At 71.1% G+C, this 55,843-nt stretch carries 52 protein-coding genes and 1 riboswitch (2 of these 53 only partly in view); of the genes, 29 read left to right on the top strand and 23 right to left on the bottom strand.

Annotated features, from left to right (window positions below; translation table 11 throughout):
* The 5 genes from ACX9TP_RS28015 to ACX9TP_RS27995 all read right to left on the bottom strand — a co-directional run.
* On the bottom strand, positions 1-519 hold the 5' end (the start) of the coding sequence (locus tag ACX9TP_RS28015) for a hypothetical protein (protein ID WP_482973689.1). It extends 627 nt beyond the left edge of the window; 519 of the gene's 1,146 nt are visible here — the first part of the coding sequence; the start codon lies at positions 517-519; its stop codon lies beyond the left edge, outside the window.
* A gap of 76 nt (positions 520-595) precedes the next feature.
* Positions 596-2,011 (bottom strand): sigma-54-dependent transcriptional regulator, encoded by a 1,416-nt coding sequence (locus tag ACX9TP_RS28010; RefSeq protein WP_482973688.1) that lies wholly within the window; start codon positions 2,009-2,011, stop codon positions 596-598.
* A 12-nt stretch (positions 2,012-2,023) separates the two neighbouring features.
* Entirely contained in the window at positions 2,024-2,533 is a 510-nt protein-coding gene (locus ACX9TP_RS28005; RefSeq protein ID WP_482973687.1) for an OsmC family protein, read from the bottom strand.
* Positions 2,534-2,652: 119 nt separating this feature from the next.
* Positions 2,653-4,059: an SLC13 family permease gene (locus tag ACX9TP_RS28000; protein ID WP_482973686.1), complete on the bottom strand. Its 1,407-nt coding sequence runs from the start codon at positions 4,057-4,059 to the stop codon at positions 2,653-2,655.
* Positions 4,060-4,231: 172 nt separating this feature from the next.
* On the bottom strand, positions 4,232-4,663 hold the full coding sequence (locus tag ACX9TP_RS27995) for a CBS domain-containing protein (protein ID WP_482973685.1): 432 nt from the start codon (positions 4,661-4,663) through the stop codon (positions 4,232-4,234).
* A gap of 224 nt (positions 4,664-4,887) precedes the next feature.
* Positions 4,888-4,997, top strand: a riboswitch (TPP riboswitch).
* 40 nt (positions 4,998-5,037) lie between these two features.
* Between ACX9TP_RS27995 and thiC the strand changes: the two genes are divergently transcribed.
* Complete coding sequence (gene thiC / locus ACX9TP_RS27990; RefSeq protein WP_482973684.1) at positions 5,038-6,912, top strand: phosphomethylpyrimidine synthase ThiC; 1,875 nt, start codon at positions 5,038-5,040, stop codon at positions 6,910-6,912.
* A 141-nt stretch (positions 6,913-7,053) separates the two neighbouring features.
* Positions 7,054-7,443, top strand: a complete 390-nt coding sequence (locus ACX9TP_RS27985) for a DUF4870 domain-containing protein (protein ID WP_163993020.1) — start codon at positions 7,054-7,056, stop codon at positions 7,441-7,443.
* A gap of 91 nt (positions 7,444-7,534) precedes the next feature.
* Here the strand turns inward: ACX9TP_RS27985 and moaA are convergent, their stop codons facing one another.
* From moaA to thiO, 3 genes are all read right to left on the bottom strand, one after another.
* Positions 7,535-8,554, bottom strand: coding sequence for a GTP 3',8-cyclase MoaA (gene moaA, locus ACX9TP_RS27980; protein WP_482973683.1), 1,020 nt, complete (start codon positions 8,552-8,554; stop codon positions 7,535-7,537).
* A 67-nt stretch (positions 8,555-8,621) separates the two neighbouring features.
* Positions 8,622-9,860, bottom strand: a complete 1,239-nt coding sequence (locus tag ACX9TP_RS27975; RefSeq protein WP_482973682.1) for an HD domain-containing phosphohydrolase — start codon at positions 9,858-9,860, stop codon at positions 8,622-8,624.
* Positions 9,861-10,094: 234 nt separating this feature from the next.
* Positions 10,095-11,234, bottom strand: coding sequence for a glycine oxidase ThiO (gene thiO, locus ACX9TP_RS27970; protein ID WP_482973681.1), 1,140 nt, complete (start codon positions 11,232-11,234; stop codon positions 10,095-10,097).
* Positions 11,235-11,535: 301 nt separating this feature from the next.
* On the opposite strand from thiO, the gene hisG reads away from it, so the two are divergent.
* The 11 genes from hisG (at position 11,536) to ACX9TP_RS27915 (ending at position 20,001) form a co-directional block, all read left to right on the top strand.
* Positions 11,536-12,396, top strand: coding sequence for an ATP phosphoribosyltransferase (hisG, locus tag ACX9TP_RS27965; protein ID WP_482973680.1), 861 nt, complete (start codon positions 11,536-11,538; stop codon positions 12,394-12,396).
* On the top strand, positions 12,396-13,706 hold the full coding sequence (gene hisD / locus ACX9TP_RS27960; RefSeq protein ID WP_482973679.1) for a histidinol dehydrogenase: 1,311 nt from the start codon (positions 12,396-12,398) through the stop codon (positions 13,704-13,706). The genes hisG and hisD overlap by 1 nt, the downstream gene beginning before the upstream one ends.
* Positions 13,703-14,743 carry a pyridoxal phosphate-dependent aminotransferase gene (locus ACX9TP_RS27955; protein WP_482973678.1) on the top strand — a complete coding sequence of 347 codons (1,041 nt, stop codon included), beginning with the start codon at positions 13,703-13,705 and terminating at the stop codon, positions 14,741-14,743. Before hisD ends, ACX9TP_RS27955 begins: the two co-directional genes overlap by 4 nt.
* Positions 14,740-15,333 (top strand): imidazole glycerol phosphate synthase subunit HisH, encoded by a 594-nt coding sequence (gene hisH / locus ACX9TP_RS27950; RefSeq protein ID WP_482973677.1) that lies wholly within the window; start codon positions 14,740-14,742, stop codon positions 15,331-15,333. The genes ACX9TP_RS27955 and hisH overlap by 4 nt, the downstream gene beginning before the upstream one ends.
* Positions 15,334-15,406: 73 nt before the next feature.
* Positions 15,407-16,123 carry a 1-(5-phosphoribosyl)-5-[(5-phosphoribosylamino)methylideneamino]imidazole-4-carboxamide isomerase gene (locus tag ACX9TP_RS27945; protein ID WP_482973676.1) on the top strand — a complete coding sequence of 239 codons (717 nt, stop codon included), beginning with the start codon at positions 15,407-15,409 and terminating at the stop codon, positions 16,121-16,123.
* On the top strand, positions 16,120-16,656 hold the full coding sequence (locus ACX9TP_RS27940; protein ID WP_482973675.1) for an imidazoleglycerol-phosphate dehydratase: 537 nt from the start codon (positions 16,120-16,122) through the stop codon (positions 16,654-16,656). The genes ACX9TP_RS27945 and ACX9TP_RS27940 overlap by 4 nt, the downstream gene beginning before the upstream one ends.
* Positions 16,656-17,417 carry an imidazole glycerol phosphate synthase subunit HisF gene (hisF, locus tag ACX9TP_RS27935; RefSeq protein ID WP_482973674.1) on the top strand — a complete coding sequence of 254 codons (762 nt, stop codon included), beginning with the start codon at positions 16,656-16,658 and terminating at the stop codon, positions 17,415-17,417. Before ACX9TP_RS27940 ends, hisF begins: the two co-directional genes overlap by 1 nt.
* Complete coding sequence (gene hisN / locus ACX9TP_RS27930; RefSeq protein WP_482973673.1) at positions 17,414-18,196, top strand: histidinol-phosphatase; 783 nt, start codon at positions 17,414-17,416, stop codon at positions 18,194-18,196. Before hisF ends, hisN begins: the two co-directional genes overlap by 4 nt.
* Positions 18,193-18,810: a bifunctional phosphoribosyl-AMP cyclohydrolase/phosphoribosyl-ATP diphosphatase HisIE gene (gene hisIE / locus ACX9TP_RS27925; protein ID WP_482973672.1), complete on the top strand. Its 618-nt coding sequence runs from the start codon at positions 18,193-18,195 to the stop codon at positions 18,808-18,810. Before hisN ends, hisIE begins: the two co-directional genes overlap by 4 nt.
* A gap of 84 nt (positions 18,811-18,894) precedes the next feature.
* Positions 18,895-19,266, top strand: a complete 372-nt coding sequence (locus tag ACX9TP_RS27920; RefSeq protein WP_482973671.1) for a hypothetical protein — start codon at positions 18,895-18,897, stop codon at positions 19,264-19,266.
* A 285-nt stretch (positions 19,267-19,551) separates the two neighbouring features.
* On the top strand, positions 19,552-20,001 hold the full coding sequence (locus tag ACX9TP_RS27915; RefSeq protein WP_267861896.1) for a DofB protein: 450 nt from the start codon (positions 19,552-19,554) through the stop codon (positions 19,999-20,001).
* A gap of 23 nt (positions 20,002-20,024) precedes the next feature.
* Here the strand turns inward: ACX9TP_RS27915 and ACX9TP_RS27910 are convergent, their stop codons facing one another.
* Positions 20,025-21,152 carry a hypothetical protein gene (locus tag ACX9TP_RS27910; RefSeq protein ID WP_482973670.1) on the bottom strand — a complete coding sequence of 376 codons (1,128 nt, stop codon included), beginning with the start codon at positions 21,150-21,152 and terminating at the stop codon, positions 20,025-20,027.
* A 113-nt stretch (positions 21,153-21,265) separates the two neighbouring features.
* Here ACX9TP_RS27910 and lpdA point away from each other — a divergent pair, with 113 nt between their 5' ends.
* Complete coding sequence (gene lpdA, locus ACX9TP_RS27905) at positions 21,266-22,663, top strand: dihydrolipoyl dehydrogenase (protein WP_482973669.1); 1,398 nt, start codon at positions 21,266-21,268, stop codon at positions 22,661-22,663.
* 29 nt (positions 22,664-22,692) lie between these two features.
* Here lpdA and ACX9TP_RS27900 read toward each other — a convergent pair whose 3' ends face one another.
* Complete coding sequence (locus tag ACX9TP_RS27900) at positions 22,693-23,484, bottom strand: DUF72 domain-containing protein (protein ID WP_482973668.1); 792 nt, start codon at positions 23,482-23,484, stop codon at positions 22,693-22,695.
* Positions 23,485-23,660: 176 nt separating this feature from the next.
* Here ACX9TP_RS27900 and lipA point away from each other — a divergent pair, with 176 nt between their 5' ends.
* The 6 genes from lipA to lipB are packed head-to-tail and all read left to right on the top strand — an operon-like array spanning position 23,661 to position 30,980.
* Positions 23,661-24,590, top strand: a complete 930-nt coding sequence (lipA, locus tag ACX9TP_RS27895; protein WP_482973667.1) for a lipoyl synthase — start codon at positions 23,661-23,663, stop codon at positions 24,588-24,590.
* A 7-nt stretch (positions 24,591-24,597) separates the two neighbouring features.
* Positions 24,598-25,578 carry an alpha-ketoacid dehydrogenase subunit beta gene (locus ACX9TP_RS27890; protein ID WP_482973666.1) on the top strand — a complete coding sequence of 327 codons (981 nt, stop codon included), beginning with the start codon at positions 24,598-24,600 and terminating at the stop codon, positions 25,576-25,578.
* A gap of 33 nt (positions 25,579-25,611) precedes the next feature.
* On the top strand, positions 25,612-26,886 hold the full coding sequence (locus tag ACX9TP_RS27885) for a dihydrolipoamide acetyltransferase family protein (RefSeq protein ID WP_482973665.1): 1,275 nt from the start codon (positions 25,612-25,614) through the stop codon (positions 26,884-26,886).
* A 10-nt stretch (positions 26,887-26,896) separates the two neighbouring features.
* Positions 26,897-27,964: a thiamine pyrophosphate-dependent dehydrogenase E1 component subunit alpha gene (locus ACX9TP_RS27880; protein ID WP_482973664.1), complete on the top strand. Its 1,068-nt coding sequence runs from the start codon at positions 26,897-26,899 to the stop codon at positions 27,962-27,964.
* A gap of 11 nt (positions 27,965-27,975) precedes the next feature.
* Positions 27,976-29,901, top strand: coding sequence for a ClpX C4-type zinc finger protein (locus ACX9TP_RS27875; protein ID WP_482973663.1), 1,926 nt, complete (start codon positions 27,976-27,978; stop codon positions 29,899-29,901).
* Positions 29,898-30,980 (top strand): lipoyl(octanoyl) transferase LipB, encoded by a 1,083-nt coding sequence (lipB, locus tag ACX9TP_RS27870; protein ID WP_482973662.1) that lies wholly within the window; start codon positions 29,898-29,900, stop codon positions 30,978-30,980. Before ACX9TP_RS27875 ends, lipB begins: the two co-directional genes overlap by 4 nt.
* On the opposite strand, the gene ACX9TP_RS27865 is transcribed toward lipB, so the two are convergent.
* The 3 genes from ACX9TP_RS27865 to ACX9TP_RS27855 form a co-directional block, all read right to left on the bottom strand.
* Positions 30,970-31,803, bottom strand: coding sequence for an MBL fold metallo-hydrolase (locus tag ACX9TP_RS27865; protein ID WP_482973661.1), 834 nt, complete (start codon positions 31,801-31,803; stop codon positions 30,970-30,972). The genes lipB and ACX9TP_RS27865 overlap by 11 nt on opposite strands.
* A 49-nt stretch (positions 31,804-31,852) precedes the next feature.
* The gene (ribA, locus tag ACX9TP_RS27860) at positions 31,853-32,527 is read right to left on the bottom strand and encodes a GTP cyclohydrolase II (protein WP_482973660.1); all 675 of its coding nucleotides are present in this window, start codon (positions 32,525-32,527) and stop codon (positions 31,853-31,855) included.
* Between the two features lie 119 nt (positions 32,528-32,646).
* Positions 32,647-33,879, bottom strand: a complete 1,233-nt coding sequence (locus ACX9TP_RS27855; protein ID WP_482973659.1) for a molybdopterin molybdotransferase MoeA — start codon at positions 33,877-33,879, stop codon at positions 32,647-32,649.
* Between the two features lie 197 nt (positions 33,880-34,076).
* Between ACX9TP_RS27855 and ACX9TP_RS27850 the strand changes: the two genes are divergently transcribed.
* The gene (locus ACX9TP_RS27850; RefSeq protein ID WP_482973658.1) at positions 34,077-35,471 is read left to right on the top strand and encodes a protease inhibitor I42 family protein; all 1,395 of its coding nucleotides are present in this window, start codon (positions 34,077-34,079) and stop codon (positions 35,469-35,471) included.
* Positions 35,472-35,578: 107 nt separating this feature from the next.
* On the top strand, positions 35,579-39,166 hold the full coding sequence (gene rnr / locus ACX9TP_RS27845) for a ribonuclease R (RefSeq protein WP_482973657.1): 3,588 nt from the start codon (positions 35,579-35,581) through the stop codon (positions 39,164-39,166).
* A gap of 128 nt (positions 39,167-39,294) precedes the next feature.
* Here rnr and ACX9TP_RS27840 read toward each other — a convergent pair whose 3' ends face one another.
* Entirely contained in the window at positions 39,295-40,371 is a 1,077-nt protein-coding gene (locus tag ACX9TP_RS27840) for an aquaporin (RefSeq protein ID WP_482973656.1), read from the bottom strand.
* Between the two features lie 209 nt (positions 40,372-40,580).
* On the opposite strand from ACX9TP_RS27840, the gene ACX9TP_RS27835 reads away from it, so the two are divergent.
* Complete coding sequence (locus tag ACX9TP_RS27835) at positions 40,581-40,802, top strand: DUF3185 family protein (protein ID WP_482973655.1); 222 nt, start codon at positions 40,581-40,583, stop codon at positions 40,800-40,802.
* Between the two features lie 58 nt (positions 40,803-40,860).
* Here the strand turns inward: ACX9TP_RS27835 and fghA are convergent, their stop codons facing one another.
* The 3 genes from fghA to ACX9TP_RS27820 form a co-directional block, all read right to left on the bottom strand.
* On the bottom strand, positions 40,861-41,712 hold the full coding sequence (gene fghA, locus ACX9TP_RS27830) for an S-formylglutathione hydrolase (RefSeq protein ID WP_482973654.1): 852 nt from the start codon (positions 41,710-41,712) through the stop codon (positions 40,861-40,863).
* The gene (locus ACX9TP_RS27825) at positions 41,709-42,821 is read right to left on the bottom strand and encodes an S-(hydroxymethyl)glutathione dehydrogenase/class III alcohol dehydrogenase (RefSeq protein ID WP_410465284.1); all 1,113 of its coding nucleotides are present in this window, start codon (positions 42,819-42,821) and stop codon (positions 41,709-41,711) included. Before ACX9TP_RS27825 ends, fghA begins: the two co-directional genes overlap by 4 nt.
* A 191-nt stretch (positions 42,822-43,012) precedes the next feature.
* Positions 43,013-43,828: a tetratricopeptide repeat protein gene (locus ACX9TP_RS27820; RefSeq protein ID WP_482973653.1), complete on the bottom strand. Its 816-nt coding sequence runs from the start codon at positions 43,826-43,828 to the stop codon at positions 43,013-43,015.
* A 291-nt stretch (positions 43,829-44,119) separates the two neighbouring features.
* Between ACX9TP_RS27820 and ACX9TP_RS27815 the strand changes: the two genes are divergently transcribed.
* A complete protein-coding gene (locus tag ACX9TP_RS27815; RefSeq protein WP_482973652.1) occupies positions 44,120-45,673 on the top strand; it encodes an alkaline phosphatase D family protein in 1,554 nt (517 codons plus the stop codon).
* On the top strand, positions 45,670-46,110 hold the full coding sequence (locus ACX9TP_RS27810; RefSeq protein ID WP_482973651.1) for a hypothetical protein: 441 nt from the start codon (positions 45,670-45,672) through the stop codon (positions 46,108-46,110). Before ACX9TP_RS27815 ends, ACX9TP_RS27810 begins: the two co-directional genes overlap by 4 nt.
* Before the next feature lie 10 nt (positions 46,111-46,120).
* Here ACX9TP_RS27810 and ACX9TP_RS27805 read toward each other — a convergent pair whose 3' ends face one another.
* Positions 46,121-47,350: a metallophosphoesterase gene (locus ACX9TP_RS27805; protein ID WP_482973650.1), complete on the bottom strand. Its 1,230-nt coding sequence runs from the start codon at positions 47,348-47,350 to the stop codon at positions 46,121-46,123.
* Between the two features lie 159 nt (positions 47,351-47,509).
* Between ACX9TP_RS27805 and ACX9TP_RS27800 the strand changes: the two genes are divergently transcribed.
* Positions 47,510-48,280: an SDR family oxidoreductase gene (locus tag ACX9TP_RS27800; protein WP_482973649.1), complete on the top strand. Its 771-nt coding sequence runs from the start codon at positions 47,510-47,512 to the stop codon at positions 48,278-48,280.
* Between the two features lie 56 nt (positions 48,281-48,336).
* On the opposite strand, the gene ACX9TP_RS27795 is transcribed toward ACX9TP_RS27800, so the two are convergent.
* Together ACX9TP_RS27795 and ACX9TP_RS27790 are read right to left on the bottom strand one after the other, a co-directional pair.
* Positions 48,337-48,951: a cell wall protein gene (locus tag ACX9TP_RS27795; RefSeq protein ID WP_482973648.1), complete on the bottom strand. Its 615-nt coding sequence runs from the start codon at positions 48,949-48,951 to the stop codon at positions 48,337-48,339.
* 255 nt (positions 48,952-49,206) lie between these two features.
* On the bottom strand, positions 49,207-49,962 hold the full coding sequence (locus tag ACX9TP_RS27790; protein ID WP_482973647.1) for a class I SAM-dependent methyltransferase: 756 nt from the start codon (positions 49,960-49,962) through the stop codon (positions 49,207-49,209).
* Between the two features lie 165 nt (positions 49,963-50,127).
* On the opposite strand from ACX9TP_RS27790, the gene ACX9TP_RS27785 reads away from it, so the two are divergent.
* Together ACX9TP_RS27785 and ACX9TP_RS27780 are read left to right on the top strand one after the other, a co-directional pair.
* The gene (locus ACX9TP_RS27785; protein WP_482973646.1) at positions 50,128-51,846 is read left to right on the top strand and encodes a B12-binding domain-containing radical SAM protein; all 1,719 of its coding nucleotides are present in this window, start codon (positions 50,128-50,130) and stop codon (positions 51,844-51,846) included.
* Positions 51,847-52,031: 185 nt separating this feature from the next.
* Entirely contained in the window at positions 52,032-53,246 is a 1,215-nt protein-coding gene (locus ACX9TP_RS27780; protein WP_482973645.1) for an esterase/lipase family protein, read from the top strand.
* Between the two features lie 22 nt (positions 53,247-53,268).
* Here the strand turns inward: ACX9TP_RS27780 and ACX9TP_RS27775 are convergent, their stop codons facing one another.
* Positions 53,269-54,873: a hypothetical protein gene (locus tag ACX9TP_RS27775; protein WP_482973644.1), complete on the bottom strand. Its 1,605-nt coding sequence runs from the start codon at positions 54,871-54,873 to the stop codon at positions 53,269-53,271.
* Between the two features lie 9 nt (positions 54,874-54,882).
* Positions 54,883-55,227 carry a hypothetical protein gene (locus tag ACX9TP_RS27770; protein ID WP_482973643.1) on the bottom strand — a complete coding sequence of 115 codons (345 nt, stop codon included), beginning with the start codon at positions 55,225-55,227 and terminating at the stop codon, positions 54,883-54,885.
* Between the two features lie 172 nt (positions 55,228-55,399).
* On the opposite strand from ACX9TP_RS27770, the gene ACX9TP_RS27765 reads away from it, so the two are divergent.
* Positions 55,400-55,807 carry a hypothetical protein gene (locus ACX9TP_RS27765; protein WP_482973642.1) on the top strand — a complete coding sequence of 136 codons (408 nt, stop codon included), beginning with the start codon at positions 55,400-55,402 and terminating at the stop codon, positions 55,805-55,807.
* Between the two features lie 28 nt (positions 55,808-55,835).
* On the opposite strand, the gene ACX9TP_RS27760 is transcribed toward ACX9TP_RS27765, so the two are convergent.
* Positions 55,836-55,843: the end of a sulfatase-like hydrolase/transferase gene (locus tag ACX9TP_RS27760; RefSeq protein WP_482973641.1), read on the bottom strand. The gene runs 1,987 nt beyond the window's last position; only the last 8 of its 1,995 coding nucleotides appear in the window; the start codon falls outside the window, past its right edge; the stop codon is at positions 55,836-55,838.

Here is a 55,843-nt window from a genome sequence, read left to right as displayed (position 1 = left end):
GCGGATGCCATGAACCAGCCGGAACTTCGCCCAGGTCTGCAGGGGGATGAAGTTCGGCACGGCGGCCGTCATGTGGAAGTACGGCTCCTCGAGTGGGAAGGGGGTGTTCTTCAGCGTGTCCCACCGGTCGAAGGACTGGAGTTGGCGCATCCACCCGAAGTCCAGGGTGGCGAAGTCCACCTCCGAAGCGAAGAGCACGTCCCAGTCCTTCTTCCCCTCCAGCGAGGCGGGCACCTGGAGCGGCGAGTCCGCCGGCATCTTCGGGCCCGGCGGCTCCCAGCCCAGCCACGCATTGAGCAGGGGCCCCGCGTCGCCCTCGGTGCGCGGCTCGTGGAACCACGGGTCCTTGGCCAGCTTCGCCTGCTCCTCGCAGAACAGGTCCACGTTCGCGGTGAGGTCCGCGCGGAACGTGTCGAGCGCGGGCTCGTATTGCCCGCGCACCCACCGGTCCGCGGCCACCAGCCCGATGACCGTGAGCAACAGGAGGATGCTCGCGGCCCACACCAGGACACGCGCCACGCTTCCACGGGACGACCGGCGAGTCCGACGCATGGGGGGACTCTACCAATCCCCGCATCCGCCCCGCCTGGGGCCGCTACGACTCCGCGGCCAGGTCCTCGTCCTCGTCCGCCACGGGCTTCAGCGGCGCGCCGTCCTTCAGGCCGTACTCCTTGAGGCGGTATTGAATCTTCCGCACGCTGATGCCCAGCACCTCTGCAGCGCGCGACGTGGAGCCCTGCACCATCTCCAGCGTGCGGAGGATGGCCTCGCGCTCAATCGCCGCCAGCGTGGCGCCGGGGATGAGCGCGCCCGCCGAGGCGCCCGCGGGACGCGGCCCGCGCAGCACGGGGGGCAGGTCGTCCGTCGTCAACTCCTGGCCCTGCGCCAGCACCACCGCGCGCTCAATCGCGTTCTCGAGCTCGCGGATGTTGCCCGGCCAGTCATGGGACAGGAGCGCCTGGAGCGTGCCCGGCGCCAGGCCGCCCACCTCCTTGCCGTACGACTCGCCGTACTTCTCCAGGAAGTGGTTCACCAGCGCGGGGATGTCGCTCTTGCGCTCGCGCAGGGGCGGCAGCGTCACGCTCACCACGTTGAGGCGGTAGTAGAGGTCCTCGCGGAAGCGGCCCGCCTTCACCTCGGCGGCGAGGTCCCTGTGCGTGGCCGCGACGATGCGCACGTCCACCTTCAGCGTCTGCGTGCCGCCCACGCGCTCGAACTCGCGCGACTGCAAGACGCGCAAGAGCTTCACCTGCACGGCGGGGGAGATTTCACCCAGCTCGTCCAGGAAGAGGGTGCCGCCGTCGGCCAGCTCGAAGCGGCCCTCCTTGCGCGCCAGCGCGCCGGTGAACGAGCCCCTCTCGTGGCCGAACAGCTCGCTCTCCAGCAGGTTCTCCGACAGCGCCGCGCAGTGCACGCGGATGAAGGGCTTGTCCCGGCGCGGAGACTCCTGGTGCAGCGCCTGGGCAATCAGCTCCTTGCCGGTGCCGGACTCGCCCAGGATGAGCACCGTGGCGCGCGTGCCCGCCGCGCGGCGGACCACGTCGTAGATGCCCTGGAGCGGCGGCGACTCGCCGATGATGTCGTGGAAGCGCTTCACCCGCGAGCGGACCTGGTCCCGCAGCGCCTCCGCCTCCTGCCGCAGGCTGCGCTTCTCCAGCGCCTTGCCCAGGATGACCAGCACCTGGTCCGCGTCCAGCGGCTTGAGCAGGAAGTTGTCCGCGCCGGACTTCATCGCCTCGACGGCGGTCTCCACGCTGGCGAAGGCCGTCATCATCACGAACGTCGCGTCGCTGCCCTGCTCGCGCGCCGTCTTCAGCAGCGTCAGGCCGTCCATCTGCGGCATGCGCACGTCGGTGAGCACCACCGCGGGGGAGAACTCGGCGACGCGGGCCAGGGCCTCGGCGCCGTTGGCGGCCTCGGCGACCTCGTAGCCCTCCTCCTGGAGGATGGTGGCAATGGCCCGGCGGGCATTGGCCTCGTCGTCGACGACCAGGATTCGCTGTGGGGACATGGGGCTTTCGGGTCAGGAAGCAGGAGCGCTCGCGGAGGACACCGCATGTACGTCACGGGGCGGGCCGGGGTGGACGTTCCACGTCTCCACCACGGGCTCGATGCGGGGGGTGAGCTGGATGACGGAGCTGGGGAAGCAGTGCGCGGGCAGCTCGGAGAAGATGAGGCGCGCCGCCTCCGCGGCGGCCTCGGTGGGGACGGCGACGTGCGGGCGGACGATGAGGTCCGTCAGGTGGGGCTGCTCGCCGGGGGTGCCCACCACGCGGGCCATGGCGGAGCTCTGGTAGAAGAGCACCGGCACGTCCGCCGCGCGCGCCCGGTCCAGGAAGGCCAGCAGCGTGCGCCCCTCCACCGCGCCCACCAGCAGCGACTCCGGGCCCCACTGGCCCGCGTCTTTCAGGGCGGGCTCCGTCAGTGGCCGGCCGATGGGCAGGGGAGGCGCCTGGTCGCTCGTCAGGACGGCGCCGCGCTCCCCCTGCCAGAACAGGCGCGTCTCGTACTCGGTAATGGTCACGGACGTCATGGGCCAACCTCCCGCTATGCCCGGTGCGGGCAGTACCCCTTCAACTCGCGTGCCGCGCGAGTGCTTCTGGAGAGACGTGCCCCTGGTACGTAAGGACAGGGGCGGCCGGGGAAGGTAGCTCATGGCAGCCCGAAGAAACGTAGCACCGCGGGGCCGGTGAGGCTCACCAGCAGGCACCCGGCCAGCATGAGGGGAATCCCCAACCGCATCAACTCCGACGAGTCGAGCCCCTCGCCCGCGGCCATGGCGTTGGGCGGGGTGCTGATGACGAAGGGGATGCCGAAGGAGCACCCCAGCGCGACGAGGACGGGCGTGGCGGCCGAGGGGTGGAGCTGCATCGCCAGGGGGATGAGGAGCGCCGCGGTGCCGGTGTTGCTCATCAGCGCGGACAGCACTGCCGCGGCCACCACCAGCACGCCCAGCCGGGACGCCACCGGCCAGCCGCCGAAGTCCGTGTCGGCCAGCGCCCGCGCCACCAGGCCCGAGTGCTCCATCAGCCGGCCCAGGGTGATGCCCCCGGCGATGAGCAGCAGGGTGGACCAGTCCAGCTTCCCCAGGTCCTCACGCGCGAGCAGGCCGCTGCCGAAGAGGAGCGCCGTCGCCCCCAGGGCCACCACCGGCGCGCTCACGCCGTGCAGCGGCTCGGACAGCCACGCCACCACGCAGGCCGCGCTCACGGCGAGCACGCGGCGGCCGGAGCGGGTGAGCGGCCGGGGCTCCTGGGCGGGCAGCTCCAGCCGGCCGCCCACGCGGAAGCGCAGCAGCACCAGCCCGAAGCCCAGCGCCAGCATCAGCGCAGTGAGGGGCAGGGCCAGCGCCATCCACCCGGCGAACGTCACCTGCGAGTACGCACCGGCGGCGGACACCGCGAGCGCGTTGGGGCCGCTGCCCACCGGCGTCGCCATGCCTCCGAAGTTGGCGCCCAGCGCCACGCCCAGCAGCAGGGCGGGCCGCAGCGGCGCCCCGGCCGGGGTGGCCTGGAGGATGGGCCGCAGCGCGGCCAGCATCATCGCCGCCGCGGCCACGTTGGACATCCACATGGAGAGGAAGGCCACGCCGCCCATGACGAGCAGGAGCAGCAGCCGGGACCGCCCGCGCGACAGCCGCACCACGTGCCGGGCCACCGCGTCGTCCAGGCCGTGGCGCATGGCCGCCACCTCCAGCGTGAAGCCGCCGAGGAAGAGGACCAGCACCGGGTCCACGCCCCACGCCAGCACCGCGCCCAGGCGGTAGTCCGCGGCCAGCGGGCCCAGCAGCACCGGCGTGGCCCCCAGCAGCAGCAGGGTGGGCACGAAGGGCGGCACCACCTCCGTGAGCCACAGCACCAGGCACGCCCCGCCAATCAGCACCGCGCGCGAGGCCACCGGCTCCTCCACCGCGAGGCCCGCCACCAGCGCCACCACCGCGAGCCCGCCCAGCGCCAGCGCGGGGCGCAGCCAGCCGCGGGGCTCGGAGCCGGCGTCCCCGGAGAGGGAAGGGGCGGGCGAGGCCACGGCCGCGTTCGAAGAGGGGGAGGAGGAGGTCATGGGCGTCACGCGTCCGGAAGGACGAAGGCCTGCCACGTCGGGTGCGCTGGAGCGGGCGCGCGGCCGGGACGGCCCCGGGCACTTCCGGCTCCAGCGGGATGCGGAGGAGGCACCGCCCGTGTGGCGGGCCGGCAGGGGAGCGGCGCCCGGTAGCGGGCGCCGGCAGCGGACTTCAGGCGCCGAACTCCTGCGCCATCTCGTGCCTGTCCCGCTCTTCGATGAGGTACTGCGCGTACCGCACCAGGTCCGCCTCCGTGAGGATGCCCAGCAGGCCGCCGCTGGCGTCCACCACCGGGAGGCAGCCGTACTTGTGCCGGAGCATCAGCGCCACGGCGTCCTTCAGCGGCGTGTCCGCGCGCACCGTGTCCACGTCGCGCGTCATCACATCCGCGGCCCACAGCGGCTGGGACGCCGGGTCCGTGGCATGCACGGTGGCCGCGCGCAGCAGGTCGCGATGGGTGACGAGCCCCACCAGCTTGCCCTGCCGCAGCACCGGGAGGTGCCGGATGCGGTGGAGGCGCAGCAGCTCCTCCGCCTTGGCCAGGTTCTGGGTTTCCTTGAGGGTGACCACATCACGGGTCATCAGCTCTCCGACAATCTGCATGGGCGGCTCTCCGGGTTCGTCGTTCCCCTGACGAGCGGTACCCATTGCAGGTCCGGGGCCAGCGGGCAGTGCTCCAGGGAAACGGTGTCTCCCGCTCCCGGCGCGCGCAAGGATTGCGCGGGCCCCTGCTCACCCGCAGCCTTTGCGCCCCGATGTCCGGTGCCGGCCTCCGTCCTCCTCCAGGAGGGCGGTTGAAGGCCGCCGTCCTGTGCGCTAAGTGCTCACCCTGTCGCTAGGGGTGCCCCTGGAAGGGGCTGAGACGGCCGTCGGCAACGGCCAACCCTTTGAACCTGAACCGGGTCATTCCGGCGGAGGGAAGCGGCCTGGGGCCCTGCTCCTCGCCTGCTCGCCATCCGCCGCCGAGGAGATGCGAGATGAGCGGAGCGTCCAGGAGCCTGAAGGTCGATGGGAAGGTGCTGGAGGGAATCAGCCGGGGCGCGCTGCCAGCGTCGCGCAAGGTGTACGTGTCCGGCGCGCTGCACCCGGACCTGCGCGTCCCCCTGAGGGAAATCAGCCAGACGCCCACGCGCCACGGCCACGGGCCGGACGCGAAGGAGACGCCCAACCCGCCCATCCACGTCTATGACTCCAGCGGCCCGTACACGGACCCGTCGGCGCCCATCGACGTGCGCCAGGGCCTGCCCCCGGTGCGCGAGTCCTGGATTGCGGGCCGCGGCGACACGGAGGAATTGCCCGGCATCAGCTCCGAGTACGGCCGCGCGCGCGAGGCGGACCCGCGGCTGAACGGCCTGCGCTTCAGCCACCGCCGCAAGCCCCGCGTGGCGAAGAAGGGCGGCAACGTCTCCCAGCTGCACTACGCCCGGCGCGGCGTCATCACCCCGGAGATGGAGTACGTCGCCATCCGGGAGAACCTGAAGGTGGAGGCCGCGCTCTCCGCCCAGCACCCGGGCCACTCCTGGGGCGCGTCCATTCCGCGCACGATTACGCCCGAGTTCGTGCGCGACGAGGTGGCCCGCGGCCGCGCCATCATCCCCGCCAACATCAACCACCCGGAGCTGGAGCCGATGATCATCGGCCGCAACTTCCTGGTGAAGATCAACGCCAACATCGGCAACTCGGCCGTCTCCTCCTCCATCGAAGAGGAAGTCGAGAAGATGGTCTGGTCCATCCGCTGGGGCGCGGACACGGTGATGGACCTGTCCACCGGCCGCAACATCCACGAGACGCGCGAGTGGATTCTGCGCAACGCCCCGGTGCCCATTGGCACGGTGCCCATCTACCAGGCGCTGGAGAAGGTGGGTGGCAAGGCGGAGGAGCTCACGTGGGAGCTGTTCCGAGACACGCTCATCGAGCAGGCCGAGCAGGGCGTGGACTACTTCACCATCCACGCCGGCGTGCTGCTGCGCTACGTGCCGTGGACCGCGAAGCGCCTCACCGGCATCGTCAGCCGCGGCGGCTCCATCATGGCCAAGTGGTGCCTCGCCCACCACCAGGAGAACTTCCTCTACACGCACTTCGAGGACATCTGCGAAATCATGAAGGCGTACGACGTCAGCTTCAGCCTCGGTGACGGGCTGCGGCCGGGCTCCATCGCCGACGCCAACGACGCGGCCCAGTTCGGCGAGCTGGAGACGCTGGGCGAGCTGACCAAGGTCGCCTGGAAGCACGACGTGCAGACGATGATTGAGGGCCCGGGCCACGTGCCCATGCACCTCATCCAGGAGAACATGACGAAGCAGCTCGCGGTGTGCGGCGAGGCGCCCTTCTACACGCTGGGGCCCCTCACCACGGACATCGCGCCGGGGTACGACCACTTCACCAGCGGCATCGGCGCCGCGATGATTGGTTGGTTCGGCACGGCGATGCTCTGCTACGTGACGCCCAAGGAGCACCTGGGCCTGCCGGACCGCGACGACGTGAAGGAGGGTGTCATCACGTACAAGATCGCCGCCCACGCCGCGGACCTGGCCAAGGGCCACCCGGGCGCGCAGGCACGCGACAACGCGCTGTCCAAGGCCCGCTTCGAGTTCCGCTGGGAGGACCAGTTCAACCTCTCGCTGGACCCCGAGCGCGCTCGCGCCTTCCACGACGAGACGCTGCCCGCCGAGGGCGCCAAGGTGGCGCACTTCTGCTCCATGTGCGGCCCCCAGTTCTGCTCCATGAAGATCACCCAGGACGTGCGTGACTACGCGGAGAAGCAGGGCCTCTCCGAGGACACCGCGCTGAAGACGGGGCTCGAGGAGAAGAGCGAGGAATTCAAGAAGGCCGGCGGCCAGTTGTACCGCTGAGACCCGGGCCCGGGCCGAAAGGTGCTGGGGACGACCCGTCAGATCACCTGTCCGCGACGTGACAATCGGAACGGGTGCATGTCATGGTAGGTGCGCAAGGGCGCGCTTTTCGCGCCCCCAGATATCTGGAGGGGAACGTTCATGGAGACTCCGCCGCGGGAGCAGATGGGTTCGTACATCAGCGGTTCGCCGATGCCGACCCAGGATGAGAAGACGATGGCTCTGCTGGCCCACATGGGCACCATCCTGGGCAACTTCGTGGGTCTGGGCTTCGCGGTGCCGCTGGTGCTCATGCTGACCAAGGGGAAGGAGTCCTCCTTCGTCCGCGCGCACTCGGTGGAGTCGCTGAACTTCCAGATCACCGTCCTCATCGCCGGGTTCGTCAGCGCCATCACCATCTGCATCGGTATTGGCGCCATCCTGCTGCCCGTCGTCTTCGTCGCGGCGCTGATCTTCTCCATCATCGCCGGCTTGAAGGCGAACGAGGGTCTGCTCTACAAGTACCCGGTCAACATCCGGCTGATAAAGTAGGCCGCATTGCTTCAGGCCCTCGTCACGAGGGCCTGGCGTGCACGGGCGGGCCAGGCGCGAGCGCGCGGGTCCGCCCGTCGTGTTTCCGGAGTCAGCCGCCGATGCCCATCATGGGCAGCAGCGTGGCGCCGTTGCCGGGCTCGGTGAAGCGGTGCCCGTCCGGCTTGTCGCCCAGGGCGCGGCGGATGGCCACGGCGAGGTCCGCGTCGGTGGCGCCGCCGCGGATGAGCTGGTGCAGCGGAGCCTGCGCGCGTCCGCCCAGGCAGCTGCGCAAGTCACCATTGGACGCCACCCGCACGCGGTTGCACCCGCCGCAGAAGTTCTGGGTGAGCGGGGAGATGAAGCCCACGCGGCCCGCCGGGGTGCGCCAGTAGCGCGCGGGGCCGGAGGTGAGGGAGGCCGCGGCGTCGCCCTGCTCCTCGGGCTCGGGCTCCAGCGGCAGGCCCTGGGCCTGGAGCTGTGCGACGAGCTCCGCGGTGGGCACCGGCTGGCCCTGGCCGAAGGGCATCAGCTCGATGAAGCGCGGGGTGAGGCCGCGCGCGTGCGCGTACGCCACCAGCGCGGCGGCCTCGCCGTCATTCACGCCGCGCATCACCACGACGTTGAGCTTCAGCGACGCGTAGCCCGCCGCCGCCGCCGCGTCGATGCCGCGCAGAATCGCGTCGAAATCGCCCTGCTTGGAGATGCGGCGGAACGTCTCCGGCGACAGCGTGTCCAGGCTGATGTTGAGCTGGGTGACGCCGGCCTCGCGCAGCGGCACGGCCAGGTCCGCCAGGTGGCTGGCGTTGGTGGTGATGGCCACGTGCTGGATGCCGGGCAGCGCGGCGATGCGCCCGGACACCTCCACGATGTCCGGCCGGATGAGCGGCTCGCCGCCGGTGAGGCGCACGCGGCGGATGCCCATGCTCGCGAAGACGGAGGCGATGCGCTCGAACTCCCCCGCGGTGAGCAGGTCCTTCTTGCCGCCCCACGAGGCGGGCGAGCAGTAGGTGCAGCGGAAGTTGCACCGGTCCGTGACGCTCAGCCGCAGGTACGTCATGCGGCGCCCCTGCGCGTCCAGCAGGGGCGGGGCGAGCGGGTCCGGGCGGAGCTGTAGGGCAGTGGTCGTCACGGGGCGCCTGTCCTCATAACAGCCACCCCCGGGCCGGTCATCTCCGTCCCGCGGGGACTTCCGCGAGTCAACCCTCGGTGCCGGTCGCCGAGCGCTTGACGACGGCGTCCTTCGTCTCGGTGCCCTCGGACGCGGACGCGGGCCGCAGGGGGGCGTCGCTGTCGTCGTCCAGGTCGGTGAGGCGGGCCAGCTCGGCCTCGGCCTCGGTGGCCTCCACCTCCGCCTGGGGGAGGTTGAGCTTCTTGAGCGCCATCTCCTCCTTGATGCGGATGAGGCCCTCTTCACCGATGTCCAGGAACGCGCGCACCACTTCCGGGTCGAACTGCGTGTTGGCGCAGCGGCGGATCTCCTGGATGGCGTTGGCGAACGACGTGCCCTTTCGGTACGGCCGGTCGCTCGTCATCGCGTCCAGCGTGTCCGCCACGGCGAAGATGCGCGCGCCGATGTGGATTTCGTGCCGCTGCAGGTTTCGTGGGTAGCCGGCGCCGTCCCAGCGCTCCTGGTGCGAGAGGACGATGGAGGCGGGCGTGTCCAGGAAGGGGATGGCCTGGATCATCTGGAAGCCGATTTCGGGATGCTTGCGCATCTCCATCCACTCGTCCGGGGTCAGCTTGCCCGGCTTGAGGAGCACCGCGTCCGGCACGCCAATCTTGCCGATGTCGTGCAAGAGCGCGCCGCGGCCAATCTCCTCCAGCTCCTTGCTCTGGATGCCCATGCGCTGGGCGATGGCGGACGTGTAGCTGACCACGCGCTGCGAGTGGTCGCTCGTCTCGTGCTCGCGCGCGTCGAGCGCGGCCACCAGCGCCAGCAGCGTGTTCTGGTAGGTGTTGGCGATGTCGCGCAGGGCGAGCCGCAGCTCCGCCGTCCTGTCGCGCACCTTGCGCTCCAGCTTCTTCTGGTAGCGCTTGCGGGCCATCTCGATGCGGCGCTTGGCGAGCGCACGCTCGATGGCACGGATGAGGTCCGTCAGCTTCGGTGGCTTGAGCAGGTAGTCCACCGCGCCGCGGCGCAGGCAGTCCACGGCGGACTCGGTGTCGCCGTAGCCGGTGAGCATGATGACGGATGTGTCCGGGAGCCGCTCGCGCAGGTTCTCCAGGAGCCACAGGCCGTCCTTGCCCGGCATCTTCATGTCGCTGATGACGAGGGGAGTGTCCTCCTCGTTCGCGACATCCAGCGCCATCTCGGCACCACTCGCGACGACGCAGTTGTAGCCCTCCTCCCGAAGGAGGACGGAGATGACGTCTCGGACGGAGTCGTCATCATCGACGATGAGGATTCTGGGTGGGGCAGGAGGGATGGCTTCCACGGCGGTCGATTCTAGAGGTTTCCGGGTTTCAATGGCGAACGAGTGCGCGAAATTACCACCCTTCCAGGGTTGGCGGTTGATCCTCCAGTGGACAGGGAGGGAGGGCCCCGGTTGGTGGAGGTTGGGGCGGCCAGGCGCGAATCCAGGCCCTTTTTCCCTCTGAAAACCCCTGTCGGCGGTTGTCTGCCTGGCTGTGTCCCGGGGGGGCTCACCGCCCCGGGAAAGGGGGTGGCGTCACCCCGACGTCCCGGGTTGCGCGCGCGCCCCCGGAACCGGGGGGCGGTCGTACCGGAAGGGGGTCAGGTCCAGGGTGGAGCGCTCCCCGAGCACCGCCTGGGTGAGGAGCTTCGCGGTTATCGGCGCCAGGAGGATGCCGTTGCGGAAGTGGCCGGTGGCGAGGAAGAGGCCGGGCACGGGGCCCTCGCCGAGGTAGGGGTTGCGGTCCTCCGTCCAGGGGCGGAAGCCGGCCCAGGAGTCGGTCACGGGCGCGGAGGCCAGCTCGGGACACAGCTCCAGCGCCATGTCGAGGATGCGGGCCAGCCCCGCCGCCGTCACCTGCTTGTCGAAGCCGACCAGCTCCATGGTGCTGCCGGCGATGACGCGCCCATCCGCGCGCGGCACGAGGTAGCCCTTCTCCGACGTGAGGATGCGGTCCAGCACCGGCAACCGCGTCTGCAACTGCACCATCTGCCCGCGCGCGGGCCGCACCGCCTTCGGCTCCACGCCGGCGCCCTGCACCAGCGCGGACCACGAGCCCGCCGCCAGCACGACGGCGCCCGCGCTCAGCACCTCTCCATCCAGGTCCACGCCCACCGCGCGGCCCTGCTCGTGCACCACGCCGCGCACGTAGCCGCTGCGGAACTCCGCGCCCACGCGGGCGGCGGCCATGGAGAGCGCGCGCACCAGCAGCCGGTTGTCCACCTGATGGTCGTCGGGGAAGTGCGCGGCGCCGAGCGCCTTCGGGGAGAGGCGGGGCTCCAGGGAGCGAGCGGCCGTGCCGTCCAGCAGCTCCGCGCGCAGGCCCAGGCCGCGCTGCCACGCCACCGTGGCGTCCAGGTGGTGCAGCTCCGCCTCGTTGAAGGCCACCTTGAGGACACCGCACGGCCGGTAGGCCACGTCCACGCCGGTCAGCTCGCGCAGCTCGGAGGCAAAGGAGGGGTAGAGGCCCCGGCTGCGCAGGCACAGCTCCAGGAAGGGGCCGGGCCCGTCCGACTCCATCTGCGGAGCGAGGATGCCCGCCGCGGCGCTCGAGGCCTCCGCGCCGGGAATGGAGCGCTCCAGCACGGTGACGCGCACGCCCGCCTGTCGGAGGCGCAGGGCGATGCCGCAGCCCATGATGCCGCCCCCTACGATGATGACGTCCGAGACTCGCATGGCGTGCTTCCTGCTCGCCCACCCCCGGGTTTGCAAGCCTGGCGAGGGGCTCCCGCAAGGGCAGGTTGACGGCGGGGGGCATTGTCGTTACTGATAGGGCCGTGCTTTCCGCGTTCCATCACCACCATGCGCATCATCGGCTCGGCCCGGACGGGTTCGATCGCCATGCGCATGCCTGGGTGAACCGCTAAGCGCACACCCACCCGGCACAAGCCGCAGCGACGAAGGCCCGTCCCCCCAAGGACGGGCCTTTTTTCGTTTCCGCGCACCCCTTTCCCTCGCAGTCCCCGAAGGCCCACCCATGCTGCTGAAGATTGCCCTTCCCAACAAAGGTCGTCTCTCCGAAGAGGTGCGGGAGCTGTTCAACGACGCGGGCCTGGAGGTGAAGGCCCGGGGAGAGCGCGCCCTCACCGCGTCACTGGGCGGCGAGTTCGAAGCCATCTTCGTCCGCGCGCAGGACATCCCCGAGTTCGTCGCCGACGGCGCGGCGCACGCGGGCGTCACCGGGTGGGACCTGGTCCACGAGTCCGGGCGCGAGCTGGACCTGTTGATGGACCTGGAGTTCGGGAAGTGCCGCCTGGTGGTGGCCGCGCGCGAGGAGAGCGGGCTCACCAGCGCGGACGGGGTGAGGAACGGGAGCCGGGTGGCGTCCTGCTTCCCCAGGCTGACGCAGGCCTTCTTCGAGAAGCGCGGGCAGAAGGTGACGGTGGTGCCGGTGTCGGGCGCGGCGGAGATTGCCCCCCACCTGGGAATCGCGGACATCGTGGTGGACCTGACGTCCACCGGCTCCACGCTGAAGATGAACGGGCTGCGCGAGGTGGCCACGGTGCTGGAGTCCAGCGCGCGGCTGGTGGCCTGCAAGTCCAACGTCCCGGAGGCGCAGCGCAAGCTGGAGGAGCTGACGCTGGCGCTGGGCTCGGTGCTGGCGGCGCGGGGCAAGCGCTACCTCATGGCCAACGTGCCGAAGACGGCGCTCCAGCAGGTGCGCGAGGTGCTGCCGGGCCTCAACGGCCCCACGGTGGTGGACGTGCTCAACGGCGGCAACTTCGTGGCGGTGCACGCGGTGGTGCCGTCGAAGACCATCTACCGGACCGTGAATGCGCTCAAGGCCCTGGGCTGCGAGGGCATCCTCGTCACCCGCATCGAAAGGTTGATGGCGTGATGGAAACCCTCACTTCGTCCATCCTCAGGTATCGCGGTCCGCTGTCCGCCCTGTCCTCGGAGGACCGCCGCAGGCTGCTGGACAGGGCAGGCGGCTCCGATGCGCGCGTGGCCTCGCGGGTGAGTGAGCTCATCGCCCGCGTGCGTGACGACGGCGACCGGGCGCTCTTCGAGCTGGCGCGCCAGTTCGACCGCGTGGAGCTCAAGGCGCTGGAGGTGCCGCGCGAGCGCTGCGAGAAGGCGCTGGCCTCGCTGGACACCTCCGTGCGCGAGGCGCTGTCCCGGGCGGCGCGAAACATCGCCCGGGCACACGAGGCGCAGAAGCCGCGTGCCGTCGAAATCGAGACGGAGCCCGGCGTGTGGGTGGGGCGGCGGCCGGACCCGCTGGGGCGCGTGGGGGTGTACGCGCCGGGGGGCCGGGCGGTGTACCCCAGCAGCGTGTTGATGGGGGTGGTTCCGGCGAAGGTGGCGGGCGTGGGCGAGGTCATCGTCTGCTCGCCGCCGGGGGCGGACGGGCTGCCCCACGCCAGCGTGCTGGGCGCGGCGGCGCTGGCGGGCGCGGACCGCGTCTTCGCGCTGGGCGGCGCGGGTGCGGTGGCGGCCATGGCCTACGGGACGGAGAGCGTGCCCCGCGTGGACCGCATCGTCGGGCCGGGCAACGCGTATGTGGCCGAGGCGAAGCTCCAGGTGGTGGGCGCGGTGGCGATTGAGGCGCCGGCCGGGCCCAGCGAAATCCTGGTGATTGCGGACGGCACGGCGAGCCCGGACGCGGTGGCGCGGGAGATGCTGGCCCAGGCCGAGCACGACCCGGAGGCCGCGTGCGTGACGCTGGCGGTGGGCGAGGTCCACGCGGATGCCATCGCCCGGGCGGTGGAGCGGCTGGCGCAGGGGGCGAAGCGCTGGGAAATCGTCACCTCGGCGCTGGGCTCGCGAGGCGCGGTGCTGAGCGTGGCGTCTCTGGAGGAAGCGTGGCCCTTCGCGGCGGACTTCGCGCCGGAGCACCTGCTGCTCGCCACCACGTCGCCCCAGGCGGACCTGGCGCGCGTGCGCAATGCGGGCACCGTCTTCCTGGGCGAGCGCTCCTCGGTGGCCTACGGCGACTACATGACGGGCTCCAACCACGTGCTGCCCACGGCGGGGCTGGCGCGGGCGTACTCGGGACTGAACCTGCTGGACTTCTACCGGTGGACCACGTGGCAGCGCGTGGAGGCCCCGGCGGCGGCGGCCCTGGCCGAGGACGTGGGCGTGCTCGCGGACAGCGAGGGCCTCTTCGCGCATGCGGACGCGGCGCGGGCCTGGAGGCGCCCGTGATTCCCACTCGCGCGTCGTACCGGGACATTCCCCTCTACTCCCCGGCGAAGAAGCCGTGCCGGGTGGACCTGAGCGACAACACCAACCTCTTCGGCACCCCGCCGGCGGCGGAGCGCGTGCTGCGCACCGCCTCGCTCCGGAGGGTGTCGGGCTACCCCGCGGGCTACTCGCCGGACCTGCGCCGCGCGGTGGCCGCGTATGCCGGGGTGACACCGGAGGCGGTGGCGACGGGCTGCGGCTCGGACGGCATCATCGACAGCGCCATCCGCGCCTTCCTGGAGCCGGGCGACGTGCTCGCCTTCATGGACCCCACCTTCGTCATGGTGCCGCTGTACTCGAAGATGAACGGGGTGAGGGCCGCGCCGGTGCCGCTGCGCGCGGACTTCGACGTGGACGCGGATGCGCTCCTGGCGACGGGCGCGAAGGTCATCTACCTGTGCTCGCCCAACAACCCCACCGGTACGGCGCTGTCGCGCGCGGCGGTGGAGCGGGTGGTGGAGCGGGCGCCCGGCCTCGTCATCATCGACGAGGCCTATGTGGAGTTCGCGTCGGAGCCGGGCTTCCTGGACCTGGCGCGCACGCGGCCCAACGTGCTGGTGACGCGGACGTTCTCCAAGGCATACGGCCTGGCGGGCATGCGCGTGGGCTGGGCGGTGGGCGCCCCTTCGCTGGTGGCCGAGGTGGAGAAGGCGCGGGGCCCGTACATGCTCACCGCGCTGTCGGAGGCCATGGCCACCGCCGTGCTCACCGAGGACCGCGAGTGGGTGACGGCCCGGGCGCAGGAGGCGGTGGCCCACCGCGAGCGGCTGCGCGGCGAGCTGGTGCGACTGGGCCTGCGGCCGCTGCCGTCGGAGGCCAACTTCCTGATGGTGCCGCTGCCGGGCGCGGCCAACGTCGCGGAGCGGATGCGGGAGCGGGACGTGAATGTGCGGGCCTTCCAGGGGCTCACCGGGGTGGGGGACGCGCTCCGGATTGGCAGCGGCCCCTGGCCCCTCTTGGAGACGGCGCTGTCGGCGCTGCGGGAGTCACTGCGATGAGAGTCACCCTGTTCGACTACGGAGCGGGCAACCTGCACTCGCTGGCCAAGGCACTGGCCACGGTGGAGGGTACGGAGGTGCGCGTGCAGGAGGACCCGGTGCGCGCGCTGGACACGGACGTGCTGGTGCTTCCGGGCGTGGGGGCCTTCGGCGCGTCGGCGGCGCGGCTGGAGCCGGGGCGTCGGGTCATGCGCGACGCGCTGGAGCGCGGCCTGCCGTGCCTGGGCATCTGCCTGGGCATGCAGCTGCTCTTCGACAGCAGCGAGGAGGGCGCGGGCGCCGGCCTGGGCTACTTCTCCGGGAAGGTGACGCGGCTGGCCTCGCGGCGCGTGCCGGAGATTGGCTGGAACACGGTGGAGGACGACCGCACGCTGGCGGGCGCGAAGCTGGACACCGTGTACTACGCGCACAGCTTCGTCTGCCGGGCGACGGACCCGTCCGTCGTCACCGGGTGGACGACGCACGAAGAGGACCGCTTCCCCGCGGCGGTGCGCAGGGGGAAGGTGGTGGGCGTGCAGTTCCACCCGGAGAAGTCGTCCGTGTCGGGTGTCCGCTTCGTGCAGGCCTTCCTCCAGGAGGTGGCGCCGTGATTGCCAGTCAAGGCATCAACTTGCGAGAGCGCGCGGGCGTGCGACGCGTGCGCGGCCCGTCGGAGGTGGCGCCGTGATTGCCATTCCCGCAATCGACCTGCGCGAGGGGGCGTGCGTGCAGCTGGTGGGCGGCTCGTACGACGCGGAGCGGGTGCGCGTGAACGACCCGCTGGACGCGCTGAGACAGTGGCGCGAGCACGGCTTCCGCACCTTCCACGTGGTGGACCTGGACGCGGCGCTGGGCAAGGGCTCCAACGCGGACGCCATCTTCCGGCTGACGTCCTACGAGCGCGGCCTCACCTTCTCGGTGGGCGGCGGCGTGCGCGACTCGGACCGGGCGGAGGCCGTGCTCGAAGGGGGCGCGTCATCCGTGGTGGTGGGCACGCGGGCCATTGAAGACACCGCGTGGCTGGCGGAAGTCGCGGGCCGCTACCCGGGCCGGGTGGTGGTGGCGGCGGACGTGAAGGGCCGCGAGGTGGTGACGCGCGGCTGGACGGCGGGCAGCGCGCGGGACATCCGCGATGTGCTCGCCGCGCTGGAGCCGCTGCCGCTGGCCGGGCTGCTGGTGACGGCGGTGCACAAGGAAGGGCAGCTGTCGGGCGTGGACCTGCCGCTGATGCAGGAGGTGGCGCGCACCAGCCGCCACCGGCTCTACGCCTCGGGTGGGGTGACGACGCTGGAGGACTTGAGGGCGCTGGCGGCGGCGGGAGCATACGGGGCGGTCATCGGCATGGCGCTGTACACGGGCAGGCTGGACGCGCGCGCGGTCGCGCAGGAGTTCGCGGGATGACCATCGTCATTCGGGAGACGAAGGAGACGAAGATTCACGTGGAGCTGGCGCTCGGCAAGGGCGTCACCCAGGTGGACACGGGCCTGAAGTTCTTCGACCACATGCTGGCCACCTTCGCGCGCTACGCGGGCCTCGACATGAAGCTGCACGCGCGGGGCGACCTCACCCACCACGTCATGGAGGACGTGGCGATTACGCTGGGCACGGCGGTGCAGCGGGTGATTCCCGCCACCGCGGCGCGCTTCGCGGAGCGGACCATTCCCATGGACGACGCGCTGGTGCAGGCGTGCCTGGATGCGGGCGGCCGCTTCTACTACCAGGGCCCGCTGAAGAACCGGCTCTACGAGCACTGGATGCGCTCGTTCAGCGAGCACGCCAAGGTGACGCTGCACCTGCGGGTGCTGCGCGGCAAGGACAGCCACCACGCGACCGAGGCCGCCTTCAAGGCGCTGGGCCTCGCGCTGCGAGACGCCATGGTGGACTCGGGCACGGTGTTCAGCATGAAGGGCTCCGTCGCCCTGGAGGTGAAGTGATGCTCACCCGGCGACTCATCGTCTGCCTGGACGTGAAGGGCGGGCGCGTGGTGAAGGGCGTCCAGTTCGAGGGCCTGCGCGACGTGGGCGACCCCGTGGAGCTGGCGAAGCGCTACGAGCAGGAGGGCGCGGACGAGGTGACCTTCCTGGACATCTCCGCGAGCGCCGAGGAGCGAGGCACCCTCTGGGATTTGGTGCAGCGCACCGCGGAACGACTGTTCATTCCGCTCACCGTCGGCGGCGGCGTGCGCACGGCGGACGATGTGGGCCGGGCCCTGCGCGCGGGCGCGGACAAGGTGAGCATCAACTCGGCGGCGGTGGCCAACCCCGCGGTGCTGACGGCGTGCGCGGAGCGCTTCGGCGCGCAGTGCGTCGTGGCGAGCATCGACGCCAAGAGGGAAGACGGGCGCTGGCGCGTCTACACCCACGGCGGCCGCAAGCCCACGGACCTGGACGCGGTGGCCTGGGCCCGCGAGTGCGTGGCACGCGGGGCAGGGGAGGTGCTGCTCACCAGCATCGACCGGGACGGGGCGCGCACCGGCTATGACCTGGAGTTGACGCGCGCGGTGGCGGACGCGGTGGACGTGCCCGTCATCGCATCGGGTGGGGCGGGCAACGCGGCGCACGTGCGGGACGCGCTGAAGAAGGGCGGCGCGGACGCGGCGCTGGTGGCGGGCATCCTCCATGACGGCGTCACCACGGTGGGCGCCATCAAGTCGCTGCTCCGCGAGGGCGGCCTGCACATCCGGAGCGTGACATGAACGACAGACAGGCGTTGATGCAGGCGGCGGCGGAAGTGGCGCGGAAGGCCGGGGACGTGGCGCTCGGCTTCTTCCGTGGCGGCATCGCGGTGGACACCAAGTCGGATGGCACGCCGGTGACGGTGGCGGACCGGACGGCCGAGCAGGCGGCCCGGGACTGGATTTCGGCCCGCTTCCCGGAGGACGGCATCCTCGGCGAGGAGTTCGGCGAGACGCGCCCGGGCGCGGAGCGCCGCTGGATTCTGGACCCCATCGACGGCACGAAGACGTTCATCCGGGGGGTGCCGCTGTGGGGCACGCTGGTGGCGGTGGCCAAGGGCGAGCGCATCCTCGCGGGCGCCGCGTACTTCCCCGCGGTGGGCGAAATGCTCGTGGCCGCCCCCGGGCAGGGCTGTTTCTGGAATGACAAGCCGACGCGCGTCTCCAAGCAGGCGGAGCTGTCGAAGGCGGTGGTGCTGTCCACGGACGAGCGCTTCCTCCTGCACCCGGCGCGGGGCGAGGCCTGGCGCGCCCTGGCGAAGGAGGCGGCCATGGACCGCACCTGGGGGGACTGCTACGGCTACCTGCTCGTCGCCACGGGCCGGGCGGAGGTGATGGTGGACGAGGTGCTGTCGGCCTGGGACGCGGCGGCGCTGCAGCCCATCATCGAGGAGGCGGGTGGCGTCTTCACCGACTGGACGGGCCGGCAGACCTCCTTCGGCGGCGACTGCATCGCGACCAACGGCGCCCTGGCGCGCGTGGTGCGCGAGCGGCTGGGCGCGACGGAGGTGGTGCGATGACGGCGGTGACGCTGGACCTGGACCGGCTCGACTTCACCAAGGGCGGAGGCCTGGTGACGGTGGTGGCGCAGGATGCGAGCACCGGGGACGTGTTGATGGTGGCGCACGCGGACCGCGAGGCGCTCGAACGCACGCTGGCCACCCGTGAGATGCACTACCGCTCGCGCACCCGGGGCCTGTGGCACAAGGGCGCCACCAGCGGGAACGTGCAGCGCGTGGTGTCGCTCAGCGCGGACTGCGACGGGGACGCGGTGCTGGCCCGGGTGGAGAAGGCCGGCCCCGCCTGCCACACGGGCGAGGAGACCTGCTTCGGCCCCGGACGGTGGGACGCGCTCGCCGCGCTGGACGCCACCATCGCCCGGCGCGCCGCCCAGCCGCCCCCCGAGGGCGAGAAGCCGAGCTACACGCGCCGGCTGCTGGACGACCGGAACCTGCGCTTGAAGAAGATTGGCGAGGAGGCCGCGGAGCTGGTGACGGCGTGCGCGGATGGCGACAAGGAGCGCGCCGTGGAGGAGGCCGCGGACGTGCTCTACCACGTGCTCGTCGCGGTGAAGCCGCTGGGCCTCACGCTGGAGGAGGTGAAGGCCGTGCTCGCCCGTCGCGCCGCGCGCTGAAGCCGCGCGCGTGGCCTCCGTCGCGAGGGCAGTGGCCATTCGCACCGAGCGTGCATACCTGCACACGCAAGGAGGAAGTCACGCATGGCCGCGAAAGCGAAGAAGCAGGTGAAGTCCTCGGCGAAGAAAGCGGCGAAGGCCCCCGCGAAGAAGAAGGAAGTGAAGTCCTCGCGGCGCAAGACGCACCAGGCGGGGCGCGTCGCGAAGGACTCGCCGGAGATGAAGGGGCAGCGCAAGAAGGTGGACTCGAAGAAGACGGGCGTGCGCAAGACGCGCAAGCAGCGCGACGTGAAGAACCAGGGCACCCCGTCGCGCTCCGTCAGCAAGAGCCCGCGCCGCGCCGCCGCCAAGAAGAGCGTGCGCCGCGCCCGCAAGCCGTCGTCACCGACGACGACGCCCGCCCCCGCCGACGCCGGGATGCCGGCGGCGCTGCCGCCGACGGAGAGCCAGGGCTGAGTGGATCAGGCGCCCCACCGCGGGTGCCTCCAGTCCCGTATTCAGGGTCGGGACTTTCAAGCCTTCCTGAGACATGGAGGGGGCACAGGGGCAGTGTCACCCTCGACCCGGACGGTTTTGTCCGCCAGGACTGCAGCTCGACAGCGTGGCTGCCAAGTAATGTGGATCAGGGTAGGTGCTCACTCTCTTCAATGAGGGGAGTGTTCCTGCTACACATTCGAGCGCACGGCGAAGTGGAGATCGCCGGGCGGGCGCTTGCAAAGCGTCCGCCTCACCGGAGGCATCGTGAACGGCCCCACCTACAAGGCTGAAATCATCGACCGCGTCATCTTCACCCGCTGGCCGAACCCTCCGACGAAGGAGGACGTCACGACGATCCTGGCGCAGATGCAGGATGCGGCCAAGCGGCTGGGCGCGAACCTCATCTACGTGGGCTCGGTGAGCCCCAAGTCGAAGGTGCCGGACGCGCAGGAGCGCGCGGTGCTCAACCAGTTCCTCCTCGATGCGCGCCGCACCTGCGTGGAGCAGGCGTGGCTCATCTACGAGGGCACGGACCTGCAGCACAACCTCCAGCGCGTCATCATCTCCGGCGTGCTCATCCTCACGCGGACGTTCGACAACTTCCTGTCGGTGGCCAAGTCGGGTGAGTCCATCGTCAAGGACGTCAGCGCCGTGCTGAAGAAGGACGCGACGCCCATCTTCACCATGGCGAAGGAGAAGGGCCTCCTGGGCTGAAGAGGCCCTCCCGGCGCTGGCACCTACCGCGCGCCGATGACCTCCAGCTCCTTCACCTCCACGCCCGCCCGCTCCGGGAAGACGCTCACCGCGTCCACGTCGAGCAGCGGCACCGTGGGCTTGCAGTCCTCCCACTGGCCGGTGCCGCGGAAGCGGCACACGGTGGGGTTGACGAAGGAGAAGCCTCCTTCCGGATCCTTCAGCCCCACCCCCGAGGGGGTCCGGATGATGGCCCGCAGCGAGCCCGGCCCGGTGGCGCGGATCCGGATGGAGGCGAGGTGCTTGAGCTCGGGGGCATAGCCCGCGCGCAGCGCCCCGTCCGCGGCCCACCGCTTGCCGGGCGCGGCGTTGCTCACGGCGACGCCGGTGTTCACGTCCTCGTCGAAGGCCTGCCGCCCGGGCTCCGCGCCCGTCACCCGGTCCGGCTCCACGGCCTTCGTCTCCACAGTGGGAGCGGTGACGAGCGCCACCAGCTTCGGCGCCGCCTGGAGTCCCTGCTGCGCGGCGGCGGCCCGCAGGACGGCGTCCGGCAGCAGCTCGGCCTTCGCGCACGCGGGCGCCAGCTCCGTCACCAGCGTCCGCACCGCGTCGTTGACCGGAGTCTCTGACTGGGCGGACGGCGCGAGCCCCAGCCGGACGAGCGAGTCACAGGCCGCCTTCGTGCCCTCCTTGCCGGCGTGGGCCAGGTTCCAGCGCAGCTCCGCCAGCGCCGTCGCGTCGGGCACCCGGCCCACGGCCCCCTCCAGGAGGGCCTGACCCACACTCTGGGCGCAGGCATTGGCGGCGGGCGGGCAGCGCTCGCACAGCGACGCGAGCAACCCCCGCAGGGGGGCGGACTCACCGGCGGCGAAGGGCGCCCGCACGGCCAGCGCGCCGCCAAGCTCGCAGGCCCGCTCCGGGAGCGCGGGGCAGGCGTCCAGCTTCTGACGGGCCTCGTCGTGGGCCCGGGCGTCCTGGGGGGCCCGGAGGGCGCCGTCGAGGGCCCGCTCCAGGGCGCGGCACTCGGGAGAGGCCACCGGGGGAGGGGGGGCGGTGGGCGGCGCTTTGCCGGCCGCGTCACGCCGGGCGCGCTCCTCCGGCTGGCCCCCTGGCGGCGCATCTCGGTGCGTCACCCAGTAGAGGCGGGCAAAAGCGGCCAGCGCCAGCAGCATCAGTAGAAGCGTTCGGACGGGGAAACGGCGCACGAGCAAACTCCTTGATTCCAACCGGGACCGGGGGTTATCAGCCCCCCCGGGTTCCATCCGCAATAGTTACGGAGGCGTGCGTGGCTGAGACGTTCGACGTGGTGATCATCGGTTCGGGCCCTGGTGGCTACGTGGGTGCCATCCGAGCGGGTCAGCTCGGGCTGAAGACGGCCATCATCGAGAAGGACAAGAAACTGGGCGGCACCTGCCTCCACCGCGGCTGCATCCCCACCAAGTCCCTCCTGTGGACCGCGGAGCTGTTCCACCACGTCAAGGAGGCGGCCGACTTCGGCATCGACGTTTCCAGCCCGACCATCAACTGGGCGAACGCGCTGAAGCACAAGAACAAGGTCGTCACCAAGGGCGCGGGTGGCATCGACTTCCTGATGAAGAAGAACAAGGTGACCGTGGTCAAGGGCCATGGCCGCATTGCCGGCAAGGGCAAGGTGGAGGTCACCGCCGAGGACGGCTCCAAGCAGGTGCTGGAGGCGAAGAACATCATCATCGCCACCGGCTCGGTGCCCAAGTCCCTGCCCAACGTCCCCGTGGACCACAAGCGGGTGATGAACAGCGACTCCATCCTGGATATCGACCACGTCCCCAAGAGCATCATCGTCCTGGGCGCCGGCGCCGTGGGCTGCGAGTTCGCCTCCGTGTTCAACCACGTGGGCAGCAAGACCTCGATTGTCGAGTACATGCCCGCGCTGCTGCCCATTGAAGACGCGGACATCTCCAAGGAGCTGGAGAAGCTCTTCAAGCGCCGCGGCATCGACGTGCACACCGGCTCGGCGGTGGAGAAGGTGGAGCACACGGCGGACGGCGTGCGCGTCACCATGAAGGTCGGCAACGAGACGAAGACGCTGGAGGCCGAAATCCTCCTGTCGGCGGTGGGCCGCGCGCCCGTCACCGAGGACTGCGGGCTGGACAAGACGAGCATCAAGCCCGAGCGCGGCTTCATCAAGGTCGACACGATGATGCGCACCACCGAGCCCAACGTGTACGCGGTGGGCGACGTCATCCCCACGCCGATGCTCGCCCACATGGCCAGCGCCGAGTGCGTGGTGGCGGTGGAGCACATCGCCGGGAAGAACCCGCAGCCCATCAACTACGACCTCACCCCGTCCGCCACGTACTGCTACCCCGAGGTCGCCTCGGTGGGCCTGACGGAGAAGAAGGCCAAGGAGCGCGGCTACGACATCAAGTTCACCATCGCCCCCTTCGGCGCGGTGACCAAGTCGGCCATCTCCAATGAGTCGATCGGCATGATCAAGGTCATCTCCGACAAAAAGTACGACGAGGTGCTGGGCGTGCACCTCATCGGCCCGCACGCCACCGAGCTGCTGGCCGAGGCGTGCGTCGCGCTGAAGCTCGAAATCACCACCGAGGAGCTGGCGAACACCATCCACGCGCACCCCACGCTCTCGGAAATCATGCACGAGGGCGCCGAGGCCACGCTGGGCCACCCGCGCCACTTCTAGTCGCTTCAGGGCTCACGCCTGTGAGTCGCTCAGGCCGTCCCGGGCTCCACGCCCGCGGGCGGCCTGTCCATTTCTGGAGGCACGTGCACCGGTACCTCCAGCAGCTCCGCCAGGTCGAATGCGTCCAGCAGCGCGTGCCCGTGCAGATCATTGTTGAAGTACACCCACGCGGTGTGGCCGCGCGCCCGCCAGGACTTCAAGTCCCTGGCCACCGGCCGCAGGGCCGCGCGCCCGTAGCGTCCGGCGTAGCGGCTGCCCGCGCCGTGGAAGCGCAGGTAGCGGAAGGCCGTGGTGGGCTTCGGGGCGGGCTCGGGGGCCTGGACGAGGTCGTGCTCGCACAGCGCGGCCTTGTGGCGGCGCAGCACGTCCAGCACCTCCGGGTGGTACCAGGCGGGGTGGCGGAACTCGACCACCTGCTGGACGCCCGCGGGCTGCGCGGCGAGGAAGCGCGCGAGCCGCTCCGGGTCCGGCTTCGTCATGTGCGGCGGGAGCTGCCAGAGGACGGGGCCCAGCTTGCGGCCCAGGCGGAGCACCGGCGTGTAGTAGCGCTCCAGGCCCTCGCCCACGTCGGACAGGCGCTTCATGTGCGTGAGGAAGCGGCTGCCCTTGCACGCGAAGCGGAAAGCCGGGGGCACCGCGTCGCGCCAGCCGTCCACGGCCTGCGCGGTGGGCAGGCGGTAGAAGGTCGCGTTGAGCTCCACCGTGGTGAAGGCCTGGGCATACCGGGGGAGCCACCGGCTGGCTGGCAGCCCGGCGGGGTAGAGCAGTCCCTTCCAGTGCTTGTAGACGTACCCGCTGGTGCCCAGGTGGATGACGGCCATGCCCACAGCCTGGGCATCCGGGCGTGGCGGTGCTCCTCCTGCTCGGGCTGCCTGCCCGCCGCCTGGGCATTAGTAGGGAGACGACAACAGGGAAGCTGCTGGCGGGGGCTGACGCCTCGCGTTAGAGGCTTCCCGCTTGAACCTCTTTCGTCCACCCCATAGAAGGCGCGCGATCCATGGCGACTCCCGACCGGTTTCCTCTCCCCCAGGTGACTGAGACCACCCGCAAGCCGGAGTGGCTCAAGGTCCGTCTGCCGCACGGCGAGGGCTACGAGCGGGTCAAAGCGATTGTGAAGCGGACGAAGCTGGCCACCGTGTGCGAGGAGGCCCGCTGCCCGAACATCGCCGAGTGCTGGGGCGGCGGCACGGCCACCGTCATGCTGATGGGCGAGGTCTGCACGCGCGCCTGCCGCTTCTGCCACGTGAAGGTGGGCGCGCCCCCGCCGCTGGACCCGATGGAGCCCATCCATCTGGCCCAGGCGGTGAAGGAGATGAACCTCGAGTACATCGTCGTCACGTCGGTGAACCGTGACGACCGGCCGGACGGCGGCGCCAGCCACTTCGCGTCCGCCATCCGCGAGCTGCGCAGGGAGAGCCCGAAGACCATCGTCGAGGTGCTCATCCCGGACTTCAAGGGCGTGGAGAAGGACCTGACCACGGTGGCCGAGGCCAGGCCCCACGTCGTCGCCCACAACGTGGAGACGGTGGAGCGCCTCACCCCCACCGTGCGCGACAGGCGCGCCACCTACCGCCAGTCCCTGCGCGTGCTGGAGTACCTCAAGAACCGCCCCGAGGGCCTCTACACCAAGACGTCCGTCATGGTGGGCCTGGGCGAGACGGACGCGGAGCTGGAGCAGACCTTCAAGGACCTGCGCGCCGTGGGCGTGGACGTGCTGACGCTGGGCCAGTACCTCCAGCCGTCGCAGTACCACCTGCGCGTGGAGCGCTTCGTCACGCCCGCGCAGTTCGAGGCGTACAAGTCGCTGGCCGAGTCGTACGGCTTCCTCTACGTGGCCTCGGGCCCGCTCGTGCGTAGCAGCTACCGCGCGGCCGAGTTCTTCATGAAGGGCCTGATGGAGCGCGAGCGCCTCGAGCGACTCGGCTGAGCCGGGCATGGCCACCCTGACCCTCGTCCAGGCCATCCACGACGCGCTGCGCACGGCGATGCGCGCGGACGCCCGTATCGTGGTGCTGGGCGAGGACGTGGGGAAGTTGGGCGGCGTGTTCCGCGCCACCCTGGGCCTGCACGAGGAGTTCGGTCCGGAGCGCGTCATCGACACGCCGCTCGCGGAGGGCGGCATCGTCGGCGCGGCCATCGGCATGGCGCTGTACGGCCTCAGGCCCGTGCCGGAAATCCAGTTCGCGGACTTCATCTACCCGGCGTTCGACCAGATTGTCAGCGAGCTGGCGAAGCTGCGCTACCGCTCCGGCGGCGAGTACCCGTGCCCCGTCGTCATCCGCGCCCCGTACGGCGGCGGGGTGAAGGGCGGGCACTACCACTCGCAGAGCCCGGAGGCGCTGTTCATCCACACCGCGGGCCTCAAGGTGGTGGTGCCCTCCACGCCGTACGACGCGAAGGGGCTGCTGCTCTCCGCGCTGCGGCAGGAGGACCCGGTCCTCTTCTTCGAGCCCAAGCGCCTGTACCGTGCCGCGAAGGGCGAGGTGCCCGAGGGCGACTACACCGTGCCGCTGGAGTCCGCCGCCGTGCGCCGCGAGGGCACGGACGTCACGGTGGTGACGTGGGGCGCCATGGTGCCCGAGTCGCTGGAGGCGGCGGAGGGCGCGGCGAAGGCAGGCATCTCCTGCGAGGTGCTCGACTTGCGCACGCTGTGGCCGGTGGACATCACCACGCTGGAGGCGAGCGCCCGGAAGACGGGGCGGGTGGTGGTGGTCCACGAGGCCGCGCGCACCTGCGGCTTCGGCGCGGAAATCGCCGCCCTAGTGCAGGAGCGCTGCTTCGTGCACCTGGAAGCGCCGGTGAAGCGCGTGACGGGCTGGGACACGCCGTTCCCGTACGCGCTGGAGCCGCAGTACCTGCCGCTGGCGCCCCGCATCCTCGCGGGCGTGGACGAGACCTTTCGATTCGTGGCTTGACGCACACCCCCTTCCTCTCGGAAAGACGACCCCATGGCGATCTTCGAATTCAAGCTCCCCGACCTCGGTGAAGGCGTGATGGAAGGCGAGCTGGTGAAGTGGCACGTGAAGGAAGGCGACGCCGTCAAGGAAGACCAGGTGCTCGCCGAGGTCATGACGGACAAGGCCACCGTCACCGTCCCCACCCCCAAGGCGGGCCGCGTCGTGAAGACGCACGGCAAGGAAGGGGACATGGCGAAGGTGCACCAGCTCCTCGTCACCCTGGAGATTGAAGGCGCGGCGCCCGCGCAGGCGGCGGGCCACGGCGCGGCGGCTCCGGCTCCGGCGGCTCCCGCTGCGTCGGCGGCCCCGGCGGCTGCGGCTGCCTCGGCGGGCGCGGCGGCTGCGGCTCCGGCCACGAAGGTGCTGGCCACGCCGGTGACGCGGCGCATGGCGCGCGAGCATGGCCTGGACCTGGCGACCATCGCCGGCTCGGGGCCGCAGGGCCGCGTGACGAAGGCGGACGTCAAGGCGGCGCTGGAGGGTGGCGGTCAGAAGAACGTGGTGGCGCCCGCGGCCCAGCAGGCGCGTCCCGCCGCTCCGCCGGTGTCGGCCGGCCGCGCGGACGAGCGCGTTCCCCTGCGCGGCCTGCGCAAGAAGATCGCCGAGAAGATGGTGCGCTCGAAGTTCACGATGCCGCACTTCGCCTTCGTGGAGGAGGTGGACGCCACGGACCTGGTGGCCCTGCGCACGCGGCTCAACAAGCAGCTGGCGGCGGCGGGTGAGAACACCAAGCTCAACTACCTGCCGTTCATCATCAAGGCGACCATCGCCGCGCTGAAGAAGTTCCCGCACCTCAACGCCAACTTCGACGAGGCGACGCAGGAGCTGGTGGTGCGCGGCGAGTACAACATCGGCATGGCGGTGGCGACGCCGGACGGCCTCACCGTGGCGGTGGTGAAGGACGCGGACCGGCTGACGCTGGCCGAGCTGGCGCAGGAGACGGCCCGCCTGGGCGCCGCCGCGCGCGAGCGGAAGCTGAAGATGGAGGAGCTGACCGGCGGCACCTTCACGATTACGTCGCTCGGCCAGAGCGGCGGCCTGTTCGCCACGCCCATCATCAACCACCCCGAGGTGGGCATCATGGGCGTGCACAAGATGAAGCAGCGCCCGGCGGTGAAGGATGGCCAGGTGGTGGTGCGCGACATGATGAACCTGTCGCTGTCGTGCGACCACCGCGTCATCGACGGCTCGGTGGCGGCGGACTTCGTGTACGAGGTCATCAAGTACCTGGAGAAGCCGGACCTGCTGTTCCTGGCCATGGCGTGAGGTGAGCGTCATGACGGCTCCGCTCTCCACGCAAGCGGACGCGCTGTCGCCGGAGGCGCTGGTGGCGCTCTACCGGGCGATGGCGCGCATCCGCGTGGTGGACGAGCGGATGGCCACCCTGCAGCGCGCGGGGCGCGTGGGCTTCTACGGCGTGTGCACGGGGCAGGAGGCCGCGTGCATCGGCAGCGCGGCGGCCCTGCGCCCCTCGGACTGGCTGTTCCCCTCGTTGCGCGAGGGCGCGGCCATGCTGCTGCGGGGCTTCCCGCTGGTGACGTACCTGGCGCAGTGCTTCGGCAACGCGGGGGACGTGACGCGGGGCCGGCAGATGCCCTCGCACCAGTCGGGGCGCGCGGTGAACCAGGTGAGCTGGTCGTCCTGCATCGGCAACCAGCTGCCGCAGGCGGTGGGCGCCGCGTGGGCCGCGAAGCTGAAGCGCGAGGACACGGTGGTGCTCGCGTACCTCGGCGACGGCGCCACCTCCACCGGGGACTTCCACACGGCGCTCAACTTCGCCGCCGTGGCGCGGGTGCCGGTGGTGTTCGTCTGCCAGAACAACCAGTGGTCCATCTCCGTGCCCTTCCGCGCGCAGACGGCGACGGCCACCGTGGCGGAGAAGGCCGGCGCGTATGGCATGCCCGGCGTGAAGGTGGACGGCAACGACGTGGAGGCGGTGTTCACCGCCACCGCCACCGCCGTGGCGCGGGCGCGGCGGGGGGAGGGGCCCTCGCTCATCGAGGCGGAGACCTACCGCGTGGGCGCGCACTCGTCGGCGGATGACCCGACGCGCTACCGCGAGGCGGCGGAGGTGGAGCGCTGGCGCGCGAAGGACCCGCTGGTGCGCACGCGGGCGCGGCTGGTGGCCGCGGGCCTGTGGGACGAGGCGCGCGAGGCGGCGCTGTTGTCGGAGCTGTCGGACGAGGTGGCCGCCGCGATTCGGGAGGCCGAGTCGCTGCCGGCGGTTGCGGCGGAGTCCCTGTTCGAAGACGTGTATGCCCGGCTACCCTGGCACCTGGCCGAGCAGCGCTCGGAGCTGCGGGCCATCCTGGGAGGCCGCGCGGCGGTCCCCCGAGACGATTAGGCTCACTGCGTATGGCCGACAATCCTCGCGACCTCATCCGTGCCGCGCAGTCCGCCGAGCTGCAAGGGGACGTGGAGCGCGCCGTGGACTGCCTGAAGCGGGCAGCGGAGCTGTATCAGAACGCCGGCAATGCGCCCCGCGCGCTGCAGCTGCTCCGCCACGCGCGAAAGCTGGACGGCAGCCGGGTGGACATCGCGGAAGCGGTGAACCGGCTGGAGTGGATGCCGGAGACGCTGCTCGCGCGTCCCGGGCCCGGGGATGACGAGGATGCGCGGCTGGCCTCGGAGCTGGACCGCTCCCTCGGAGAGGAGCCCCTGCCGGAGCTGGTCCGGAGGCAGCGGCTCATCGAGGACGCCCTGCGCGAGGCCGGCATGCACGGGGGCGATGACGAGGACGCGCCTCGTGATGGCAAGGCGTGGGTCATCGAGACCGAGCCCGCGGAAGACCTGCAGCGACTGGAGGCACAGCTCGCGCGCGTCGCGGCCTCGGTGGACGCCGCCGAGGTGGCGCGCGCGGGTGGGGCAGGGGCCTTGCCGGTGGAGGCCGTGCGTGCGGCGGCGGCGGCCGACGTGGAGGCCGCGCGTGCCGACGTGGCGACAGCCGACGCTCTGGGCGGGCATGGCACGGAGGCTCCGCACACGGAGGCTGAGAAGGAGTCCGCTGCGACAGGTCCGAAAGTGCCCGGAGCGCGGGCCCCTCTGCCAGGGGCCAGGGTCGTCTCGGGCACGGGCCCTACCGCGCTTGCGCGTGGGCCGGCAGACAATGAGCCCACCTCGGGCATGGCCTCACGCGCGTCCGCATTCACGCGCGAGCTTGCGGGGGGTGGGGCCTCGTCGGACGGGGCCGCGCCTGAGGCTGCGCGCGAGAAGCGCGACTGGCGCCCTGCCCGTGAAGGGGCTGCGCAATCAGGCACACAGGCCTTCGCGGATACTCAGGATGGAGCCCCCCGGGGCCTCCCTGCCCGGGGCGACGCATCCACGGAGCTTCATGTGGCCCCGGAAGAGGGGAGCGCGGACGCCGCCCCCCGGCGCAGGCGCGAGAAGCGCCTCATCGAGCGGGGACCGACGCGCGCGGACGCGACGCTGGATGCGTGGTGCTCCTTCTGCTGCCGCCCCCGCTCCGAGGTCGGCGACCTGGTCGCCGGCCCCACGGGCTCGTTCATCTGCGCGGGCTGTCTGTCGGAATCCGTATCCCTGCTCGCGGACGTCACGCCCGTGCCGCTCCCCGCGCGTCAGCGCCCCGCGGAGCCGCCCGGTGCCTTCATGGCGCTGGTGGGCCAGGCCGAGGCCCAGGCCCTGCTGGAACGCGCGCTCCAGACGGGCGCGCGCTGCCTGCTCGCCGTCGGCCCCGAGGGCTGCGGCAAGAGCGTCTGGTTCCAGCAACTCCAGCGTCAGGAGCGCGGTGTGCTCGCCTCCCTCCCCGCGCTGGAGCAGGCGCCCACGGCACAGCCCCTCCTCCTCGAGGACGTGGACCGCATGGACCCCGAGGCGCACGCGACGCTCACCGCGTTCCTCTCCCGTCACCCCCGGCACACGGTGGTGCTGAGCGCGCGGGGACTCTGCCCGGATGCGCGCGGCCCCGTGCTGCGCAACGACACGGGCGCGCTGCCGGTGCCCACCACGGCCGCGCTCGCCCAGGCCGTGCGAGGCACGGTCCCCGTGAGCCTCCTGGAGCACGTGCAGGTCCTGCTGCCCCTGCACGCGCCCACGCAGGCCGAGCTCATGGACGTCGCCCGGAAGCGGCTGGCCCTGCGCGAGCCGGCGGTCTCCCTCTCCGAGGACGTGCTCGGCGCGTTCGCCGCGGAGGCCGTGCGCTCGCCCCGCGGCGGACATGAATTGCACGCGCTCCTCAACCGGGTGCCCGAGGGGAGCTGGGGCCTGGACACCGCGGCGAAGCCGGCCGCTCTGCGCAAGGGCCGGCGCAAGGGGAGCCCGTGAACGCCATCACCGTCTACCGGCTCGGCCGCGTGGAGTACGAGGACGGCCTGAACCTGATGCGCCTCTTCGGCGAGTCCCGGCGCCAGGGACTCGCCGGTGACGCGCTGCTGCTCCTGGAGCATCCGCCCGTGCTCACCCTGGGCCGCGCCGCGAAGCGGGAGAACATCGTCGCCAGTGACGAGCGCCTCGCCGCCGAGGGCGTGGAGGTCTTCGAGACCAACCGCGGCGGCGACGTCACCTACCACGGCCCCGGGCAGCTGGTGGGCTACCCCATCTTCCTGCTCCCACCCGAGCGCCATGACGTGCGCCGCTACGTGCGCGACGTGGAGCGCTCCGTCATGCAGGTGCTCTCCCGCTGGGGCATCACCGCGGGCCCCATTCCCAAATGGCCCGGTGTCTGGATTGGCGAGGAGGGCTCCCCGGACGCACGGAAGGTCGCCGCCATCGGCGTGCACCTGTCCCGCTGGCTCACCACGCACGGCTTCGCGCTCAACGTGAATACGCGCCTGGAGCACTTCCAGCTCATCGTCCCCTGCGGCATCCGCGAGGCCGGCGTCACCTCCATGCAGCGCGAGCTGGGCCGTCCCGTCCCCATGGCCGAGGTGGAGGACGCCATCGCGGACAGCTTCTGCGCCGTCTTCGACAGCGAGCGCGTGGATGCGCCGCCGCCCATGAGGACGGTCAGCATCGCGGTGGTGCACGGCCACGGCCCGGAGGCCCGGGTGCTGCTGGTGCGCCGCAAGCCGGAGCGCGGTGGCTTCTGGCAGGTGCTCACCGGCCGCCTGGAGCCCGGCGAGTCCCCCGCGCGGGCCGCCGCCCGCGAGCTGGAGGAGGAGACGGGGCTGCGTTTGACGCCGGTGGACCTGGACTACCGCCACGCGTTCGCCCTGGGCGAGACGCTCCCTCCCAGGCTCGTGGAGGAGCATGGCTTCGCCGTTCGCTGCGCCCCGGACGCCGAGGTGCGACTGGGGCCCGAGCATGACGCTTTCGAGTGGGTGGACGTGCCCACGGCCCTGGCGCGGCTGCCCTTCCGGGGCCTGCGCGAGACGGTGAAGCGCGCCGTGGCGACTACAGCTTGATGACCATCGACTCCTTGGCGGCAATCGCCTCGGGGCGGTGCTTGCGCACCTGACGCAGCAGCTTGTCCATGCCCGCGTCGTCGCGCCCCGGGTCATGGTGGAAGAGCACCAGCGTCTTCACGTCCGCCGCGTCCGCCGCGCGCACCGCCGCCTGCCACGTGGAGTGGCCCCAGCCCGTGCGGGCCGGCCCCTTGCGGCCCTGGTACTCGTCATCCGTGTACATCGAGTCGTAGATGAGCAGGTCCGCCCCGCGCGCGAACTCGAACAGGCCCGGATCCGTCGCGCTGGCGTGCTCCACGTCGGTGGCGTACACCACCGAGCGGCCCTCGCAGTCCACCCGGTAGCCCAGGTTGCCGCCCGGGTGGTTCAGCTCCAGCATGCTCACCTTCGCCGGGCCGACCTCCAGGGTCTCCGTCGGGGACAAGTCCCGGTAGGTCAGCTGCGCGCGGAACACGCCCTCCGCCGTCACCGGGAAGTAGGGCTGCACCATCTGCCCGCCGAGAATCTGCTTCACCGTCTGCCCGTTGCGGGGCGAGCCATACAGCGTGAAGGCGTTGCTCGGGATGAAGATGGGGCCGAAGAAGGGCAGCCCCTGCAGGTGGTCGTAGTGGTAGTGCGAGATGAAGATGGAGCCGCGCACCGGCTTCGTCGCGGCCAGCAGCGAGTCACCCAGCGCCCGCGCTCCCGAGCCCAGGTCGAAGATGAGCAACTCGTCCCCGCAGCGGACCTCCACGCACGGCGTGTTGCCACCGTAGCGCTTCGTCTGCGGGCCGGGCGCGGGGATGGAACCACGCACGCCCCAGAACCGCACCTCGAAGGGCACGCGGGACGGCTTGCGCGCAACGGCATTGCGCCGCCGCGCGGGCGGCTTCTCAGCCGGCTTTGGCTTCCGTGTCGTCGTCCTCGGCGAAGAGCTCAATCAGGTGCCCCGTACGCTCGCGCTTCGTCCTCAAATAGTCGACGTTATGCGGATTGTGCTCGGTCCGGGAAGGGATTCGACGCCGGACGGGGACACCCTCTTCGACCATCCCCGCGATCTTCAGCGGGTTGTTGGTGATCAGATCAACCGAGCGGACATCCAGGCTGCGCAGCATCTCCGCCGCGATGTCGTACGTGCGCAGGTCATCCGCGAAGCCCAGCTGCCTGTTGGCCTCGTAGGTATCCAGGCCCTTGGCCTGCAGCGCGTACGCCTTGATCTTGTTCCCCAGGCCGATGCCCCGGCCCTCCTGGCGCAGATAGAGGACGACGCCCAGGCCTCCCTGGGTGATGAAGTCCAGCGCCCGGTCCAGCTGCTGCCGGCAATCGCACTTCAGGCTGCCGAAGACCTCGCTCGTCAGGCACTCCGAGTGGATGCGCACCGGCACCCCCTCCATGCCCTTCACGTCGCCCACGACGAGGGCCACGTGCTCGCGGCCGTTGCGCTTGTCACGGAAGACGATGGTCCGCAGCGTGCCGCGCTCGGTGGGAACGTCCGCCTCTGAAAACCGCTCGAGGTGCTGAGTGTGCTTTCGGGTCGGAAGGACCTGGGGTGAGCGAATATCCGACATGTCGAGTCGTCTCCGGGTGCAGGGTCCCTCTTTGAGGTCCCCACGGTCGCAAGTCAAGGCAGCCTCAAAGCTTTTTCACACCGTCGGCTACATGGATGCACCGGACGGTCGTGCGTTCCTCAGGCCACCCAGGAGAGCGGAAGCAGATCCACGGGGTCTCCATGAGCCAGGCTTTTGGCTTCCTGGGGAAAATGCAGCAGATGGGTGGCCGCCGCCGCAGACCGCAGAACACCCGAAGTCTGGGTGGCGAGGGGACGGGCCCAGAGCCCGCCCTCCCTCCAGGCGGCCGTGACGCGGACGAAGTGGGCCAGGCCGGCGGGCTTGGACAGGCGGCCGTCCAGGCGGCCGGTGACCCGCCCGGGCTCCACGTCGGCGTGCCCGAGCAGCCGGCGCAGGGCGGGGCGGACGAACAGCTCGAACGTCACCAGGGACGAGGTGGGGTTGCCGGGCAACCCGAAGAACAGGGTGTCGCCACGCCGGCCCACCACCAGCGGCTTGCCGGGCTTGATGGCCACGCGCCAGAAGTGCTGCTCCACGCCCAGGGCGGCCAGCACCTCCTTCACGTAGTCGTGCTCGCCCACGGACACGCCCGCGCTGGTGAGCACCACATCGAAGCCGTCCACCCGGGACAGGGCCGCCTCCACCGAGTCGCGCGTGTCCCGGGCGATGCCCAGCAGCACCGGCACCCCGCCCGCGCGCCGCACCGCCAGCGCGAGCGACGGGGCGTTGGTGTCCACGATGCGCCCCTGGGGCTGCTCGTCGGCGCGGCACAGCTCGTCGCCGGTGGAGAGGATGGCCACCCGGGGCGCGCGCGGCACCGGCGCGCACAGCTGGCCCTGCGCCCACAGCAGCCCCAGTTCGGGGATGCCCAGCGGCGTGCCCCGGGGCAGCAGCACCTGGCCCTCCCGCGCGTCCTCGCCGCGCGGGCGCACGAAGTGGCCGGGCCCCACCGCCTCCAGGATGTCCACCTGATCCACGCCCCCGTCGGGCACCGGCCGGGTGCGCTCGCGCATCACCACCGCGTCTGCGCCGGCGGGCAGGGGAGCCCCCGTCATGATGCGCGCGCACGTCCCGGGCCCCACCTCCCGCTTCGGCGTGGCCCCGGCGTAGACGGTCTCCCCCACCACGAGCCGCACCGGCGGGGCCCCCGTCAGGTCCGCGCTGCGCACCGCGTAGCCGTCCATGGCCGAGTTGTCCCAGGGGGGCAGGGTGCGCTGCGCCGTCACGTCGTCGGCCAGGGTGCGGCCCAGGGCGTCTTCCAGGGGCACCCACTCGGCGGGCAACGAGGGAGCCAGGGCCAGGATCTGGGCCCGGGCTTCTTCGACCGGCAGCAATGTGGCGGCGTCGTTCATGCCCGGCTTATAGCCATGTGCGGGGCACGTGGCCCGGCCGTCCAACTCGGACAAAGTCCGTGAGAAAATCAAGTGTTAGTTTGACAGCCCAGCTGATCACCATTACAAGCAATCGTGATCGCGAGGCTTGCCTGCCCCCTCGGGGCGGCCCGCCAACCCGTTGAAAGGACACGGGAACTCTCAAGGAGACTGCGTCGATGGCCAAGCCCAAGTCCGGGGCCAAGAAGACGACTCCCGCTGGCAAGGCTGGCGCAAAGCCCGCTGCGAAGAAGGACAACACCGCCCGGCTGGATCTGATCAAGAACGCCTCAAAACGGGTGGCAAAGGCGGCGACGAAATTGGTGAAGGCGGCGTCGGAAGTGACCAAGGGAGCCAAGAGCGCGGCGAAGAAGGCCGCGTCGGAGAAGGCCCCCGAGGAGAAGGCTCCAGCGGCGAAGGCCCCTGCAGCGAAGGCGCCCGCCGCGAAGAAGGCGGCGCCCCCTGCCAAGACGGCTGCCCCTGCCAAGGCCGCGCCCGCGGCGAAGGCCGCGGGTGGAAAGGCGGCTTCGAAGGCGGGTGGCGCCAGCGGCGCCGGGCCCTCCATTCCGGCCGCGGACCGTCCGCGCCCCCGCGCCACCAAGCTGCCGCCCCCGGGCGAGCCGCTCACCAAGCGTGAGATGGAGCAGCTGCTCACCGCCGGCGAGGGCCGTGGCGTCATGGGGGAGGGCAGCCTCAAGGGCCGCCTCGCCCTCGTGAGCGACATGCCGCACCTCGTGGTGGTGGGGCGCGACAAGCGCGAGCTGACCTTCCTCCTCCAGGGGCCTGATCAGGAGGTCTTCCCGGCCTACGTGGACCACAAGGTCTCCGTCAGCGGGATGATCCGCAAGACGACCAACCACAGCGGCGTGGTGGACGTGCGCAAGTACTCGGCGAAGAAGCCGGAGACGGAAGTGGTGGAGGTCGCCCCCGCGGAGACCGAGCCGCGGCTGCGCTACCTGTCCCCCGGCGAGGTCTCCATGGTGACGGCGGCCGGCATGGGCGCGGGCGTCAAGGGCTTCGCCACCATCCGCGGCAACCTCGAGATGACGGGCGAGGACTACGTCCTCGTGGTGTCCAACGGCGGCACCCGCCAGCAGGTCTCCTTCATCATCGAGGGCAAGGCCGCCAGCAAGCCGCTGCGCAAGCACGTGGGCCACACGCTGCAGATCCAGGGCGTGGTGGACAAGACGTCCGGCTGGGGTGGGCGCATCACCGCGGAGAACGTGGAGCCGCGCCCCTCCGAGGCCCGCGCCGTGTCTCGCGACGAGATGGAGCTGGTCCACATCGAGGGCGAGGTGCCCACGTCCGTGGACGTGAAGCTCAACCACGGCCTCACCGTGCGGCTGCCGGAGCAGCCCGGCTTCACGTGGGCCATCGAGCCCACGGTGGCCAAGCGCGTGGGCCTGCGCGAGGCCAACTTCGAGCCCGGTCCCAACGCCGGTCCGGCCACCCGCGAGTTCTTCTTCACCCCCCGCAACCCGGGCACCTTCGAGGTGGAGTTCTTCCTGGCCAAGGCATTGACCCCCGGCCTGGTGGACCGCTCCTTCAAGATCAACGTCACGGTCAAGCCCTGAGGGGCGCCGCCCGGAGAAGGTTCCGGGAGGCGGCCGGCCGCTGGGGGGTTCCCGTCCGGGCCCTCCGGGCTTACCCGTTCCCGTAGCGGCCGAGCCGCGACCCCACCGTGAGCCTCTCTCCAGACCAACTCAAGCAGATCCTCGCAGACGCCGACCACCCGCTGGGCATCAAGGAGCTCCTGCGGCTCGCCGGCCTGCACCCCGGGCAGCAGACCGAGCTCAAGCGCGCGCTGCGCGAGCTCGTCCGCAAGGGGGCCGTGGCCAAGGAGGGCAAGCGCTTCCTGCCCATGGAGGCCCCCGCGCCCGCGCGGCGTCAGGAAGACGGCGGGGCCGAGGACCGTCCAGCCAGCCCCTGGCGTCCCAAGGGGCCTCCCGGGGCCGCCCGCTTCGAGGAGCGCGGCCGCGAGCCCGGCACGTTCCGCGGCTCCCAGGGCCGCGGACATGCCGCGGGCCGGGGCGCGGAGAGTCCGGCCTTCCGGGGCCGGGGCCCCGAGCGGCCGGGCCGGGACTTCGGGCGTCAGGGAGGCCAGCGCGACGGCCGGGGCCGCGAGCGCCGGGGCGTCTCCGGCCAGGAGTCCTCGCGAGGCGGCGGCTTCAACCGGGGCGGCGGCGCGGAGCGCTTCGGTCCGCGCGGGCGTCGGGGCGGTTTCGAGGGCGGAGACCTGCCCACGGTGGAGGGCATCCTCCACGTCCACCGCGACGGCTACGGCTTCGTGCACCCGGTGACGGGCGAGGGCGAGAACATCTTCCTGCCGCCGGGCGAGGCGCAGCGGGCGCTCGACAATGACCGGGTGGTGGTGGAGGTGTCGGGCCGCCCCGGACGCTTCGAGGGCCGGCTGGTGCGCGTGGTGGACCGCCGGCGCGAGATGGCGGTGGGCACGTACATGGCGCAGGGCCGGTACGGGGTGGTCTACCCCACGGACACGAGCCTGTCCGGCTCCATCACCGTCCCCCTCACCCAGATGGCGCAGGAAGGCGATCTGGTGAAGGTGCGGCTCGGCGTGGGCGCCGAGTTGCTGGACCCGGACCGTGGTCTCTTCGGCGAGGTGGCCGGCTCGCTCGGCAGGCCCGGGGAGCCGAGCGCCGAGGTGCTGGGCACCGCCTTCTCCCAGGGCTTCTCCGACGAGTTCCCGCCCGAGGCGATGGACGAGGCGGACCGCTACGCGGTGACGGTGACGGCCGAGGAGGCGCGCGGCGAGGGCCGGAGAGACCTGCGCTCCATGGCGCTCATCACCATCGACGGTGAGGACGCGCGCGACTTCGACGACGCCGTGTACACCGAGCCGCACGGCGACGGGTGGCGGCTGGTGGTGGCCATCGCGGACGTGTCCCACTACGTGCGCCGGGGCACCGGGCTCGACGCGGAGGCGCTGCGGCGCGCCACGTCCGTGTACCTGCCGGACCGCGTGCTGCCCATGCTTCCGGAGCGGCTGAGCAACGGCATCTGCTCCCTGAAGCCCGACGAGGACCGGCTGTGCATGGTGGCGGACATGACGTTCGACCGCCAGGGCCAGCGCCGCTCGTACGAGCTGTACCCGGCGGTGATGCGCAGCGCCGCGCGATGCACGTACAACGAGGTGCAGGACGTCCTGGACGGCAAGGACGTGCCGCACCGCAATGCCTTCAAGCCGCAGTTCGAGCAGTTGATGGCGCTGGCGCGCGCGCTGATGAAGATGCGCAAGGAGCGCGGCGCCATCGACTTCGACCTGCCCGAGCACAAGGTGGTGCTCGGCAAGGACGGCCTGCCGCTGCGCATGGACAAGCGCGAGCGCAAGGACAGCCACCGGCTGATTGAGGAGTGCATGCTCGCCGCCAACGAGGCGGTGGCGCGCTTCTTCCAGGACGAGGGCCTGCCCACGGTGTACCGGTTCCACGGCGAGCCGGACCCGGAGAAGCTGGCGACGTTCGCCGCGCTGGCGCAGGCGTATGGCTTCAAGCTGCGCTTCGAGGACGGGGTGGACTCGAAGGAGCTGGATGCGTTCATCAGCCAGCTGGCGGGGCACCCGGAGCAGCGGGCGCTGAACCAGCTGCTGCTGCGCTCCATGATGCAGGCCGTCTACACGGCGTCGCGGGTGGGGCACTACGGCCTGGCGGCGGAGCACTACCTGCACTTCACCTCGCCCATCCGTCGCTATCCGGACCTGCTGGTGCACCGGCTGCTGAAGGCGCACTGGGCGCGGGAAGGGCGCAAGCCGTCGGAGGCGATGCTGGAGCGCGAGGAGGGCCAGCTCGAGGACATGGCCTTGCAGTGCTCCGAGCGCGAGCGCGCGGCCATGCAGGTGGAACGCGAGGTGGTGTCCTTCTACGCGTGCCTGCTGATGAAGGACCGCGTGGGGGAGGAGTTCGCCGCGACGGTGGCCGCGATTACGGACTTCGGCTTCTTCGTCGAGCTGGACGAGGCGCACGTGGAAGGGCTCGTGAAGGCGGAGACGCTGGGCCCGGGCGCGAAGCTGGACAAGCAGACGCACGCGCTGGTGTACGCCGGCGGGCGCCGCGTGCGCGTGGGGCAGAAGCTGCGCGTGCGCCTGGCGTCCGTGAATGTGACGGCGCGGAAGATGGATTTCGAGGCGCTCCAGTTCGAGGGCGAGGCGATGCTGTCGCGCGCCGAGCAGGGCGCCCCGCATCGCCGCCGCGAATGGCAGGCGGAGGCCCCGCGAGGCCATGGCCGCGAGCGGGCCGGACGTCCAGGCCGCCGGGAGCGCGAGGCCGCCACGCAGGGTCCGCGGGAGGAGGCGGCCAGCGGTGGCCCGCGTGGCCGGTTCTCGCGCGAAGGTCGACGCGAGGAAGCCGCTCCGCAGCGCGCCGGGTCCAGGTTCCAGCGCTCCTGGCAGCCCCCGGAGCCGCAGCAGCCCACCGCTGCGGCGGGTCCGACGCAGGGGCCGAAGCGGAGGATGTTCGTTCGGCCGGAGGCCCCGGCCTTCCCCGCCACGGAGGCCGAGGCGCTTCCGCGGACGCTCCAAGGGTCCGAGGTCGAGGGGGGGCTGGTGGCGCCCGAGGAGCCGCGCCTGCCCACCGCGCAGCCGTGGGAGGCTCCCGCGGAGTCCGCGGGAGATGAGGCCTCGCGGTCGCCGCATCCAGGCTTCGACCGCCTCCGTGCGCTGGCGTCACAGCGCAAGGGGGGCAGGGGCGAGGCACACGGCACGGCCCATCCCAAGCACGGGACGAACAAGCAGGGGCGGGAGCGGCCACAGGCCGGCTTCACGCCCCGGTACCCCGCGCCCCGCCCCCGGCCCGAGCCGATGGAGGTCACCGAGGCGCGGCCCGAGTCTGTCGAGACGCCCGCCGTCATGTCCGGCCAGGGCCCGGGTGTTCCGGAGCGGGTCGAGGCGAGGCCGTCCACTCCCGTCGAGCCCGTGACAGCCGAGCGTGAGCCCGCCATGCCGGAGCAGGTGAGCGCCACGCCCGAGGCAGCCCCCGCCGTCCGCGAGGAGCCCGAGGCGGCCGCCCCGCGGGGCCCGAAGCGGAAGGCGCCGGCCAGGAAGGCCGCGGCGACGAAGAAGCGCGCGGCCCCGAAGAAGAAGGCCCCCGCCAGGAAGGCTCCGGCGAAGGCTCCGAAGAAGAAGGCCGCGGCGAAGAAGGCAGCAGCGAAGAAGGCGCCGAAGGCGAAGGCCGCGAAGTCACCGAAGGCCCGCGCCGCGAAGGGCGCGAAGCCGCGTGCCACCGCGAAGAAGTCGCCGGGGCGCAAGCGGCGCTGAGCACCGCCGGCTTCATCCCTCCGTCGCGAAGAAGTCGCCGGGGCGCAAGCGGCGCTGAGCACCGCCGGCTTCATCCCTCCGTCATCAGGGGATGAAGCCGGTGAGCCGCGTCTGGCATGAGCGCGGGCTCAGGTGGTTTCGCGAGGGACTTCGTGGGCCGTGCCCCCGACGGAGTACAGCCTCCGCCAGCCGCGCTCGCGCAGCAGCCGCTGCATGGGCTCCCGCAGGGCCGCGCGGAGCTGTCGCTCCTCGTCCGGGGTGGTGCTCGCCTGCGAGGGCAGGTTCCAGCTCACGCCGTCGGACGCTCCCGTCGGCGGGGCTTCACCGGGAAGTACGAGCCGTACCACGAGGGGAGGCAGTCCACCCGGTACTGCCGTTTCGGGCGCATTGCCGACGATGGCCCGCGCGCGCTCGGGGGACGCGAGCTGGTTGAAGAGCGCCGCGGCCAGCTCGGCCACCCGAGGCTGCGAGCACTGGAAGATGAGGGTCCAGGTGCGCGCGGGCTTCGCGGTGGGCGCCTGCAGCCAGCGGAAGAGACACACCGCGAGCGCCGCGCCGAGCAGCTGGGCGGCGACGAACGCCTCGACGTCCATGGCATGCACGGCGCTGGCGCGGGTGCTGACCGCGCGGGCGAGGATGAGCGCCGGATTGGCCAGGGAGCGCGAGTCGGTGAACCACACGGTGGCGGCGACGTAGCCGGCCACGGCCAGCGGCATGGCGGACGGACGGCTCCGCACGCAGCCCCGGACCACCACCAGCAGACCGAAGGTGCAGACCACCTCCGTGAGGAACTGCGCCAGGCTGGCCGAGGGCAGGCGCGTGGCGATGAGCACCGGCTCGCCGCACATGACGTGCGCGACGAGGCGCCCCACCAGGCCGCCGCCGAGCTGGGCCAGCACGTACCGGGGCACGTCGCCCCACGGCGTCCCGTCCTCCAGCGCGTCGGCGAAGGTGAGGGCGGGGTTGAAGTGCGCCCCGGACAACGGCTGGAGCACCAGCGTGAGGCACGCCAGGACGGCTCCGGCCGCCAGCGACATGAAGAGCCGCCCGTCGGTGGCGCTTACGCCCAGGTGCTCGGCGCCGTGGTGGGCACCCTCCAGGGCCACCACCAGCAGCCCGCAGCCGAGCGCCTCGACCACCATGCGCCGGGGTCTGCTCAGGCGGCCGTCCGCGGGTGTCTCGGGGGATTGGGACGCAGCCGTCATCGCATGGCCCTCCGCCGCTCCGTGCAGGCCCTCGGGAGTCCGGCTCCGCCTCCGCACGCGGATCGCACACCCTAGGCATCACCCGCGCATGCGTCAAAGGCAGGCGGGGAGCCGGGTGCCCGTGGCTTCTCGGAGGCAACACCCTCGCTGGGCCCCGCGGCCGGACGGGCGCGGGTATGCTCCCCGCAGGAATCGCAAGGAGGCAGCACGTGGGAGTCGTCCGGCTCGTGGGAGTGATGCTCGCCGTCGCGGGGGGCGTGTTGCTGTGGACGGGGCTGCGCGCGCGGGACTCGCTCTCCGAGCGCGTCACCGAGGCCTTCACCGGCCGCAACACCGAGAGCACCACGCTGTACCTCGCGGGCGGCGGCGCGGCGCTGGCCGGGGGTGTCCTGCTGCTGCTCTTCGGGGGCGGTGGCCGCCGCCGGCGGTAGACGCGCGCCGGGCCTTGCACCAGGGCCGCCGGCCTCCAGCTCCGGCGGCCCCGCCGCGCTACGCGTTCAGCGCCGCCGCGTGGTGGCGGACGTGGTCCTCCATGAACGTGGAGACGAAGTAGTAGCCGTGGTCGTACCCCTCGTGGATGCGCAGGTCGAGGGGCTGGCCCACGGCCTCGCAGGCCTCGCGCAAGAGCTCCGGCTTGAGCTGCTCCTGGAGGAACTTGTCGCCCGTCCCCTGGTCCACGAGCAGCGGTGGCAGCCTCGCCTTCGAGGCCCGCAGCAGCTCCGTGGCGTCGTACTCGCGCCACGCGGCGGTGTCCTCGCCCAGGTAGCCGCGGAACGCCTTCTGCCCCCAGGGCACGCGCATGGGCGCGGAGATGGGCGCGAAGGCGGACACGGAGCGGTAGCGCCCGGGCTGGCGCAGCGCGCACACCAGCGCGCCGTGCCCGCCCATGGAGTGGCCGAAGATGCCCTCGCGGTCCGCGCGGGCGGGGAAGTGCGCGGCGATGAGCGCCGGCAGTTCCTTCGTCACGTACGTGCCCATGCGGTAGCGCGCGGACCACGGCGCCTGCGTGGCATCCAGGTAGAAGCCCGCGCCCACGCCGAAGTCCCAGGACGCATCCTCACCGGGGTAGCCCGCGCCGCGCGGGCTGGTGTCCGGGGCCACCAGCATGATTCCCAGTTCCGCCGCCACGCGCTGCGCGCCGCCCTTGATGAGGAACGTGTCCTCCGTGCAGGTGAGGCCCGCCAGGTAGTAGAGCACCGGCACCTTCCGCTCCCGGGCCTGCGGCGGGACGAAGACGCCGAAGCGCATGTCGCCCCCGCACGCCTCGGACGCGTGGCGGTAGAAGCCGACGGTGCCTCCGAAGCAGCGGTGCTCGGAGAGGAGGGTGGGGGCCGCCGTCATGAGTACTTCACCACGCTGCGGATGGACTCGCCCCGGTGCATCAGGTCGAAGCCCTTGTTGATGTCCTCCAGCGCCAGCGTGTGCGTAATCAGGTCGTCGACGTTGATCTTCCCCTCCATGTACCAGTCGACAATCTTCGGCACGTCCGTGCGGCCGCGCGCGCCGCCGAAGGCGCTGCCCTTCCACACGCGCCCGGTGACGAGCTGGAACGGCCGCGTCTTGATTTCCTGCCCCGCGCCGGCCACGCCGATGATGATGCTCTCGCCCCAGCCCCGGTGGCAGCACTCCAGCGCCTGGCGCATGGTGTTCACGTTGCCGATGCACTCGAAGCTGTAGTCCGCGCCGCCGCCGGTGAGGTTGACGAGGTACGGCACCAGGTCGCCCTCCACCTCCTTCGGGTTGACGAAGTGGGTGAGGCCGAACTTCTCCGCCATGGCCTTGCGCGCGGGGTTGATGTCCACGCCGACGATCTGGTCCGCGCCCACCATGCGCGCCGCCTGCACCACGTTGAGGCCGATACCGCCCAGGCCGAACACCACCACCTTCGCGCCCGCCTCCACCTTCGCCGTGTACACGACGGCGCCGATGCCCGTCGTCACGCCGCAGCCGATGTAGCAGACCTTGTCGAACGGGGCGTCCTCGCGAATCTTCGCGACGGCAATCTCCGGCAGCACCGTGTACTGCGCGAAGGTGGACGTGCCCATGTAGTGGTGCACCGGCTCGCGGCCGAGGCGGAAGCGGCTGGTGCCGTCCGGCATCAGCCCCCGGCCCTGCGTGGCGCGGATGGCCGTGCACAGGTTCGTCTTGCGCGACAGGCACGACTTACACTGGCGGCACTCGGGCGTGTACAGCGGGATGACGTGGTCGCCCTTCTTCACCGACGTCACGCCCGGGCCCACGTCCACGATGATGCCCGCGCCCTCGTGGCCGAGGATGGCGGGGAACAGCCCCTCCGGGTCGCTCCCCGACAGGGTGAACTCATCCGTGTGGCAGATGCCGGTGGCCTTCAACTCCACGAGCACCTCGCCCGCCCTGGGCCCTTCCAGGTGCACCGTCTCGATGCTCAGGGGCTTGCCCGCCTCGAGCGCCACCGCTGCGCGGATGTCCATACGCCACTCTCCCAGTCTGGATGTTGAGGCTCAAAGCGTACGGCCGGGCCCGGGGAGGGGGACAGGAAGATTTCTGCAAGGCGCGATGAGTGGACATTCGCGGCCTGGGCGCACGCGTGCGCAGAAATGCGAAGGGCCCGGCACCGGCTCGCGGTCCCAGGCCCTCGCATGTGTCACAGGTGGCGTGACGGCTACGGCGTGTTCTTCGCCTGCGCGGGGGCGGGCTGCGCGGCGCCAGCGGCCTTGGCGGCCTTCGTGGCCTCGCTGAACTTCTTGGTCATCTCCGCGAACTGCACCTGGAACTCGTCCATGCGCTTCTGGTGCTCCTCGGCGCGGGCGTTGGCCTCCGCGACGATGGTCTTGTCCTTGGCATTCTCCGCGGCCTCGGACAGCGCCATCTCCTTCTGCTGCCGCTCGTACTCCATGAGGCGGCCCATCACCACGCGCTTGTTGAGGTACGTGTTGGCGGAGTTGGCGTTGATGGCAATGACCTGGTCGTAATAGTTGAGCGACTTCTCCAGGTCCGCCTTGACGATGGGCGCCGACATGGAGCGGGCGCCGCCGCGCTGCGCGTAGATCTCCGCGATCCACCCGAGGGACGCCTCGTCCTTCGGCTCGAGCTTCAGCGCCTCGTTGAAGTACTTCTCGGCGTCATCGGTGGTGCCCGCCGTCATGTGCATGCTGGCGAGCGTCCGGAGGACCTCGGCCTTCTCGGCCGGCGTGGCCTTCATGTCCATGATCTTCATGACGGCCTGGGAGGCCTCGGCCATCTGGCCGACCTGCATGTGCGCGTAGGCCTTCTTCTCCCAGACCTTCTCCTGCTTGGGGTCGGCCTCGAGCGACAGGGCGTACTCGGCCGCCGCCTCCTTGAACTCCTTCTTGCTCAGGTGGTCGGTGCCCTTGATGCGGTGCGCCTTCGCGGCCTCCTCTTTCTCGTCCTTACAGCCGAAGGGGCCACCCAGGGCGAGAACTCCGAGTACCAGACCGACCTTTCCCAGACGCTTCATGTGCATGCCTTTCGAGCGGGGCCTGGGTGCTTCGACCCGGCCCGGTCCTGAACTGCCAATGGAGAGCTTTCCGCGGACCCGCCCTCACGGGTCCTGATGGGACTGGGAGCATACCCGAAGTCGCTCGACTGCCGCCTCCAGCCTTGCGACGCCTGCCTCCCTGGTCTCCGGGCCGCGCTCCGCTCCGGTGGCGGATTTTCTGCCCCATCTGGACGGCAGAGCGACTCCGGGTATGGGCGCTGGCGCGACTCGCGACTAGCCTGCGCGCTCCCGCGATTGGAGGCCCGCGCAATGCCCGTCCTTCCCCGCCGCACCGTGCTCCAGGGGCTGGTGCTCACAGCCGCCGGCTGTGCCGCGCCGTCCTCGCTGCGCCGCACCGTCGCCCCGCGTCCCGCGCCCACGCTGCCGCTGGGGGCCCAGCTCGGCGACGTGCGGGCCGGCGCCGTCACCGTGTGGGGCAAGGCGGACCGGGTCGCTCGACTGGTGGTGGAGTGGAGCGAGGACCCCCGGCTCCAGAAGGGCGTGCACCGCGTGGAGGGGCCGGTGCTGAGCGGCGTCTCGGACTTCACCGGCGTGGTGGACCTCACCGGGCTGCCGGCCGGGCGCGAGGTGCACGTGCGGGTGCTGGCGGACGACGGTGGCCGCGCGGGCGAGGCGTGGCAGGGGCGCCTCCTCACGGCGCCGGACGGCCCCCGCGACCTCCACTTCACGTGGAGCGCGGACGTGTGCGGGCAGGGCTGGGGCATCAACCCCGAGTGGGGCGGGTACAAGGGCTATGGCGCCATGCGCGCGCTCCGTCCCGACTTCTTCCTGCACGTGGGGGACGCCATCTACGCGGACAACCCGCTGCTGCCCGAGGTGCCGCTCGCGGACGGCCGCGTATGGCGCAACCGGGTGACGCCCGCGAAGGCGAAGGTGGCCGAGACGCTGGAGGAGTTCCGCGGCAACTTCGCCTACAACTTCCTGGATGAGGAGCTGCGCGCCTTCGCCCGCGAGGTGCCCATGGCCTTCCAATGGGACGACCACGAGGTGCGCAACAACTGGTACCCGGGCCGGAGCCTCGCGGATGACGCGCGCTACACGCGGGTGTCGGACGCGGGCGTGCTGGCAACGCGGGCCCGGCAGGCCTTCTTCGAGTACTCGCCGGTGGGCGGCGCCGCGCGGGCCGAGGGCCGCATCCACCGGCAGCTCGCGTACGGGCCGCACCTGGACGTGTTCATCCCCGACGTGCGCTCCTTCCGCGGGCCCAACACCGTCAACCGCCAGGAGCGCCCCGGCGCGGAGACGTCCTTCCTGGGCCGCGCGCAGCTGGACGGGCTGAAGGCGGCGCTGGCCGCATCCACCGCGACGTGGAAGGTGATTGCCACCAGCATGCCGCTGGGGCTCATCATCGCCGACGGCAAGCACGCGGACGGGCACCACATGGAGGCGTGGGCCAACGGCCCGGGAGCCCCGCTGGGCCGCGAGCTGGAGCTGGCCGAGCTGCTGTCCTTCATCAAGGCCCGGAAGGTGCGCAACGTGCTCTTCCTCACCGCGGACGTGCACTACCCGGCCGCGCACCACTACCACCCGGACCGCGCGCGCTTCCGCGACTTCGACCCCTTCTGGGAGTTCGTCGCGGGGCCGCTGCACGCGGGCACCTTCGGCCCCAACATGCTCGACGACACCTTTGGCCCCGAGGTCCGCTGGCAGCGCCCCGTCACCGGCGACAACCCGGCACCCTGGGACGGACAGCAGTACTTCGGCAGCGTCCGCATCCTCGGGAAGAGCGGAGCACTCACCGTGGCCCTCCACGACCTCACGGGCGCGGTGCTGCATCAGGTGGAGCTGGAGCCTATGTCATGAGCACGGTTGCACTCCTGGCCGCGACGGCGGCCCTGGCGGGTGGGCTTGGAGCGTGGTGGCTGCGTGCCCGGGCGAAGGGCTCGGACCCGGCCCGCTGCGAGCGCTGTGGGAAGGAGCGCGTCCTGCTCGACGAGGAGTCGGAGGACGTGCACCTCGACGAGGGCCAGCGGCACGAGGAGCGGCTCGGCACGGCGGACTATCACGTCTGGTGGTGTGAGGCGTGCGAGCGGGGCGCGGTGGTGCGCCAGGCGCTGGTGGCCACCCGGCGCCGGGTGGCCTGCGAGAAGTGCGGGCATGACGCGGCCCAGGAAGTCATCAGGACGGTGAATCCCGCCACGCCGGCGCAGGGCGGCGAGTTCCAGATTCGCCTCTCGTGCGACGGCTGCGGACACAAGCAGCAGTTCTGGCGCTACACGCCCCGCCTGCGCGCGTCCTGAGGGCGGGGGCTCACGCCGTCAGCACGAGCTTGACGATTTCGGGGGGACTGCCGACGCGCATCGGCGGGCCCCAGAAGCCGCAGCCCCGGCTGACGTAGATGTGCGAGTCGCCGTGCGGGTAGAGCCCCGCGGCGTGCTCCCAGGCGAGCCCGATGAAGAACGTCATCGGCACGAGCTGCCCGCCATGCGTGTGGCCTGATATCTGGAGGTCCATGCCGCGCTCGGCGGCGACGGTGAAGTTCGCCGGCTGGTGCGCGAGCAGCACCGCGGCGCGGTCCGGGTCCCTCCCGTCCAGCGCCCGGTCCAGGTCGTAGCCCGGCTTGTTCCGCCGCCGCCCGCCGCTCCAGTCATCCACGCCCACCAGGTCCAGCGAGGCCCCCGCGTCGCCGATGCGCACGTGGCGATTGCGGAGCACCTGGATGCCGAGGCCCTGGAGGAACTCCGTCCACGCGTCGTCACCCGAGTAGTAGTCGTGGTTGCCGGTGACGAAGAAGCTGCCGTAGCGCGACTTCAACCCCGAGAGCGCGGAGACGGCTCCGCCCAGGGTGGGCACGTCGCCGTCCACCAGGTCCCCGGTGATGGCGAAGAGGTCCGGCCGGAGCGCGTTGGCCTGCTGGACGAGCGCGTCCATGTACCGACGCCGGATGAAGGGGCCCACGTGGATGTCGGTGAGCTGGACGATGGTGAGCCCGTCCAGCGCCCGGGGCAGCTTCGGAATCTTCACCGCGAGCTCGGTGACGAGCGGCGGGGAGAAGGCCCGCCAGCTCCCGTACGCCGCCATGCCTCCGCCCGCGACGAATGCGCCGCCCGCCAGGGTCCGCGCGAGGAAGCGGCGCCGGTGCTCATCCACCTCTGGAGCGGGAGGGGGCGCCTGCTCCGGGCCCACCGTGCCGGCCGTCGCCGTGGGGGCCAGGGCCTTCCAGCCCTGGAGCCGCCGAGCCACCGCGAGCAGCCCCCGGCCCAGGTCCAGCACGAGGAGCGCGATGACGAGACAGAGGGCCACGCCCATCCACGAGTACGTCGCCACGGTGACGAGGTCGGCGAGGTGCTCCGGCACGGCGTCCAGGAAGGTGCGCCGGGCCATCAGCACGAGCGTCAGGAGGCCGAGCACGGCCAGGGCCAGGAGCCTCGGCAGGCGGCCGTGCACGAGCTGCCGCACGAGACGCCGGTACAGGTACAGGTGGCCCAGCACGGCGCCGAGCCCGATGAGCAGGGAGAAGGAGAAGATCCGGAACGGCATTCGGTGGAACCCGCGGGGAAACGAGAGCGGAAGGTACCACGGGCGGGAGGGCCCGCTGGCGCCCGGGGGGGCATGCGGCGTGTCGATGTTTCCTGGCACGCCCGCTCGCGCGGCTACATTGCAGGCGGCGGAGCCGGGCGGGCTCCTCCAGGAGAGGCCATGGACAAGGTCATCGTCATCACGGGAGCGAGTGCGGGCATCGGCGCGGAGCTGGCGCGGCAGCTGGGCGCGAAGGGCGCGAAGCTGGTGCTGGCCGCGCGCAGGAAGCCGGAGCTGGAGGCCGCCGCGGCCCGCGCGGGCAGCGAGGCCCTCGCCGTGGTCACCGATGCCACGCGGCGCGCGGACATGGAGCGGCTGCGGGACGCGGCGCTGGAGCGCTTCGGGCGCATCGACGTCTGGGTGAACAACGCGGGGCGCGGCATCACCCGCTCGGTGCTGGAGCTGACCGACGACGACATGGACTCCATGTGGCGCGACAACGTGAAGAGCGCGCTCTACGGGATGCAGGTGGTGCTGCCGCACTTCCAGTCACGCAACGCGGGGCAGATCGTCAACGTCTCCAGCGGGCTGGCACGCCTTCCGCTCGCGTCCTTCCGGTCTGCGTACAGCGCGGCGAAGCACGGGCTCAACGGGCTCAGCGCATGCCTGCGAATGGAGCTGCTCCAGACACACCCGGGCATCATGGTGACGGTGGTGATGCCCGGCATCGTCGCCACCGGGTTCGGCACCAACGCGCTGGGCGGAGGGCCCGACTCGCGCGTGCTGCCCGGAGCCCAGAGCGTCGAGGACGCCACGAAGGTCATCGTCGACGTCATCGAGACGCCGCGCCCGGAGGTCTACACGCAGCCGAACATGCAGGCGGAGGTGGAGCGCTACTACCACGACGTCGGCGCGTTCGAGGCGCAGGCCGCCGCGCGCTTCCGTCGTTGAGGGGCGGTGGCCAGGACGGAGCTCGGGTGGCCTCCGTCCCGCGGCCGCTGGCTGCGTCAGTGCGGCGACTTCCTCGCCTTGAACTCACTGGCCCAGCGTCCCACCGTGGACAGCACCTGGTCCTGCTCGGTCAACGGCAGGGTCCCCTGGGCACTCGGGCTCGAGCTGACGCCCTTCCGGGTGGGGATGACGGCCTCCGCCTTTCCCTTCTTGCGGACGAACATCCGGGGCTCGGCCACCGGACGCGCGGCCTCGGTGGCGGTCTCGGCGACGGCCTCTTCCCGCTTTCGCTCTCCGCGGCGCTTCCGGGGCGGGATGACGTCCGGGACGCTGTGCGGAGCGGCGTTCTCCACCCACTCGGCGTGGAGGCGCTGGGAAGCAATCATCTGGCGCCGGCGCTGGGCGTGAATCACGCAGTAGCCCAGGCTTCCACGTGGAAGCTTGCAGTTGATGACCGCACAGGCCGGTGGCGGCGGCGCGAGGGGCTCGGCGACCGGCTCCGTGACGCGCACGGGTACAGGCGTGCGCGGGAGCCCGCCGGCCAGTCTGTCCGCGATGCGGAGCAGGATGGTCGCCAGCTCGGAGACCGGTTCCGCGAGCTCATCGCGGAAGACGGCCCGCAGGGCACTCTCGAAGGGAACCGGGCCGGAGCTGGCCGCCTTCGAGGGCACACGGGGCTTGGATGGACGTGAAGGTTGCGAGGTACGGGGATGAGGGACTCGAGCTCTGGCTTTGGGCATGTGAAGCTTTGGCCGTCTGCACGCCGCACGTGGAAGAGGGAGGGGCGGGGACGGGGTGACCAGCCCTCCGAGGCGTCAGGGCCAACCCTGGCTGATGTGCCCGGAGAGGGCAAGGACAGAGGGAATGGAGCGTTCTGAATACTGCGGAGGGGCCGGTTCCAGGGGAGGGAACCCGCCTGTCCGGGGCTACGGCTTGGGGATGATGATCAAATCCTCATCCTGCTCCAGGCGGTACAGCCCGTCAGGGCCCCGGCAGCGCTCGGCGTGGACGCGAATCTTCTCCTCGAGCCCGCGCACCTCGTCCTCGCTCAGCGCCGCGAGCCGCGCCGCCGTGAAACAGCCTTCCAGCACGAAGAAGCGGCAGAGCGTGTACATCTCCTCGAAGGTCTTCGTGAAGAAGCCGCTCATGGTGGGAATCACCTCGTGCGGCAGCCCCATCTGCTTCACCGTGTCGACCAGGTGCTCACCGAAGAGCAGCGTGTCCGAGAAGTCGCGACACAGCTCGTAGGTCTGCCCCCGGGCGGCGGTCATGGCAATCAGGCAGTAGCCGCCGGGACGCACGAACGTGAGCAGCCTGTCGATGAACCCTCCCCAGTCGGAGAGGGGCACGTGGTACAGGACGTGCGAGCACACGACGAGCTCGTATTGCTCGGACGACTGGTAGCGCTCCAGGGGCTCCAGGAGGACCTTCGCCTTGCCGTGGTTGAACCCGGCAATCTGGTCCCGGTTGGGCTCGAGCAGCGTGAGCAGCTCGAAGTGCGGCGCGAGCCTTTCGGCCACCTTGCCCGACCCCGCGCCCACGTCCAGCAGCGCGGGTTGCTTCGGCAGCCGGGGGAGGATTCGTTGTTCGACGACCTGCCCGATGTTCTCGGGGTGCCGGGCGGTGGCCGCGAGCACGCGGAACGCCGTGGCATAGTCCTGCGGCGACATCGTGATTCCCATACCGAGCTCCTTCTCCTGTCGGGACCGACGTAGCGGTCCCCGGCCGTGCATGCTACCCGTAAGCCGCACGGTTGCCCGGGCGGTCGGGTGCCAACCATTCCGCGCCGGTAACCCCTCGGATGTTCTACTCTGACTTTTTTCTCGGAAAGGTCGGGTGCTCGTTTCATGGGTGGTGGTCGCGTCCTCTCGCCAGTCCTCCTCGTCGGCGCCGGAACGGGCGAGGCCACGTGCGGCATCCTCTACCTCGCGAGCTACCTGCGGCGCGGCGGTATCGAGGCCTTCGTGCGGCTGTGGGACGGGGACGAGACCGAAGCCGAGGTGGTGCGCTCGTTCGAGAGCCTCGTCACCCGCGTGCGTCCGAAGCTGATCGGCATCAGCCTCAAGTGGTTCCACCACGTGGACCGCGCGCTGCTCATCGCGCGGACCGTGCGCAAGCTCGACCCGCAGATTCGCATCGTCGTGGGAGGCAACTCCGCCTCGTACTGGTGGCGGGAGCTGCACGCCTACGACTGCATCGACGACGTCGTGCTGGGCGACGGCGAGGTGCCGCTGCTGGCCATCTGCCGGGGTGACTCCGCTCCGCCCAACTGTGTGACGCGGACGCCCGACGGGCGGCCGCGCAGGTTGCCGCTGGCCTACGTGCAGGGCGCGAAGAACACCGAGGACATCTACTACTCGCACTTCAACGAGCTCTTCCTGAGCCAGATGGACCAGCACTCCTTCTCGGGCTGGGTGGCGCCCGGCAAGGGGTGCGGCGAGAACTGCCTCTACTGCGGCGGAGCGCGCGGCAATCAGAAGGCCGCCTTCGGGCGCGCGAAGCCGTTCCTGCGGTCCGAGGAGAGCGTGCGCCGGGACCACCAGGAGATCGCCGACCGGACCTGGCAGATGCGCTACGACTTCGCCGGAAGCACGGCGGAGTTCCTGGGGAGCACCTGGGCGGGCGTGGACCTCTCGCGCCACTGCTGCACGTACTTCCTGTGGGGCGTGCCCAAGCTGGAGCTCGTCGCCGAGCTGGCCAAGACCTTCCAGCGCATCCACATGGTCATCGACATCGGCTGCTTCTCCGAGCAGCAGCGCCTGGAGCAGATGGGCCGCGGGCTGCTCAAGCCGTGTGCGAAGGACCGGGAGCTGCTCGACGTCATCGAGGCGTGCCGCCGCCATCCGAACCTGGACGTGGAAATCTCCGGCATCGGAGGCCTTCCCTTCGCGAGCAAGGCCACGCTCGCGGAGGAGCTGCGGCTCGTGGAGCGAGTCATCAGCCTCGACTGTGTGGTGGGCTATCAGCGGCTCGAATCACAGCCCGGGGCGCTGGTCACCGAGCACCCCGCGCGGTTCGACATGGTGAGCGAGGCGAGGACGTTCACGGAGTTCCTCGACTACTTCGAGCGGCGCGAGCCGGGCGACGTGTCGGTGCCGATGATTCGTTTCAAGGACGCGGCGCTGGAGGCGGCGGTGCAGCGCAACTCCGACCGCGTGGATGCCCTGGCGTGGGAGCACCGGGCCACGAGGCGGAGCATCGACGTCGACGGCCGCACGCGGCTGCGGAACACGGCTCCCTGGACGCAGCGCTTCGCACTGGGGGACTGGTTGGGCAACCACCGGGCGCCTGCGAAGGTGGCGCAGGAGCAGGTGACCGTCGTTCGCTCGGTGGATGGAATCACCTTGAGCTGTGCTCCGTCGGTCAGCCCGCGCAGGTTCTCGGACCCGACGCTCGTGCAGGGCGAGGACGGTGCCATCCTCCTCGCGGCCCTGGCCACCTTCGAGCGCCCCACGACCGTCGCCAGCGCGGTGTCGCAGCTGGGTGCGAAGGCGAGGCTCGACCCGGGCTCCGCGCGCGAGGTCATCGACCACCTGATGGAAGGGCGCTTCCTCCAGCCCGCGTAGCGCGGAGGACCGGCCGAGCTGACGACGGCTCCTCCACGCTCGACGTGCGAGCCACATCGAGCGCGTGCCCCTGAAGCAGGAGCGGGGCCCTTCGAGGAACGCGTCCGCCCCTCGCCCGCCTCTCGATGTGCTCACAAATCCGCGGCGCGATTCCAACCTGGGCCAGGGGGATGGAGGGCCCCGCCATGCAAAATCACATCATTCTCGTGCCCGGCTTCGGTGGATTCGATGCGCTGGGCTCGCTTCGTTACTACCACGGCGTCACGAAGGTGCTGGAGTCCTGCGGGTACACGGGGCTCGTGCACTACTTCTCCAACATGCCCACGGCCAGCGTCCTGACCCGCGCCCAGGCGCTCCGGAAGTGGCTGGCCATGATGCGGGTCCGTCGGACCATCAGGCCTGATGACGACATCCACCTGATCGGCCACTCGACAGGAGGACTGGACCTTCGTCAGCTGCTCATCAACTTCCGGCACGAGGCTTCGGCGAGGAGGGGCGAGGGGACGCACCCCATCATCAAGCAGATCAAGAGCGTGCAGTTCCTCTCGACGCCCCACCGGGGGACGGCGCTCGCGCACAACCTGGCGGGGAAGGGTCTCCAGATCTTCGCCTCCCGGCTCATCCTGCGCGTGCTGTACGAAGGCGCGCACGGGCTGCGGGGCGCGGGACTGTGGGGCCTCGGCAGTGGACTCAAGTGCCTGTCCCGCGCCCGGAAGACGTCGAACTGGCTCGATGCCACCATGGATACCCTGGTGGGTTGCCATTCCTGGTCCGGAGGCCTCGAGTCCGCCGAGGCGCGAGGCACGTACTCCGAATTGCTCCGCTGGCTGCTCCATATGGCGAGTGACTTCTCCGTCATCACCGACCTGGACCCCACTCCGTACCACTGCCTGTGCAAGAGCCCGGTGCATGCGAGCGACGACGCGGTCAAGGAGGAGCTCGCCTTCATCCAGGACCGCGGAATCAGGGTTCGCTCCATCGTGACCCGTGCGAGCCCGGACCCCACGGCCAGGTGGACCTTGTTCAAGACACTCCACGGACTGACGGCCCAGCATCCTCCCAAGCCCCTTCAGCAGACGCGCAGCATCCGGATGCTCTGGGACGACGGTGAACCGCACGCGCTGGGTCCGAGCGACAATGATGGGCTGGTCAACAGCGTCTCCCAGGTCTGGCCGGATGAGTCCCGCAGCTACCTGCTCCCGGGGGACCATGCGGACGTCATCGGGCACTTCGGCCCGTCGACCTCAGGCAACGCGGGTGAGCCCGAGGCGTTCCGCCAGTACGACCTGCTGAACGCGCCCTCGGGGTTCGATGCCCGGCGGTTCGCGAACCTGTGGAACAACATCGCCGCGTTCGCGGTCCCCAAGGAGGTCAAGTCGCCGCTCCTCGCCCTGGGGTGATTCGAAATGCGGGCACTGGGCCTCACGCCAGCGCCGCGAGCGCGAGGACCTGGTCGCGCAGCCTCGGGCCTTCCCGGACGAGCTGGGCGATGAGGAAAATCCAGCCGATGAGCCCCTTGGCCGCATCGGCCACCAGCCCTATCACCAGGGACAGCACGGACGCGGCGAGCTGGAGCGCGAGCCCCACGCGCTCCAGCCGCTTCAGCATCCCCCTCGCGGCGTCGAAGCCGCCGTCGCCCAGCACCAGCAGGTCCGCGTCGCCGTCCGGCCGGATGCGGCAGGCCACGAGGGCATCCGGCGTGCTCTCGCGCAGCTCGCCCTTCAGGTAGAGGCCGACGCCATCCACGAAGACGGTGGTCGCCTTGCGGATGAGGGTCAGTACCTCGTTGGCCTTCTGGAAGAGCGCGCGGAAGACGTTCTTCACCAGCGTGACGGCGTAGTCGACGCCCCGCCGCAACAGGTCCACCAGTCCCTCGGCCAGCCGCTTCACCTGGCGCCCCAGCCACCGCGCGGCGCGGTGGAGCCCGTCCCAGAGGAAGAAACCGGAGTTGGGCACGTCACGCGTCCAGTAGTCCTGCAGCGCGGGCTCGTTGGCCTTCACGAAGGCGGCCAGCTCCTCGGGGGACACCTCGGGCTCGCGCTGCTGGCGTGAGAGCTCCTGGACGGTTTCGAGCCGCAGCCGGTCCGTGAGCTGGCGCAGCGCGCTCACGGACAGCGGCGTGGGCGCCACGTGCCGCCAGTGCACCTGGAGCGACTCCCGCATGGGCTTCTCCTTGACGGGCTCGCGGATGTCGCCAATGGGGTAGCCGTTGAGCCACAGCTCGGCGCGAACGAGCCGCAGCAGGTAGCGCTTCGTCGCGGGCCAGTCGGTCCGCTCGTTCAGCTCCAGGCCATTCTCTAGCGCATCCCTGACCGCATCCCCGCCCTCGGCCACCGCGTCCAGCTGCACGTCATGGTCGAACAGCAGCGCGATGAGCGCCCTGTTCCCGCTGAAGTCCTCGAGCCCCTTGTTCTGGAGGCTGGCCGTGTCCGCCAATCCCAGCATGGAGACGACGGCGCGGAAACGGGCGAGGGGAATGCTCGTGTACTGGTCCACCGTGCTGTCCACGGGCCTGTTGTCCCGCATCCCGAGCACCGTGAGCCGGAGCTGCACGGCGCGCGTCAGCACGGGGTTGAGCTTGCCCTCGGGAGACACCCAGCGGTCCACCTCGAAGGGCGGCTCCAGCGCGACGAGCTCCTGGAGCGCGTCCCAGGTGGGCGGGTCGATTCCCACGTTCCTGGGCAGCCCCGCCTCCTCCCGGAAGCGGTGCAGCGCCTTGAGGAGCTTCACGTCCATCTTCCCGCTGTCGAGGTCCCCCACGTCCGCATAGCCCAGGCTGTCCAGGCGGGTGCGCACCGCGCGGACGCGCAGCTCGTACTCCTCCTGGGCCTGCACCGGAGCGACGGACGGGGGCAGCGGGGACAGGCCCGCCGCGTCCTCGAGCCGGCGGAGGTTCTCCTCCAGCAGCGCGGCATCCTCCAGCCCGTCCGCGCCCACCTGGAGCTGGACGCCCTGCGTGGCGGCGGGCAGCTTCCGCGCCCCCGTGAACGCGAGCGTGAGTGTGTCCAGCTCCGGTGACGGAGGCATGGCGGCGGACTACTTCACCAGGTTCTTGATGGAGTCGGAGAAGAAGTCGGTGATGGCCTTGCGCGCCTGGAGGCTGCTGTTGATGGCCTGCTGGTGCAGCGCCAGCAGCTCGGCGATGCGCGGCAGGTCCTCGTTCGTCTGGAAGGTGTAGCTGTCCCCGTCGAAGTTGAGCTGGGTGGCCGCGACCAGCTTCACGTCGCCGTTGGCCTTCGCGCCCTTCTTCAGCCCATCCCAGTCGATGGCGCCCGCCGCGTTGATGGCGACGTCCACCTTGCCCGTATACGTGACGACCTCCAGCTTGCTGAGGTCATCCACCTGATTGCCGAGTTCCCGGATGGCGTCCTTGAGTCCCATGGTGTGCTCCCCCTCTTGAGGTGAACGCGGGCGCCGGAAGGGCGCCACATCCGGAAGTAGACGGGGAGCGGACCGGCGAGTCAAACGCCCCCGACACGTGCCCATGGGCACCTTGACGCGCTCGCGAGGACCTTTTCACGATGGAGGCCCATCGAACGAAAGAGGGAGTCCCATGACGAAGCGTCTTGCGAAGCTGCTGTCGGTGCTGTGCGCCCTGCTGCTGCCCACCCTGGCCTCGGCGGAGGAGGTCTGGGTGGCGGAGACCCAGGCGACCTCGAGCGGAGGGAGCTACTACTCGTACTACCTCACGGTGCGGGTGGGGGTCTGGCCCGTGGCGCCGGGCCACTCGGTGGGGATGGTGTACACGAATGACAACTGGCACACGACCCACCAGGTCGACCTGACGTGGCAGTACAACCAGTCCAACGCCTACGGCTCACAGGATGAGCTCTGGCGCACGCCCACCTTGTACGTGAGCGACAGCGCGCCGGTGGAGTACGCGGTGTACGTGGACGACGCGTACGGGAACCGGACGTGGAACAACAACAACGGTCAGAACTTCCGGTTCAGCCGGATGTGACTCGCCGAGGTCCACCCCGAAACGCCGCTCACCCGA

Source organism: Pyxidicoccus sp. M15 (assembly GCF_056858435.1).
Note: the sequence above shows the minus strand (reverse complement) of the source record. Positions and strands in the feature narration are given on the sequence as shown.

Coding starts and splice junctions, on each gene's coding strand:
- ACX9TP_RS27875 (WP_482973663.1), top strand. CDS start 27,976: ATGGCCGACAATCCTCGCGACCTCATCCGTGCCGCGCAGTCCGCCGAG.
- ribA (WP_482973660.1), bottom strand. CDS start 32,527: ATGTCGGATATTCGCTCACCCCAGGTCCTTCCGACCCGAAAGCACACT.
- ACX9TP_RS27995 (WP_482973685.1), bottom strand. CDS start 4,663: ATGCAGATTGTCGGAGAGCTGATGACCCGTGATGTGGTCACCCTCAAG.
- hisG (WP_482973680.1), top strand. CDS start 11,536: ATGCTGCTGAAGATTGCCCTTCCCAACAAAGGTCGTCTCTCCGAAGAG.
- hisH (WP_482973677.1), top strand. CDS start 14,740: ATGAGAGTCACCCTGTTCGACTACGGAGCGGGCAACCTGCACTCGCTG.
- lipA (WP_482973667.1), top strand. CDS start 23,661: ATGGCGACTCCCGACCGGTTTCCTCTCCCCCAGGTGACTGAGACCACC.
- ACX9TP_RS27790 (WP_482973647.1), bottom strand. CDS start 49,962: ATGGGAATCACGATGTCGCCGCAGGACTATGCCACGGCGTTCCGCGTG.
- ACX9TP_RS27805 (WP_482973650.1), bottom strand. CDS start 47,350: ATGCCGTTCCGGATCTTCTCCTTCTCCCTGCTCATCGGGCTCGGCGCC.
- ACX9TP_RS28000 (WP_482973686.1), bottom strand. CDS start 4,059: ATGACCTCCTCCTCCCCCTCTTCGAACGCGGCCGTGGCCTCGCCCGCC.
- hisIE (WP_482973672.1), top strand. CDS start 18,193: ATGACGGCGGTGACGCTGGACCTGGACCGGCTCGACTTCACCAAGGGC.
- ACX9TP_RS27900 (WP_482973668.1), bottom strand. CDS start 23,484: ATGGCCGTCATCCACCTGGGCACCAGCGGGTACGTCTACAAGCACTGG.
- ACX9TP_RS27815 (WP_482973652.1), top strand. CDS start 44,120: ATGCCCGTCCTTCCCCGCCGCACCGTGCTCCAGGGGCTGGTGCTCACA.
- ACX9TP_RS27785 (WP_482973646.1), top strand. CDS start 50,128: ATGGGTGGTGGTCGCGTCCTCTCGCCAGTCCTCCTCGTCGGCGCCGGA.
- ACX9TP_RS27770 (WP_482973643.1), bottom strand. CDS start 55,227: ATGGGACTCAAGGACGCCATCCGGGAACTCGGCAATCAGGTGGATGAC.
- ACX9TP_RS27820 (WP_482973653.1), bottom strand. CDS start 43,828: ATGAAGCGTCTGGGAAAGGTCGGTCTGGTACTCGGAGTTCTCGCCCTG.
- ACX9TP_RS28005 (WP_482973687.1), bottom strand. CDS start 2,533: ATGACGTCCGTGACCATTACCGAGTACGAGACGCGCCTGTTCTGGCAG.
- ACX9TP_RS27850 (WP_482973658.1), top strand. CDS start 34,077: ATGGCCAAGCCCAAGTCCGGGGCCAAGAAGACGACTCCCGCTGGCAAG.
- thiC (WP_482973684.1), top strand. CDS start 5,038: ATGAGCGGAGCGTCCAGGAGCCTGAAGGTCGATGGGAAGGTGCTGGAG.
- ACX9TP_RS27825 (WP_410465284.1), bottom strand. CDS start 42,821: ATGGACATCCGCGCAGCGGTGGCGCTCGAGGCGGGCAAGCCCCTGAGC.
- ACX9TP_RS27775 (WP_482973644.1), bottom strand. CDS start 54,873: ATGCCTCCGTCACCGGAGCTGGACACACTCACGCTCGCGTTCACGGGG.
- fghA (WP_482973654.1), bottom strand. CDS start 41,712: ATGACGGCGGCCCCCACCCTCCTCTCCGAGCACCGCTGCTTCGGAGGC.
- hisF (WP_482973674.1), top strand. CDS start 16,656: ATGCTCACCCGGCGACTCATCGTCTGCCTGGACGTGAAGGGCGGGCGC.
- ACX9TP_RS27940 (WP_482973675.1), top strand. CDS start 16,120: ATGACCATCGTCATTCGGGAGACGAAGGAGACGAAGATTCACGTGGAG.
- ACX9TP_RS27920 (WP_482973671.1), top strand. CDS start 18,895: ATGGCCGCGAAAGCGAAGAAGCAGGTGAAGTCCTCGGCGAAGAAAGCG.
- ACX9TP_RS28010 (WP_482973688.1), bottom strand. CDS start 2,011: ATGTCCCCACAGCGAATCCTGGTCGTCGACGACGAGGCCAATGCCCGC.
- hisD (WP_482973679.1), top strand. CDS start 12,396: ATGGAAACCCTCACTTCGTCCATCCTCAGGTATCGCGGTCCGCTGTCC.
- ACX9TP_RS27985 (WP_163993020.1), top strand. CDS start 7,054: ATGGAGACTCCGCCGCGGGAGCAGATGGGTTCGTACATCAGCGGTTCG.
- ACX9TP_RS27780 (WP_482973645.1), top strand. CDS start 52,032: ATGCAAAATCACATCATTCTCGTGCCCGGCTTCGGTGGATTCGATGCG.
- ACX9TP_RS27910 (WP_482973670.1), bottom strand. CDS start 21,152: ATGCTGCTGGCGCTGGCCGCTTTTGCCCGCCTCTACTGGGTGACGCAC.
- thiO (WP_482973681.1), bottom strand. CDS start 11,234: ATGCGAGTCTCGGACGTCATCATCGTAGGGGGCGGCATCATGGGCTGC.
- ACX9TP_RS27800 (WP_482973649.1), top strand. CDS start 47,510: ATGGACAAGGTCATCGTCATCACGGGAGCGAGTGCGGGCATCGGCGCG.
- ACX9TP_RS27840 (WP_482973656.1), bottom strand. CDS start 40,371: ATGACGGCTGCGTCCCAATCCCCCGAGACACCCGCGGACGGCCGCCTG.
- ACX9TP_RS27855 (WP_482973659.1), bottom strand. CDS start 33,879: ATGAACGACGCCGCCACATTGCTGCCGGTCGAAGAAGCCCGGGCCCAG.
- ACX9TP_RS27880 (WP_482973664.1), top strand. CDS start 26,897: ATGACGGCTCCGCTCTCCACGCAAGCGGACGCGCTGTCGCCGGAGGCG.
- ACX9TP_RS27885 (WP_482973665.1), top strand. CDS start 25,612: ATGGCGATCTTCGAATTCAAGCTCCCCGACCTCGGTGAAGGCGTGATG.
- ACX9TP_RS27810 (WP_482973651.1), top strand. CDS start 45,670: ATGAGCACGGTTGCACTCCTGGCCGCGACGGCGGCCCTGGCGGGTGGG.
- ACX9TP_RS27765 (WP_482973642.1), top strand. CDS start 55,400: ATGACGAAGCGTCTTGCGAAGCTGCTGTCGGTGCTGTGCGCCCTGCTG.
- hisN (WP_482973673.1), top strand. CDS start 17,414: ATGAACGACAGACAGGCGTTGATGCAGGCGGCGGCGGAAGTGGCGCGG.
- ACX9TP_RS27890 (WP_482973666.1), top strand. CDS start 24,598: ATGGCCACCCTGACCCTCGTCCAGGCCATCCACGACGCGCTGCGCACG.